This window comes from Streptomyces sp. NPDC087270 (assembly GCF_044744625.1).
In the GTDB taxonomy this organism is placed as follows: Bacteria; Actinomycetota; Actinomycetes; order Streptomycetales; family Streptomycetaceae; genus Actinacidiphila.
The window spans coordinates 1-56,443 of record NZ_JBIUYR010000002.1 but is presented as its reverse complement, the minus strand read 5'-3'; the positions used below and the strand labels follow the sequence as shown (position 1 = coordinate 56,443).

Annotated in this window: 48 protein-coding genes, 1 other RNA gene and 2 pseudogenes (1 of these 51 cut by a window edge); 30 read left to right on the top strand and 21 right to left on the bottom strand. The window is 72.9% G+C overall.

The features are described 5' to 3' along the window. The 3 genes and pseudogenes from ACIPAE_RS03770 to ACIPAE_RS03760 form a co-directional block, all read left to right on the top strand. On the top strand, positions 1-1,597 hold the 3' portion of the coding sequence (locus ACIPAE_RS03770) for an ABC transporter ATP-binding protein (RefSeq protein ID WP_402442716.1). 143 nt of this gene lie to the left of the window's left edge; the window shows 1,597 of its 1,740 coding nt (coding positions 144-1,740); its start codon lies off the left edge, out of view; its stop codon occupies positions 1,595-1,597. Further along, positions 1,594-1,860 carry a hypothetical protein gene (locus ACIPAE_RS03765; RefSeq protein WP_402442714.1) on the top strand — a complete coding sequence of 89 codons (267 nt, stop codon included), beginning with the start codon at positions 1,594-1,596 and terminating at the stop codon, positions 1,858-1,860. Before ACIPAE_RS03770 ends, ACIPAE_RS03765 begins: the two co-directional genes overlap by 4 nt. Before the next feature lie 20 nt (positions 1,861-1,880). Beyond that, positions 1,881-3,344 (top strand): annotated as a pseudogene (locus ACIPAE_RS03760) (ATP-binding cassette domain-containing protein); the annotation flags it as partial. A 354-nt stretch (positions 3,345-3,698) separates the two neighbouring features. On the opposite strand, the gene ACIPAE_RS03755 reads toward ACIPAE_RS03760, so the two are convergent. Both ACIPAE_RS03755 and ACIPAE_RS03750 read right to left on the bottom strand, forming a co-directional pair. After that, positions 3,699-4,619 carry a DNA-binding response regulator gene (locus ACIPAE_RS03755; RefSeq protein WP_402442712.1) on the bottom strand — a complete coding sequence of 307 codons (921 nt, stop codon included), beginning with the start codon at positions 4,617-4,619 and terminating at the stop codon, positions 3,699-3,701. Between the two features lie 381 nt (positions 4,620-5,000). Beyond that, positions 5,001-5,696, bottom strand: a complete 696-nt coding sequence (locus ACIPAE_RS03750; RefSeq protein WP_402442710.1) for a TetR family transcriptional regulator — start codon at positions 5,694-5,696, stop codon at positions 5,001-5,003. Positions 5,697-5,954: 258 nt separating this feature from the next. On the opposite strand from ACIPAE_RS03750, the gene ACIPAE_RS03745 reads away from it, so the two are divergent. Genes ACIPAE_RS03745 through ACIPAE_RS03730 form a run of 4 tightly spaced genes read left to right on the top strand, consistent with a single transcriptional unit; the run spans position 5,955 to position 10,045 of the window. After that, positions 5,955-7,433 (top strand): glycosyltransferase family 4 protein, encoded by a 1,479-nt coding sequence (locus ACIPAE_RS03745; protein WP_402442708.1) that lies wholly within the window; start codon positions 5,955-5,957, stop codon positions 7,431-7,433. Continuing rightward, positions 7,433-8,281, top strand: coding sequence for a methyltransferase domain-containing protein (locus ACIPAE_RS03740; RefSeq protein ID WP_402442706.1), 849 nt, complete (start codon positions 7,433-7,435; stop codon positions 8,279-8,281). The genes ACIPAE_RS03745 and ACIPAE_RS03740 overlap by 1 nt, the downstream gene beginning before the upstream one ends. Next, on the top strand, positions 8,278-9,363 hold the full coding sequence (locus ACIPAE_RS03735) for a prenyltransferase (RefSeq protein WP_402442704.1): 1,086 nt from the start codon (positions 8,278-8,280) through the stop codon (positions 9,361-9,363). Before ACIPAE_RS03740 ends, ACIPAE_RS03735 begins: the two co-directional genes overlap by 4 nt. 34 nt (positions 9,364-9,397) lie before the next feature. Continuing rightward, positions 9,398-10,045 carry a response regulator transcription factor gene (locus tag ACIPAE_RS03730; RefSeq protein ID WP_329369847.1) on the top strand — a complete coding sequence of 216 codons (648 nt, stop codon included), beginning with the start codon at positions 9,398-9,400 and terminating at the stop codon, positions 10,043-10,045. A 435-nt stretch (positions 10,046-10,480) separates the two neighbouring features. Here the strand turns inward: ACIPAE_RS03730 and ACIPAE_RS03725 are convergent, their stop codons facing one another. Beyond that, complete coding sequence (locus ACIPAE_RS03725) at positions 10,481-11,923, bottom strand: MFS transporter (protein WP_402442702.1); 1,443 nt, start codon at positions 11,921-11,923, stop codon at positions 10,481-10,483. A gap of 656 nt (positions 11,924-12,579) precedes the next feature. On the opposite strand from ACIPAE_RS03725, the gene ACIPAE_RS03720 reads away from it, so the two are divergent. The 5 genes from ACIPAE_RS03720 (at position 12,580) to ACIPAE_RS03700 (ending at position 17,230) form a co-directional block, all read left to right on the top strand. Next, the gene (locus ACIPAE_RS03720) at positions 12,580-14,517 is read left to right on the top strand and encodes an ATP-binding protein (protein ID WP_402442700.1); all 1,938 of its coding nucleotides are present in this window, start codon (positions 12,580-12,582) and stop codon (positions 14,515-14,517) included. Positions 14,518-14,609: 92 nt separating this feature from the next. Then, positions 14,610-15,023: a roadblock/LC7 domain-containing protein gene (locus ACIPAE_RS03715; RefSeq protein ID WP_328463557.1), complete on the top strand. Its 414-nt coding sequence runs from the start codon at positions 14,610-14,612 to the stop codon at positions 15,021-15,023. After that, on the top strand, positions 15,020-15,376 hold the full coding sequence (locus ACIPAE_RS03710; protein WP_328463555.1) for a DUF742 domain-containing protein: 357 nt from the start codon (positions 15,020-15,022) through the stop codon (positions 15,374-15,376). The genes ACIPAE_RS03715 and ACIPAE_RS03710 overlap by 4 nt, the downstream gene beginning before the upstream one ends. Next, a complete protein-coding gene (locus ACIPAE_RS03705) occupies positions 15,357-15,965 on the top strand; it encodes an ATP/GTP-binding protein (protein WP_328463554.1) in 609 nt (202 codons plus the stop codon). Before ACIPAE_RS03710 ends, ACIPAE_RS03705 begins: the two co-directional genes overlap by 20 nt. Next, positions 15,962-17,230 (top strand): cytochrome P450, encoded by a 1,269-nt coding sequence (locus tag ACIPAE_RS03700; RefSeq protein WP_366412027.1) that lies wholly within the window; start codon positions 15,962-15,964, stop codon positions 17,228-17,230. The genes ACIPAE_RS03705 and ACIPAE_RS03700 overlap by 4 nt, the downstream gene beginning before the upstream one ends. A gap of 129 nt (positions 17,231-17,359) precedes the next feature. On the opposite strand, the gene ACIPAE_RS03695 is transcribed toward ACIPAE_RS03700, so the two are convergent. Further along, the gene (locus ACIPAE_RS03695; protein ID WP_402442697.1) at positions 17,360-18,574 is read right to left on the bottom strand and encodes a cytochrome P450; all 1,215 of its coding nucleotides are present in this window, start codon (positions 18,572-18,574) and stop codon (positions 17,360-17,362) included. Positions 18,575-18,734: 160 nt separating this feature from the next. Here ACIPAE_RS03695 and ACIPAE_RS03690 point away from each other — a divergent pair, with 160 nt between their 5' ends. From ACIPAE_RS03690 to ACIPAE_RS03680, 3 genes are all read left to right on the top strand, one after another. Then, the gene (locus ACIPAE_RS03690; protein ID WP_402442695.1) at positions 18,735-19,403 is read left to right on the top strand and encodes a class I SAM-dependent methyltransferase; all 669 of its coding nucleotides are present in this window, start codon (positions 18,735-18,737) and stop codon (positions 19,401-19,403) included. A 46-nt stretch (positions 19,404-19,449) separates the two neighbouring features. After that, positions 19,450-20,394, top strand: a complete 945-nt coding sequence (locus tag ACIPAE_RS03685; RefSeq protein WP_366412025.1) for an N-acetylmuramoyl-L-alanine amidase — start codon at positions 19,450-19,452, stop codon at positions 20,392-20,394. 144 nt (positions 20,395-20,538) lie between these two features. Beyond that, a complete protein-coding gene (locus tag ACIPAE_RS03680) occupies positions 20,539-21,402 on the top strand; it encodes a hypothetical protein (protein ID WP_328463549.1) in 864 nt (287 codons plus the stop codon). A gap of 189 nt (positions 21,403-21,591) precedes the next feature. Here the strand turns inward: ACIPAE_RS03680 and ACIPAE_RS03675 are convergent, their stop codons facing one another. Then, positions 21,592-22,146 carry a hypothetical protein gene (locus ACIPAE_RS03675; RefSeq protein WP_329369860.1) on the bottom strand — a complete coding sequence of 185 codons (555 nt, stop codon included), beginning with the start codon at positions 22,144-22,146 and terminating at the stop codon, positions 21,592-21,594. Positions 22,147-22,434: 288 nt separating this feature from the next. Here ACIPAE_RS03675 and ACIPAE_RS03670 point away from each other — a divergent pair, with 288 nt between their 5' ends. After that, positions 22,435-23,883: a hypothetical protein gene (locus ACIPAE_RS03670; RefSeq protein ID WP_402442692.1), complete on the top strand. Its 1,449-nt coding sequence runs from the start codon at positions 22,435-22,437 to the stop codon at positions 23,881-23,883. Between the two features lie 88 nt (positions 23,884-23,971). Continuing rightward, the gene (locus ACIPAE_RS03665; protein WP_329369864.1) at positions 23,972-24,259 is read left to right on the top strand and encodes a hypothetical protein; all 288 of its coding nucleotides are present in this window, start codon (positions 23,972-23,974) and stop codon (positions 24,257-24,259) included. Between the two features lie 23 nt (positions 24,260-24,282). On the opposite strand, the gene ACIPAE_RS03660 is transcribed toward ACIPAE_RS03665, so the two are convergent. From ACIPAE_RS03660 to ACIPAE_RS03635, 6 genes are all read right to left on the bottom strand, one after another. After that, entirely contained in the window at positions 24,283-25,689 is a 1,407-nt protein-coding gene (locus tag ACIPAE_RS03660) for a sensor histidine kinase (RefSeq protein ID WP_402442690.1), read from the bottom strand. Next, positions 25,686-26,417 carry an ABC transporter permease gene (locus tag ACIPAE_RS03655; protein WP_329374338.1) on the bottom strand — a complete coding sequence of 244 codons (732 nt, stop codon included), beginning with the start codon at positions 26,415-26,417 and terminating at the stop codon, positions 25,686-25,688. Before ACIPAE_RS03655 ends, ACIPAE_RS03660 begins: the two co-directional genes overlap by 4 nt. Before the next feature lie 152 nt (positions 26,418-26,569). After that, on the bottom strand, positions 26,570-27,598 hold the full coding sequence (locus ACIPAE_RS03650) for an ATP-binding cassette domain-containing protein (RefSeq protein WP_402442688.1): 1,029 nt from the start codon (positions 27,596-27,598) through the stop codon (positions 26,570-26,572). A 93-nt stretch (positions 27,599-27,691) separates the two neighbouring features. Continuing rightward, complete coding sequence (locus ACIPAE_RS03645) at positions 27,692-28,102, bottom strand: hypothetical protein (protein ID WP_366412020.1); 411 nt, start codon at positions 28,100-28,102, stop codon at positions 27,692-27,694. 158 nt (positions 28,103-28,260) lie between these two features. Further along, positions 28,261-28,440 carry a hypothetical protein gene (locus tag ACIPAE_RS03640; RefSeq protein ID WP_329369871.1) on the bottom strand — a complete coding sequence of 60 codons (180 nt, stop codon included), beginning with the start codon at positions 28,438-28,440 and terminating at the stop codon, positions 28,261-28,263. 57 nt (positions 28,441-28,497) lie between these two features. Continuing rightward, positions 28,498-29,937, bottom strand: coding sequence for a hypothetical protein (locus tag ACIPAE_RS03635; protein ID WP_402442685.1), 1,440 nt, complete (start codon positions 29,935-29,937; stop codon positions 28,498-28,500). Between the two features lie 180 nt (positions 29,938-30,117). On the opposite strand from ACIPAE_RS03635, the gene ACIPAE_RS03630 reads away from it, so the two are divergent. From ACIPAE_RS03630 to ACIPAE_RS03620, 3 genes and pseudogenes are all read left to right on the top strand, one after another. Next, a complete protein-coding gene (locus tag ACIPAE_RS03630) occupies positions 30,118-31,071 on the top strand; it encodes a Nif3-like dinuclear metal center hexameric protein (RefSeq protein ID WP_402442683.1) in 954 nt (317 codons plus the stop codon). Then, positions 31,068-31,811 carry a C4-type zinc ribbon domain-containing protein gene (locus ACIPAE_RS03625; RefSeq protein WP_328474038.1) on the top strand — a complete coding sequence of 248 codons (744 nt, stop codon included), beginning with the start codon at positions 31,068-31,070 and terminating at the stop codon, positions 31,809-31,811. Before ACIPAE_RS03630 ends, ACIPAE_RS03625 begins: the two co-directional genes overlap by 4 nt. Further along, a pseudogene (locus tag ACIPAE_RS03620) lies at positions 31,741-32,586 on the top strand (histidine phosphatase family protein); the annotation flags it as partial. The gene ACIPAE_RS03625 and the pseudogene ACIPAE_RS03620, both read left to right, overlap by 71 nt. 57 nt (positions 32,587-32,643) lie before the next feature. Here ACIPAE_RS03620 and eda read toward each other — a convergent pair. Then, positions 32,644-33,261, bottom strand: a complete 618-nt coding sequence (gene eda / locus ACIPAE_RS03615; protein WP_366412016.1) for a bifunctional 4-hydroxy-2-oxoglutarate aldolase/2-dehydro-3-deoxy-phosphogluconate aldolase — start codon at positions 33,259-33,261, stop codon at positions 32,644-32,646. A gap of 162 nt (positions 33,262-33,423) precedes the next feature. Next, positions 33,424-34,209: a peroxide stress protein YaaA gene (gene yaaA / locus ACIPAE_RS03610; RefSeq protein ID WP_402442681.1), complete on the bottom strand. Its 786-nt coding sequence runs from the start codon at positions 34,207-34,209 to the stop codon at positions 33,424-33,426. A 117-nt stretch (positions 34,210-34,326) separates the two neighbouring features. Between yaaA and rnpB the strand changes: the two genes are divergently transcribed. Further along, an RNA gene (gene rnpB, locus ACIPAE_RS03605) (RNase P RNA component class A) lies at positions 34,327-34,729 on the top strand. 183 nt (positions 34,730-34,912) lie between these two features. Here rnpB and ACIPAE_RS03600 read toward each other — a convergent pair. Then, a complete protein-coding gene (locus ACIPAE_RS03600) occupies positions 34,913-35,863 on the bottom strand; it encodes a zinc-binding dehydrogenase (protein WP_329369882.1) in 951 nt (316 codons plus the stop codon). 190 nt (positions 35,864-36,053) lie between these two features. On the opposite strand from ACIPAE_RS03600, the gene ACIPAE_RS03595 reads away from it, so the two are divergent. The 3 genes from ACIPAE_RS03595 (at position 36,054) to ACIPAE_RS03585 (ending at position 39,432) form a co-directional block, all read left to right on the top strand. Beyond that, positions 36,054-36,608 (top strand): TetR/AcrR family transcriptional regulator, encoded by a 555-nt coding sequence (locus ACIPAE_RS03595; protein ID WP_328463525.1) that lies wholly within the window; start codon positions 36,054-36,056, stop codon positions 36,606-36,608. Between the two features lie 652 nt (positions 36,609-37,260). After that, a complete protein-coding gene (locus ACIPAE_RS03590) occupies positions 37,261-37,944 on the top strand; it encodes a LuxR C-terminal-related transcriptional regulator (protein WP_329369884.1) in 684 nt (227 codons plus the stop codon). Positions 37,945-38,247: 303 nt separating this feature from the next. Continuing rightward, the gene (locus ACIPAE_RS03585; RefSeq protein ID WP_402442678.1) at positions 38,248-39,432 is read left to right on the top strand and encodes a PAS domain S-box protein; all 1,185 of its coding nucleotides are present in this window, start codon (positions 38,248-38,250) and stop codon (positions 39,430-39,432) included. 19 nt (positions 39,433-39,451) lie between these two features. Here the strand turns inward: ACIPAE_RS03585 and ACIPAE_RS03580 are convergent, their stop codons facing one another. The 7 genes from ACIPAE_RS03580 to ACIPAE_RS03550 all read right to left on the bottom strand — a co-directional run bounded on the left by ACIPAE_RS03580 (position 39,452) and on the right by ACIPAE_RS03550 (position 45,064). Next, entirely contained in the window at positions 39,452-40,924 is a 1,473-nt protein-coding gene (locus tag ACIPAE_RS03580; protein WP_329369888.1) for an MFS transporter, read from the bottom strand. A gap of 299 nt (positions 40,925-41,223) precedes the next feature. Further along, positions 41,224-41,778, bottom strand: coding sequence for an isoprenylcysteine carboxylmethyltransferase family protein (locus ACIPAE_RS03575; RefSeq protein WP_329369890.1), 555 nt, complete (start codon positions 41,776-41,778; stop codon positions 41,224-41,226). 64 nt (positions 41,779-41,842) lie between these two features. After that, positions 41,843-42,523 (bottom strand): phosphopantetheine-binding protein, encoded by a 681-nt coding sequence (locus tag ACIPAE_RS03570; protein ID WP_329369892.1) that lies wholly within the window; start codon positions 42,521-42,523, stop codon positions 41,843-41,845. Further along, on the bottom strand, positions 42,520-43,071 hold the full coding sequence (locus ACIPAE_RS03565) for a ferritin-like domain-containing protein (RefSeq protein ID WP_328463503.1): 552 nt from the start codon (positions 43,069-43,071) through the stop codon (positions 42,520-42,522). The genes ACIPAE_RS03570 and ACIPAE_RS03565 overlap by 4 nt, the downstream gene beginning before the upstream one ends. Positions 43,072-43,120: 49 nt before the next feature. Next, a complete protein-coding gene (locus ACIPAE_RS03560; protein WP_402443287.1) occupies positions 43,121-43,963 on the bottom strand; it encodes an aminoacyl--tRNA ligase-related protein in 843 nt (280 codons plus the stop codon). Beyond that, positions 43,963-44,202 (bottom strand): hypothetical protein, encoded by a 240-nt coding sequence (locus tag ACIPAE_RS03555; protein ID WP_329369895.1) that lies wholly within the window; start codon positions 44,200-44,202, stop codon positions 43,963-43,965. Before ACIPAE_RS03555 ends, ACIPAE_RS03560 begins: the two co-directional genes overlap by 1 nt. Continuing rightward, positions 44,192-45,064 (bottom strand): diiron oxygenase, encoded by an 873-nt coding sequence (locus ACIPAE_RS03550; protein ID WP_328463511.1) that lies wholly within the window; start codon positions 45,062-45,064, stop codon positions 44,192-44,194. Before ACIPAE_RS03550 ends, ACIPAE_RS03555 begins: the two co-directional genes overlap by 11 nt. 278 nt (positions 45,065-45,342) lie before the next feature. Between ACIPAE_RS03550 and ACIPAE_RS03545 the strand changes: the two genes are divergently transcribed. From ACIPAE_RS03545 to ACIPAE_RS03520, 6 genes are all read left to right on the top strand, one after another. Further along, the gene (locus ACIPAE_RS03545; RefSeq protein WP_329369897.1) at positions 45,343-46,971 is read left to right on the top strand and encodes an AMP-binding protein; all 1,629 of its coding nucleotides are present in this window, start codon (positions 45,343-45,345) and stop codon (positions 46,969-46,971) included. A gap of 484 nt (positions 46,972-47,455) precedes the next feature. Then, positions 47,456-48,415 (top strand): 3-oxoacyl-[acyl-carrier-protein] synthase III C-terminal domain-containing protein, encoded by a 960-nt coding sequence (locus ACIPAE_RS03540; protein ID WP_328463507.1) that lies wholly within the window; start codon positions 47,456-47,458, stop codon positions 48,413-48,415. A 106-nt stretch (positions 48,416-48,521) separates the two neighbouring features. Continuing rightward, positions 48,522-49,565, top strand: a complete 1,044-nt coding sequence (locus tag ACIPAE_RS03535) for an SDR family oxidoreductase (RefSeq protein ID WP_329369902.1) — start codon at positions 48,522-48,524, stop codon at positions 49,563-49,565. Next, positions 49,562-50,113 (top strand): ferritin-like domain-containing protein, encoded by a 552-nt coding sequence (locus ACIPAE_RS03530; RefSeq protein WP_328463503.1) that lies wholly within the window; start codon positions 49,562-49,564, stop codon positions 50,111-50,113. The genes ACIPAE_RS03535 and ACIPAE_RS03530 overlap by 4 nt, the downstream gene beginning before the upstream one ends. A gap of 99 nt (positions 50,114-50,212) precedes the next feature. Continuing rightward, positions 50,213-51,430 carry a cytochrome P450 gene (locus ACIPAE_RS03525; RefSeq protein WP_329369904.1) on the top strand — a complete coding sequence of 406 codons (1,218 nt, stop codon included), beginning with the start codon at positions 50,213-50,215 and terminating at the stop codon, positions 51,428-51,430. A gap of 145 nt (positions 51,431-51,575) precedes the next feature. After that, positions 51,576-56,443 (top strand): beta-ketoacyl synthase N-terminal-like domain-containing protein (locus tag ACIPAE_RS03520; RefSeq protein ID WP_402442672.1); only part of this gene is annotated, 4,868 nt, incomplete at its 3' end.

Sequence of the window (56,443 nt, the reverse complement as noted above, 5' to 3'; positions counted from 1 at the left end):
CGTGGACCAGGTGCTGCGCGGGCGGGGCGGCGGGCGCTGGGTCTGGGGGTGCGCCGCGGTCGTCGCCGGTCAGGTGCTGGTCGGCGCCGCGAGCGACGTGCTCGCGGCCGTCTCCGGTGCCCGGGTCACCGCGGCGGTACGGCGCCGGGCGGTACGCCACGTGCTGGCCGCCCGGGTGTCCGGTGGCGGCGACCTGGTGACCCGGCTGGTCGGCAACGCGGCCGACGCGGGCGGCGTGCCGGCCGCCGTCGCGACGCTGCCCGCCGCCATCGGCACCCCGCTCGGCGGCATCGTCGCCCTCTTCCTGACCGACCCGTGGCTGGCCGCGGCCTTCCTGCTCGGCGCCCCGCCCATGGCGCTGCTCGTCCACCGCTTCGCCCGCGCCTCCTCCGACAGCGTCGCCCGCTACCAGGACGCCCAGGGCCGGATCGCCGCCCGCCTGGTCGAGGCGATCGGCGGCGCCCGCACCATCGCCGCCGCCCGCACCGAGGAGCGCGAGGCCGCCCGGGTGCTGCGGCCGCTGCCCGAACTCAGCGCCCAGGGACACCGGATGTGGCGGGTCCAGGGCCGGGCCACCGCGCAGGCGGCCGTCCTCGTACCGCTGCTGCAGATCCTCGTCCTCGCGGTCGGCGGACTGCGGCTGGCCCAGGGCGCGTTGACCGTCGGAGGGCTGCTCGCCGCATCCCGCTACGCGCTGCTCGCCACCGGAATCGGCTCGGTGGTCGGGCAGTTGGGCGCCCTCGTCCGCGGCCGGGCCGCCGCTCGCCGGATCGCCGGCGTGCTCGCGGTGCCCGCGCCCGCCCACGGCACGGCCCGGCTGCCGCAGGACGGCCCCGGCACGCTCGAAGTGCGGGGCGTCACCGTCACCCGCGGCGGCGAGACCGTCCTGGACCGGCTCGACCTCACCGTGCCCGGCGGCAGTTGCGTCGCTGTCGTCGGGCCGTCCGGCGCGGGCAAGTCCGTGCTGGCCGCAGTCGCCGGACGGCTCACCGACCCCGACGAGGGCATCGTCCTGCTCGACGGCCGCCCGCTGTCCACCCTCAGCCGGCTCGAACTGCGCGACGCCGTCGGCTACGCCTTCGAGCGGCCGGTCCTGCTCGGCGACACCCTCGCCGACGCGATCGCCTTCGGGCCAAGGGAGTTGACGACCGAGACGGTCACCGGCGCTGCCCGCGCGGCCGGCGCCGACGGCTTCCTGCGGCGGCTGCCCGACGGCTACGCCACCCCGCGCGCCGCCGCCCCCCTGTCCGGCGGCGAGGTCCAACGCCTGGGCCTGGCACGGGCGTTCGCGCACGGCGGCCGGCTCCTCGTGCTCGACGACGCCACGTCGAGCCTCGACACCGTCACCGAACTCCACGTCGCCCACTCGCTGCTGCACGACCCGCTCGGCCGCACCCGCCTGCTCACCACCCATCGCGCCGCCACCGCCGCCCGCGCCGACCTCGTCGCCTGGCTCGACTCCGGCCGGCTGCGCGCCCTCGCCCCCCACCGCACCCTCTGGCAGGACCCGGCCTACCGCGCCCTGTTCGCGGCGCCGTCCGAGGACCCGGGTGGGTCGGTGGCCGCCGTGGCGGTTGGCGGGGAGGGGGAGTTGTGACGGGGGACGGGGTGGTGCGGATGCGTGGGTATCTGCGGCGGCGGGCGTGGGGGCTGGGGGTGTTGGCCGGTTGGTCGGTGGTGGAGTCGGTGCAGACGTTCGTGGTGGGCTATGCGGTCGCGAAGGCGCTCGATGACGGGTTCCTGCGTGGGCGTGACGCGGCCGGGCTGTGGTGGCTCGCGCTGGCGGCCGTCGCGACGCCGTCCGACGACCCGGGTGGGTCGATGGCCGCCGTGGTGGTTGGCGGGGAGGGGGAGTTGTGAGCGGGGACGGGGTGGTGCGGATGCGTGGGTATCTGCGGCGGCGGGCGTGGGGACTGGGGGTGTTGGCCGGTTGGTCGGTGGTGGAGTCGGTGCAGACGTTCGTGGTGGGTTACGCCGTCGCGAAGGCGCTTGATGACGGGTTCCTGCGTGGGCGTGACGCGGCCGGGCTGTGGTGGCTCGCGCTGGCGGCCGTCGCGGTGCCGATCGGCGCGTACGGCACCGCGCGGGTCTTCCGCGGGCTGGCCGGACTGGTCGAGCCGCTGCGGGACACCCTCGTCACGCGGGTGGTGCGCGGCGGGCTGCGGGCCGCAGTGCGCGGGCGCGGCGCCGGAGACGGCGCCGTCGTCTCCCGGCTGACCCATCAGGTGGAGATCGCCAGGGACACGTTCGGCGGCCTGGTCCTGGTGCTGCGCTCGTTCGCCTTCACCGCGGCCGGCGCGCTCGCCGGGATGTGCGCGCTCGCCCCCGTGCTGCTGCTGATCGTGCTGCCGCCGCTGGTCGTCGGGGTCGCGCTGTTCGCGGCGGGCCTGCGCCCGCTGGCCCGCCGCCAGCACGCCTACCTCGCCGCCGACGAGGCGCTCGCCGAGGAGTGCGGCGCCCTCGCCGGCGGCCTGCGCGACATCACCGCGTGCGGCGCGGAACCGCTGATGTCCGCCCGCGCCGACGCCCGCACGGCGACCGCGCTGGACACCGCCCGGGCGCTCGCCCGCTGGGGAGTGCTGCGCGCCGCCGCACTCGCCGTCGGCGGTCAACTCCCCGTGCTGCTCCTGCTGGTGGCCGCGCCCTGGCTGATCCGCACCGGCCGGCTCACCCCGGGCGACCTGCTGGGCGCGCTCACCTACCTCACCCAGTCCCTGCAACCGGCCCTGCAGAACCTCGTGCACACGCTGGGCGCGGCAGGCACCCGGCTCGGCGTCGTCCTGCGGCGGATCGGCGGCGACGCGGACCCGCTTCCCGCCACGGACCCGGTGGTGGAGCGCCCCGACGCACCCGGCTGCGTGCTGCACCTGCGCGAGGTGACCTTCGGCTACGGGCCCGGCGCGGAACCGGTCCTGCACGAACTGGAGTTGACGGTCGCGGCGGGCGAACACCTCGCCGTGGTCGGCCCGAGCGGCATCGGCAAGTCCACCCTGGCCGCCCTCGCGGCGGGCCTGCTGCGCCCCGACCGCGGCGACGTGCGGACCGCGGGCCGCCCCGCGCTCGTGCCGCAGGAGGCGTACGTCCTGACCGGGACGGTGCGGGAGAACCTGGCGTACCTGCGGCCCGGGCCGGGCGAGTCGGGGGACCCCGCGGAGCCGGCTGCCCCGGGGGAGCCCGGGGACGGTGAACTGCTCGCCGCCGCGGACGTGGTGGGGGCCGGGCCGCTGGTGGCCGCGCTGGGCGGGCTGGACGCCGAGCTCGACCCGGCCCGGCTGTCCTCGGGCGAGCGGCAGTTGATCGCGCTGGCCCGAACGTATCTCTCCCCGGCGGGACTTGTGGTGCTGGACGAGGCGACCTGCCATCTCGACCCGGCCGCCGAGGCCGTCGCCGAGGAGGCGTTCGCCCGGCGGCCGGGCGGGACCCTGGTGGTCATCGCGCACCGGATCAGTTCGGCCCGGCGGGCCGGCCGGGTGCTCGTGCTGGACGGCACGCACGCGGTGTGCGGTACGCACGAGGACCTGCCGACCCGCTCGGCGCTCTACCGGGACCTGGTGGGCGGCTGGTCCGAAGCCGAAGCCGAAGCCGAGGCCGAAGCCGAAGCCGACACCGACACCGACACCGAGCCCGAACGTGGCGTTGACGTCGAGTCCGACGCCGCCGCGGCGGCCGATCCCCAGGACGCGGCCGCCGCGGCCTCCTCACACCCAGCCGGCGACCTGCGAGATGCGGATCGCGTCCACCCGGTTGCGGGCCCCCGTCTTCCGGGTGATCGCGGCGAGGTAGTTGCGCACGGTGCCGTCGGACAGGTGCAGCCGGTGCGCGATCTCGGTGACCGGGGCGCCCTCGGCGCTCAGTGACAGCACGCTCAACTCCCTCCGGGTCAACGGCATCTCGGCCGCGTGCAGGAACTCCACCGCGAGCGACTCGTCGACGAACCGTTTCCCCTGGGCGGCCTGGCGGACGGCGGTGGGCAGCCGGTCGGCCGACCGGTCCTTGTTCACGAAGCCCAGGGCGTGTGCCTCATGGGCCCGGCGCAGGTCGCCCGGCTTGCCCGCCCCGGTGAGCACGACCAGCGCGCACCGGGCGCGGGCGAGCCCGCTGCCGGGGCCGACGGTGGCCGTGCCGTGCGTGGTGGGGTGGACCGGGCCGGACAGGCCGCCGCCCCCGCTACTGGTGCCCCCGGCGCCGATGTTCCCCGAACTGCCCCCCGAACTACCGCCGTTCACCGGTCGGCCTCCTCCCCGCGCCCCCGACCCGCCGACGCCGCCCGCCCCCGAGCCGCCGCCGGACCTGGACCCGAGGCCCGCCCCCGTTCCGGCGCCCGTGCCGAAGCCCGCGCCTCGCGCACCGCCCCTGCCGTGGACGGCGCTCGCGCCCGCGGTGGCGCGGCCAGGTCTGCCGAGCGCGCCGCTGAGCGGCCCGCCCGTTCCGCCGATGTGCCGCCGCCACCCCGTACAGTCCGCGTCGACCACGCAGACGTCCGGCCGTAAGTCCCGCGCGGACTCGGCCAGGCGCGGCCAGGCCGTGTCCGTCACTTCGAAGTCCGCCTCCCGGCCCAGCAGAGCCGCCAGTGCGGAGCGCAGCAGGCAGGTGTCATGGGCCACCAGTACACGTATCACCGGGCATTCCCCTCGCGTGGTCGCTTCGGTGCGCCGCCCTCGATCCCCCTGCGGGTGATGTCCGCGACCCCCGGGACGAACGCGAACCCATTCATACCCGGCGGATCACCCCGTGCGGGTGAACTTCACCTCCTGCCGGGTGCAGAGATGGAGTGGTGGGAGGCGCCAGGAGCGCGCGGTGCGCGGACGCGCGCCCTCCCATCGGAGTAATTCACCGTAGTCGAGCCGATACCGAACGTAGCGACGTGGTAGTGGTGCGCGCGGGGGCGTGGAGCGGTGGCCCGGAGGTGTTGGTGCCCGCCCGCCGTCCGCCCCGGGGGCGCCGCCGTGCCGACCGTGCGGGAAGCCGTCGTGCGGTCGATCCGGGGCGCCGCGGTGCCGTCAGTTCGGCGTCGCCGCCATGTCGAGGAGGCCGCAGGCCGTGCGGATGTCCTCCGTCACCTCGGCGACCGAGGCACGGCCCGAGATCCAGCCGACCAGGGCCGCGTGCCAGGTGTGCTCGATCACCCGGACGGCCGAGAGCAGCTCGGCCGGGAGTTCGGCCGGAAGTCCGGCCGGGAGCCCGGACGCCGGGTGCGCCCCGCCCGCGCCGGGTTCCCCGGTGCCGTCCCCGCCCGGCTGCGGCGTCCCCGGTCGGCCCATCGCCTCCACGATGATCGAGGTGGTCAGCTGGGACACCGTGTCGACTTGGGCGCGTACCGAGCGGTCGGCGAAGATCATCGCCCGGAACATCGCGTCGGCGATCAGCGGCTCGCGCTGGAGCGCGCGGAAGGCCCGCAGCAGGGTGTCGGCGACGCGGTCGCCCGGAGCGGACGCGGACGGCGGGCGGGTGCGCAGCGCCGTCTGCAACTGGCCGAGCTGGTCCTCCATGACCGCCACCAACAGGTGGATCTTGGACGGGAAGTAGCGGTAGAGGGTGCCCAGGGCGACCTCGGACAGCTCGGCGACCTCCCGCATCTGCACCGCGTCGAAGCCGCCGCCGCAGGCCAGCTCGGTGCTGGCGGCGAGGATGCGGTTGCGCCGGGCCTCCTGCCGCGCGGTCAGAGCCGAGGCCGGTGGTCTGGGGTGTGCGCTCATCCGTACTGTCCTCTGCCGTGCCGGTGTCGTACCTGTGCCGTACCTCGGGGTGGTGCCTGCGGGGGTGCCGTCGGCCTGCCGGCGCGGGTCCGGGCGGGAGCCGGTTCGCGTGCCGCGCGCCCCGGCTCATGGTGTGTGCATGATGGCAGCCGGGTGCGAGGGGCCGAACCCGCCCCCTGTACGATCCAGTCTGAAACTTGTTCTAGATTAGCGCGACCGGTTACGCTCCGGCCCAATCGCAGCGAGAAGGGAGCCGGAGTGACCTCTCAGTCCGGGCCACTGCGGATCGCGCTGCTGAGCTACAAGGGCAATCCGTTCTGCGGCGGCCAGGGTGTGTACGTCCGGCACCTGTCCCGCGAACTGGCCGCGCTCGGCCACCGCGTCGAGGTGATCGGCGCGCAGCCCTATCCCGTACTGGACGCGCTCGGCGAGGGCGTCACCCTCACCGAGCTGCCCAGCCTGGACCTGTACCGGCAGCCCGATCCGTTCCGCACCCCGCGCCTGGCGGAGTACCGCGACTGGGTCGACGCGCTGGAGGTCGGCACGATGTGGACCGGCGGCTTCCCGGAGCCGCTGACGTTCAGCCTGCGGGCACGGCGCCATCTCGCCGCCCGCCGGGCCGACTTCGACGTGGTGCACGACAACCAGACGCTCGGGTACGGCCTGCTCGGCCTCGGCCTGCCGCTGGTCACCACCATCCACCACCCCATCACCGTCGACCGCCGCCTGGAGTTGGCGGCCGCGGCCGACCGCCGCAAGCGGCTGTCGGTACGCCGCTGGTACGGCTTCACCCGCATGCAGAAGCGGGTGGCCCGGCGGCTGCCGTCCGTGCTGACCGTCTCCGGCTCCTCGCGCCAGGAGATCGTCGCCGACCTCGGGGTGCGGCCCGACCGGGTGCACACCGTGCCGATCGGCGCGGACGCCCGGCTGTTCGCCCCCGACCCGTCGGTGCCCGAGATGCCCGGGCGGATCGTCACCACCTCCAGCGCGGACGTGCCGCTCAAGGGCCTGGTCTTCCTCGTCGAGGCGCTGGCGAAGGTCCGCACCCAGCGGCCCGAGGCGCACCTCGTGGTGGTCGGCAAACGGCCCGAACGGGGGCCGGTGGTCCGCGCGATCGCCGACTTCGGGCTCGCCGACGCGGTCGAGTTCGTCAAGGGGATCAGCGACGCCGAGCTGGTCGACCTGATCCGCGGCGCCGAGGTCGCCTGCGTGCCGTCGCTGTACGAGGGCTTCTCGCTGCCGGCCGCCGAAGCGATGGCCACGGGCACGCCGCTGGTGGCCACCACCGGCGGCGCGATACCGGAGGTGGCCGGACCGGACAACGAGACCTGCCTCGCGGTGCCGCCCGGCGACCCGGGCGCGCTCGCCGTCGCGCTCGAACGGCTGCTGGGCGACGCGGAGTTGCGGGCGCGGCTCGGCTCGGCGGGGCGGGCGCGGGTGCTCGCCCGGTTCACCTGGACGCGGGCGGCCGAGGCCACCGCCGAGCTGTACCGCGCGGCGATCGCGGCGCATCCCGGGCCGGTACGGGTACGCGCGCCGGGTACGGCCGGCGCCGGTACGGGCCTGACGGCCGCGGGTGCCGGCGGACACGGCGGTGGCGCGGGCGCCGGACACCCCGACGCCCCCGAAGAACCTGAAGCCGTCACACCTGCCGGACCCGTCGGAGCCGACCAGGCACCGGGGGACGGCCACCCCAAGACCGCACATCCGGGAAACCCCGTGGGGAGCAATCGCTGATGCTGACCGTCGACTTCACCCGTTTCCCGCTCGCCGCGGGCGACCGCGTCCTCGACCTCGGGTGCGGGGCCGGGCGGCACGCCTTCGAGTGCTACCGGCGCGGCGCGCAGGTCGTCGCGCTGGACCGCAACGGCGAGGAGATCCGCGAGGTCGCCAAGTGGTTCGCGGCGATGCGGGAGGCCGGGGAGGCCCCGGCGGGCGCGTCGGCGCTGGCGATGGAGGGCGACGCGCTCCAACTCCCGTTCCCCGACGAGAGCTTCGACGTCGTGATCATCTCCGAGGTGATGGAGCACATCCCCGACGACAAGGGCGTGCTCGCCGAGATGGTCCGGGTGCTGCGGCCCGGCGGCCGGATCGCCGTCACGGTGCCGCGCTACGGCCCGGAGAAGATCTGCTGGGCGCTGTCCGACGCCTACCACGAGGTCGAGGGCGGCCACATCCGCATCTACAAGGGCGACCAACTCCTCGACCGGATGCGGGAGGCGGGCCTGAAACCGTACGGCACCCATCACGCGCACGGGCTGCACGCGCCGTACTGGTGGATCAAGTGCGCGGTCGGCGTGGACAACGACCAGGCGCTGCCGGTGAAGCTGTACCACAAGCTGCTGGTGTGGGACATCATGAAGAAGCCGCTGGCCACCCGGCTCGCCGACCAGGTGCTCAACCCGGTGGTCGGCAAGAGTTTCGTGGCCTACGCGACGAAGCCGCGGCTGCCCGAGCAGGCGGTGCGCCCGGCGCGGTCGGGCGCGGCCGGTGCGTCAGACGCGTCCACTGGGTCCGGTGGGTCCGGTGGGTCCGCCGAACTCGCGGGCGAGGCGGTCGGGTTCGCCGCGGACCGCGCCAAGTGACCTCGCCCAGCCTCGGGGGGCAGGGCCGCCGCACCGACCGCCTGGTGCTGCCCGGAGTCCTCACCGCCGAGCAGGCCGAGCAGACCGTCGCCGCCATGGCCGCGGCGCAGCGTGCGGACGGGGCGATCCCGTGGTTCCGCGGCCACCACCTCGACCCGTGGGACCACACCGAGGTGGCGATGGCCCTGGACGCGGCCGGCGAACACGACCGCGCGGAGGCCGCTTACGACTGGCTGGCCCGGCACCAGAACCCCGACGGCTCCTGGTACGCCGCCTACCACGACGGCAGCGCCGACCACCCCACCGACCTCGGCCGCGAGTCCAACTTCTGCGCCTACGTGGCCGTCGGCGCCTGGCATCACTACCTCGCCACCGGCGACGACGCGTTCATCGACCGGATCTGGCCGACCGTGCACGCGGCCGTCGAGTACGTCCTCGCGCTCCAGCGGCCCGGCGGCCAGATCGGCTGGAAGCGCGACCCCGACGGCACCGCCGTGAACGACGCGCTGCTCACCGGGAGTTCCTCGATCCACCAGGCGCTGCGCTGCGCCCTGGCCATCGCCGAGCACCGCGAAGAGCCGCAGCCGGACTGGGAGTTGTCGGCCGGCACGCTCGGCCACGCGGTGCGCCGGCACCCCGAGCGGTTCCTCGACAAGTCCCGCTACTCCATGGACTGGTACTACCCGGTCCTCACCGGCACCCTGCGCGGGCCCGCGGCCCTCGACCGTATCGACGCCGGCTGGTCCCGGTTCGTGGTGCCCGGGCTCGGTGTCCGCTGCGTCGACCCCAACCCGTGGGTCACCGGTGGCGAGTCCGCCGAACTCGCCCTCGCGCTCTGGGCGATCGGCCAGTCCGACCGTGCGATCGGGGTCCTCGCGGACATCCAGCACCTGCGCGCCGACGACGGCCTCTACTGGACCGGCTACGTCTTCGCCGACCGCGCGGTCTGGCCCGTCGAACGCACCACCTGGACCGCCGCGGCCCTCCTCCTCGCCGTCGCCGCGCTCTGCGGCGACACCGCGACCGCTGCCGTGTTCTCCACCGACGACCTCCCGACCACCCTCCCGTCCCCCTGCTGCTGAACCCCTCCGGGCGGCCACGCCCTAGGCTGGGCGGATGAGTGAAGCGAGCGGTGGGCGGGGGGAGCGGGGGGAGCAGCCCGTACGCGTGCTTCTCGCCGAGGACCAGGGGATGATGCGGGGGGCGCTGGCGCTGCTGCTGAACCTGGAGGACGACATCGAGGTCGTCGCGCAGGTGGAGGCGGGGGACCGGATCGTGGCCGAGGCGCTGGACGCGCGGCCGGACATCGCGCTGCTGGACATCGAGTTGCCCGGGCGCAGCGGGCTGGACGCGGCCGCGGAGTTGCGGGAGAAGCTGCCGTCGTGCCGGGTGCTGATCCTCACGACGTTCGGCCGCCCCGGTTACCTGCGGCGCGCGATGGAGGCGGGTGCGGCCGGGTTCCTCGTGAAGGACGGGCCGGTCGAGCAGCTCGCCGACGCGATCCGCAAGGTGCTGCGCGGGGAGCGGGTGATCGACCCCGCGCTGGCGGCGGCCGCGCTCAGCGCGGGGCCCAGCCCGCTGACCCCTCGCGAGCAGGACGTGCTCAACGCCGCGGCTGACGGTGCGACCGTCGCGGACATCGCCCAGCGCGTCTTCCTCTCCGAGTCCACCGTGCGGAATTACCTCTCCGCGGCCATCGGCAAGACGGGGACCCGCAACCGCATCGAAGCGGTGCGCTGCGCTCGGCAGAACGGTTGGCTCTAGCTCGCCCCTCCCCGGGGCGCGGGCCCTCCGCGGGCGGCGGCGCCCCTCGCCCTCCCCGGAGCGGGGGCCCTTCGCGGGCGGCGGTTCCTTCCAGGGGCGCGGGGAACTGCGCGACCAGCCGTATCGGTGCCGCGCTGGGCCCGCCGGCCCTGCCCCCGCGGCGGGTTTGCCGGACCACCGGCTGGTGGTGGGTTGCGCGCGCAGTTCCCCGCGCCCCTGATGGTGAACGTGTTTCGTGGGGGTGCCCGCGCTGGCGGGGGGTGGGGAACGTGTTCCGTGGGGGTGCCCGCGTCGGTGGGGGTGGGGAACGTGTTCCGTGAGGGTGCCCGCGTCGGCGGGGGTGGGGAACGTGTTCCGTGAGGGTGCCCGCGTCCGCGGGGGTGGGGGAACGTGGGCCGTGGGGGCACCCCGGGGCGGCTGGGCACTCCGCAGGAGCTACGCCGGTTTGGGGGTCGGGTTGGGGAGGAGGGCGATCAGGGCCGTGCCGACCGCGAGGAACCCCGCGGCGATGAGGAACGCGAGACCGTACCCCGCGGTGAGCGCGTGCGCGGCGTCCGCTCCGTGCTCGCCGCGGGTGGACGCGCGGTCGGCGGCGGCCGTCGCGAGGATGGTGAGCCCGAGCGCGCCGCCGAGTTGCCGTGAGGTGTTGAGCAGGCCGGAGACGATGCCCTGTTCGCTCATGGCGACCCCGGAGGTGGCCGCCGCGGCGATCGGCGTCATCAGCAGCCCCGCCCCGAACATCGTGACCACGCCCGGCCCGAGGATGGTCCCGGCGAAGCCGCCGTGCACGGTGAGCGTGCTCTGCCAGGCCAGACCGACCGCCGAGAGCGCGCCGCCGGCCGCGCCGACCAGTCGCGCGTCGACCCGTCCCATCAGACGAGGCGCGAGCTTGGAGCCGATGATGATCGCGACGGTGTGCGGGAGGAAGGACACCCCGGCCCGTACCGGGCTGTAGTGCAGCACGTTCTGCATGTAGAGGGAGAGGAAGTACCAGGTCCCGAAGGTCGCCGCGCCGCACCCGAGCAGCACGGTGTTCGCCGCGGACACCGACCGCACCCGGAACAGCCGCAGCGGCATGAGCGGCGCCGCCGTACGCGCCTCGACCAGCGTGAACGCCGCGAGCAGCACGGCGCCGGCGATCACCGGCAGCAGCGAGCGCGTCGAGGTCCAGCCGTGCGACTCGCTCTGCGCGATGCCGTACGCCAGCCCGGCCACGCCCGCGGTGACCAGGACCGCGCCCGGGATGTCGAGCCGGCGGGCCCGGTCGGCGCGGCTCTCGGTCAGGCACAGCGCGGCGCCCACCAGCACCAGCGCGCCCACCGGCACGTTGACCAGCAGCACCCAGCGCCAGGACAGGTAGTCGGTGAGCAGCCCGCCGACCAGGCCGCCGGCCGCCCCGCCGCCGGCGCCGACCGCCGTCCACGTGCCGATCGCCCGGGTGCGCTCGGAACCCTCGGGGAAGGACGTGGTGAGGATGGACAGCGTGGTCGGGGCGAGCACCGCCGCGCCGAGGCCCTGCACCGCGCGGGCGCTGATCAGCATCCAGCTGTCCTGCGCGAGGCCGCCGGCCAGGCTCGCCGCGGTGAACAGGCCCAGCCCGACCAGGAAGGTGCGCTTGCGGCCGAAGAGGTCGGCGGCCCGGCCGCCCAGCAGCAGGAAACCGGCGAAGGTCAGGGCGTACGCGTTCACCACCCACTGCTGGCCGCTGTCGCTGAGGCGCAGCGCCGTACGCATCGACGGCAGGGCCACGTTGACCACCGAGACGTCGAGCACGACCAGGAACTGGCCCGCGCAGACCGCCGCGAGCACCGCCCATGCGGGAGGCGCGGTACGGCGGGTGCGGGAGGCGGGCGCGCGCCGCCCCAGGAGTTCGCTCATACGACCATCCTCTCGGTTGACCCGCCGCCGGGCATCGGGATTTCGACCTACCCGGGACCTACGCCCCCGGTCGGCCCCGAGGCGGACCTCCGCCGTCGCCGTCGCCTCCGGCATCCGCCCGCCGTCGCCCCCAACACCCCACCCCCCAAAGGCCGCCGCGGGAATTCCCGCCCCGGAAATCCACCCGGTCGCGATAATCACCACTCCGCGATAATCCGGAAGGCACAAGATCCGATCGGAACCGTCACCCCGCGCGGCCCTATCGCACCCCGCTGATATCCGGAGCCGCTTTACCGAAAACGTCGCCCGAACGAGCGACTTCCGGGCCGGAGTGGCAGTCACCGGAGGCCGGCGGACCATCATGTACGCTGGCCCACGCCGAAGTTAAGGTGCGCCCGGCGCGGGGTCGACCACGGATCAGCAATGGCATGGATCGTCCGGGAACCCTCATGCGAATACGGGCTTCGACGGGTGGGCGTCGTCACCGATTTCCCGCTCCGACCACTGATATCGCCCCCGAAAACCCGCGGGCGGTACGCAGATCGCCTCGGCCGGTCACGGTGTCGGTGGATTACCGGCCCGCTTACCGGTCCGCACCGCGCATTCCGCTTCCCTGGCTCCTCGCCGTGCCTCCAACCGATCACGAGGACCGATAGATGTCAGATCGTTCACCCGCCGGCCGGCCGGCCGGCACGCGCTCGCTCCCCGGAACCCCGGCCCTCGCCCTCGGGGCGGTGGTGGTCTGCGGGCTGGCCTGTGCCGGACTCGCCCTGGGCGGCCCGCGGGACGCGCGGACCTGGGTGCAGGCGGTCGCGATCGGCTACGGCGTGCTGCTGGTGGCGGCCGTCACGTGGGCCGGGAGCATGACGCACCGCGGCCGGGCCGCGGCCGCCCGGCTCGCCGACGCCGACAGCAGGACCGCCGAACTGCGCCGACGGATCGCCCAGTCGGACGCGTACATCGACGGGCATCAGCGGCGGGTGGCGCAGATGGCCGCCGAGGCGGACGCGGTGGGCGCCGAACTGATCGCGGCGCGGGCGGAGTCGGAGCGGCTGCGGAGCCGCCTGGAGGAACTGGGCGCCGACGCGGCCGTGTTGGTGGAGCAGGCGATCCCGGAGATGGTCGGCCGGCTCGGCGCGGGCGCCTCCGCGGGCACCGCGCTGGCCGGCGCGCCCGCACTCGCCGACCCGCGGCACCGCCGGGTCCTGGAGGTCTTCACCGGCGAACTCGCCAACGGCTCACGGCTGCGCGCGGCCACCCTCGCGGCGTGCGCCAACGCCGCGAGCCGGGTCCAGGCGCTGACCACGACGATGATGGCCGACCTGCGCGAGATGGAGAACCGTTACGACCAGGAGGTTCTCGGTGATCTGCTCAAGCTGGACCACGCCACCGCCCAGACCGGACGGCTGGCCGACAGCATCGCGGTGCTCACCGGCGGCCGGTCCGGGCGGCGCTGGACGAAGCCGATCGTGATGGAGAGCATCCTGCGCGGCGCGATCGGCCGGATCAGCGCCTACCAGCGGGTCCGGCTGCACTCGACGAGCAAGGCCGCGGTCGTCGGCCACGCGGCCGAGGGCGTCATGCACGCGCTCGCCGAACTCGTCGACAACGCCACCCGGTTCTCGCCCCCGACCGAGACCGTGCACATCTACGTCGAGGAACTGACCACCGGCGTCGTGATCACCGTCGAGGACGCGGGCCTGGTGATGAGCCCGCCGGCGCTGCGCCGCGCGCAGCACGCCGTCTCGCACGACCCGCTGCGGCTCGGCACCCTGTCCGGCACCCGGCTCGGCCTCGCGGTGGTCGGCGGTGTGGCCGGGAAGTACGGGCTGACCGTCAACTTCCGGCCCTCCTCGCGGGGCGGCACCGGCGTGCTGCTGCTCATCCCGCAGCACCTGATCACGCGGCCGCGGGAGGACCCGGAGGGGTCCGCGGCGTCCCGGCAGTCGGGCGAGCCGCGGACGGGCGCGCCCGCCGGGAGCGGTCCTGCCGCGTCCGGCGAACCCGTGATCGGGCCCGGCGGGCTGCCGATGCGGCAGGCAGGGCAGGCCGCCCGCGGCACACGGATCGTGCCCGCGCCGGCCGCGCCCGCCGAGGGGAGCGCCTGGTCCGCCCCGCCGCCCGGCGCCACGGCAACCGGTTCCACGGCCAGGCCCGCACCCACGGTCACGCCCGCATACGAGCCCATGCCCGCGCCCACGCCCACGCCCGCGTACGATCCCGCGCCCGCGTACGAGTCGAGGCCCGCGTCGGCCCCCGAGCCCGAGCCCGCGCGCGAACCCGCCCCCGACGCCCCGCCCCCCGCCGACGGCACCGGCGACGACCTGTTCGTCCTGCCCAAGCGGGTCCGCGGCCGTACCCTCGCCGACGCCGACCACCCCATGCCCGCGCAGGCGCCGTCGGCCGAACCCCGGCCCGCCACCGGCGACATGGGCGCCCGCTTCGGCGCGTTCGTCGCTGCGGGCAAACGCCAGCGCGAGCAGGCCGCCCGTGGCCGCGCCGCCGCGCCCGAGGACGTACGGCCGCAGGCGCCGCGACCCGACTCGCGTGACGCGCGGCGGGACACGCCGCAGGACGACGCCCCTTCGCCGTAAAGACGTGGCAGCCACGCCCGAACCCCCGTCAGGACGACAGATTGGAGGAAGGGGCCCGCGACCCGGAGCAGTGCCGGGCGGCCCCCACCGCGATGCAGACCACCGATCGCAACCTGGACTGGTTGCTGGACAGCCTCCTGGAGCGCACCCCCGGTAGCCGGTACGCCCTCGTGCTCTCCCGGGACGGCCTCAAGATGAGCCGCTCCGCGAGCCTGACCGTCGACCAGGCCGACCAGCTCGCCGCCATCGCGTCGGGCATCCAGAGCCTGTCGCACGGCGCGTCCGTGGAGTTCGGGGACGGCAGTGGCGGCGTGCGCCAGTCGATGACCGAGTTCCACGGCGGACTGCTGGTGATCGTGGAGGCCGGCGAAGGCGCGCACCTCGCCGTGGTGGCCGCGCAGGACGCCGACGCCGGGATGATCGGCCACAACACCAGCGAGCTGGTGGAGCAGTTGGGCGACTACCTGACCGCGCCGCCGCGAAGGCCCGGTGAGGACTCCGTATGACGCGCGGGTCCGTCGCAGGCGAGAACCCGGACCGGCTCTACACCGTCACCGGGGGCCGCAGCCGTGCCGACGACGCGCGGCTGGACCTGGTCGCCCTCATCGTCAGCGAGTCGCAGCCGTCGGCCGGCATGCAGTCCGAGCACGTCGCCATCCTGCGGATCTGCCGCACGCCGACGGCGGTCGTGGAGCTCTCGGCCGACCTGCGGCTGCCGGTGAGCGTGGTGCGCATCCTGCTGGCCGACCTCCTCGACGCCGGCAAGGTCACCGCCCGCCACCCCCGCACGTCGGCGGGTGCCAAGCTGCCCGACTCCGCACTCCTGAAGGAGGTGCTCGTTGGACTCCGCAGGCTCTGAACCGTTCGCGCGTGCGCCGCTGGCCGACACCGCGGACGACGGACTGAAGATCGTCATCGTGGGCGGGTTCGGCGTCGGGAAGACCACCATGGTCCGCTCGGTCAGCGAGATCCGCCCGCTGAACACCGAGGAGACGATGACCCAGGCCGGCGTCGGCATCGACGAGACCACCGGTGTGGACGGCAAGGTCACCACCACGGTCGCGTTCGACTTCGGCCGGATCAGCCTCAACGAGCGGATGGTGCTGTACCTGTTCGGCGCCCCCGGCCAGGAGCGGTTCTGGTTCCTGTGGGACCGGCTCTTCTCCGGCACGCTCGGCGCCGTGGTGCTGGTGGACCCGCGCCGGGTCGCCGACTCCTGGTACGCCATCGACCGGTTGGAGCACCACGGCCTGCCGTTCGTGGTGGCCCGCAACAACTTCGGGCCGCCGCTGCACACCCTGGACCAGATACGGGACGCCCTCACCCTCGACGACGCCGTCCCGCTGATCGACTGCGACGCGCGCGACCGGGAGTCCGGCAAGACCGTCCTGATCACGCTCGTCGACCACCTCTACGCCCTGTCCCGTGCCCAGGAGATGGCCCTGTGACCGACCACGCCCCTGCGGGTCCCGTGCTGTCCGCACCGCCCGCGCACTGCCCGGCCCGACCCGGCGCGGTGGCGCTGGGCGGCCTGGAGTTCCAGCAGACCCCGGCCCAGCTCTACCTGCAACTGCGCCGCGCGCACGGCCCGGTGGCGCCCGTGCTGCTCGACGGCGGCGTGCCCGCCTGGCTGGTGCTCGGCTACCGCGAACTGCACTACGTCACCACCAACGACGAGCTGTTCGCCCGCGACTCGCGCCGCTGGAACCAGTGGGAGGCCATCCCGGCGGACTGGCCGCTGCTGCCCTACGTGGGCTACCAGCCGTCCGTGCTCTTCGCCGAGGGCGCCGAGCACCGGCGGCGGTCCGGGGTGATCAGCGACGCGCTCGCCGAGGTCGACCAGTTCGAGCTGAAACGCCACTGCGAGGAGGTCGCCGACCGGCTGATCAACGTCTTCGCCGGCCGCGGCCGCGCGGACCTGATGGCCGACTACGCCCACCGGCTGCCGCTGCTGGCGGCGATCTGGATGTGCGGGCTGCCCGAGTCCCAGACCGCCGACATGGTGCGCGACCTGACCCTGTCGCTGGACGCGGCCGAGGGCGAGGACCCGGTGGCGGCCTACCTGCGGGTCCAGCAGCGGGTCCAGGCCCTGCTGGACAGCAGGCGCGTGGTGCCGGGGCCGGACGTGACCTCCCGGATGCTCGCCCACCCGGCCGGGCTCGCGGACATGGAGATCGTCCAGGACCTGATCTCGGTGATCGCCGCCGCCCAGCAGCCGACCGCGAACTGGATCGGCAACACCCTGCGGCTGATGCTCACCGACGACCGGTTCGCCGTCACCCTGTCCGGCGGCCGCGGCAGCGCCGGCCAGGCGCTCAACGAGGTGCTGTGGGAGGACACCCCGACGCAGAACTTCATCGGCCGGTGGGCCACCCGGGACACGCAGTTGGGCGGCCGGCAGATCCGGCAGGGCGACTGCGTGGTGCTCGGGCTGGCCGCGGCCAACACCGACCCCGAGGTGCGCCCCGACGGGCACGCCGGCACCGGCGGCAACAGCGCGCACGTCTCCTTCAGCCACGGCGAGCACCGCTGCCCCTACCCGGCACCGGAGTTGGCCGAGGCGATCGCCGGCACCGCGGTGGAAGTGCTGCTCGACCGGCTGCCCGACGTGGAGTTGTCGGTGCGGCCGGAGGAGCTGGCCTGGCGGCCGTCGATCTGGATGCGCGGCCTGGACGTGCTGCCCGTCCACTTCACCTCGGCGTACGTCGGTTGAGCGGCGCACGCCGGACGAGCCGCTGATGTCGGCTGAGCCGGTGATGTCGCCAGGGCGGCCGGTGCCGGCTGAGCGGCCTATGTCGGACGGGCGGCCTATGCCGGACGAGCCGCCGGTGCCGGCCGGAGGTCACGCCGGGTCGAACTCCACCCGGACCGAGGCCGGGCCGCGGGTGAACACGCCCCGCTCGAAGGGGACTTCACCCGGCGCGAGCCTGACCCCCGGCATGGCGTCGAGCAACTGGTCCACCCCCACCTCCACTTCCGTCTTCGCCAGCAGCGCGCCGACGCAGAAGTGCCGGCCCAGCGCGAACGCCAGGTGGTCGGCGGCGGCCGAGAACGCGTTGGTGCTGTTCAGGTCGGCCCGGAAGATGTCGAACGTGTCCGGGTCGGCGTACCGCTGCTCGTCGCGGTTGGCCGAGCCGATCAGGCAGGTGACGGTGCTGCCCTTGCGGATGACGCCGCCGGCCACCGGCACGTCCTCGGCGGCCTGCCGCATGATCATGTGCACCGGGGGCGTGTAGCGCAGCGTCTCGGCGAACGCGCGGGGGATCAGGCTGCGGTCCTCCCGCACCGCCGCCAACTGGTCCGGGTGGCGCAGCAGGTTGGCGAAGACGCTCGCGATCGCCTTGTCGGTGGTCTCGCCGCCGGCCGCCAGCAGCAGGCTGCAGAACGCCTTGATGTCCTCGTCGTCCATCGCGGTGCCGTCGACCTCGGCGCGGCACAGCGCGGAGAGCAGGTCGTCGCCGAGGTGCTCCCTGCGGTGCCGGATCACCGGCAGCAGGTAGGCGGCGAACTCCACCCGGGTCCGCTCGCCGGCCGCGGTGACCTCCGGGTCCTGGGCGAGGTTGCCGAGGAAGGCGATCACCGAGGTGTACCAGCCGTGGAACTTGTCGTGGTCGGCCTGGTCCAGGCCGAGCATGTCGGCGATCACGTTCACCGGGAAGCGGGTGGCGTACTGCCCGACCAGTTCGGCCGAGCCCGACCCGCGGAAGCCGTCGATGAGCCGGCGGGAGTTGCGCTCGATCACCGGCAGGAACTTCTCCTGGAGTTCCCGGCCGCGGAAGGCGGGCGCGACCAGCGCGCGGCGCACCGAGTGCTCGCGGCCGCTCATCTGGAGGATGGTCCGCCCGTGCACGGGCTCGATCTGCCACCCGTAGTTGTCGGTGGTGAAGGTGCTGTCCTTGAAGGCGCGTTCGACGTCCTCGTAGCGCGACACGATGTAGCTCTGCATGGCCTCGTGCCAGACGAGCGGCGTCTCCCGCCGCATCACCCGGTAGCTGGCGTAGGGGTCCTCGGCGAACTCCGGCGACAGGATGTCATGGGCCTGACCAGGTGCGGACATGAGACTCCTCGGGCTTGGTGAACCTGCGGAACCTGCCGGAACGTACCCGGCCAGGGTAGGCACGAACTTCCCTGCAGGCCATACGAGTTGACCCGTCACTGCTGGTCACGGCCGGATGCGCGGAGCGGCCGCGGGGCGCCGGAGCGCCTACGCTGGCGGCATGCACAAGGACGTACTCGCCGCCTTCGAGGCCGCCAAGGGCTTCATGCCGCTCGACGAGGGCATGGCCCTGCACGCCGCCGCGAAGGAGGCCGCGGCCGGTCTCGGGCTGCCCCTGCTGGAGGTCGGCACGTACTGCGGCCGCTCCACGCTCCTGCTCGCGGAGGCCGCCGCCCCGGCCGGCACCGTCGTGGTGACCGTCGACCACCACCGCGGCAGCGAGGAGCAGCAGCCGGGCTGGGAGTACCACGACCCGGAGCTGGTGGACCCCGTACTCGGGCGGATGGACACCCTCCCGCACTTCCGCCGCACCCTGTACGCGGCCGGCCTGGAGGACCACGTGATCGCGGTGGTCGGCCGCTCGCCGCAGGTCGCGAAGGTGTGGCGGCAGCCGCTCGGCCTGGTCTTCATCGACGGCGGCCACACCGACGAGCACGCGAACGGCGACTACGAGGGCTGGGCGCCGCTGCTCGCCGAGGGCGGCCTGCTGGTGATCCACGACGTCTTCCCCGATCCGGCCGACGGCGGCCAGGCGCCCTACCGCGTCTACCGGCGGGCGCTGGCCTCCGGGGCGTTCACCGAGGTGTCGGTGACCCGCACGTTGCGGGTGCTGCGGCGGGGGAGCGGGAGCCTCGACGGGCCTGCCGGAGTCGCGGACGGCCGCAAATAGTAACGCAGGGTGCAAGGTGACAGCTCGGGCCTATAGAGTCGCGGGCGTGTTCAGCAACGGGTCACACGGGGGCGGTCGTGGCGGCGGAATCGTCGCAGCGGCCGTGGTGGCGGCGGCGGTGCTTCTGAGCGGCTGCGGATCAGCGGCGGGCTCGGGCTCCGGTTCCGGCGGCACGCACAGCACCGGCAGCGCGCGAGCCGCCGACGGGAAGAACGCCGGCGCCGGCACGGCCGCGCCCGGCAGCACAGCCTCCGCTCCCTCCCCGGCGACGCCGTCTGCTGAAACGCTTCCCCTGGCCGGGAGGGTCGTCGTGCTCGACCCCGGGCACAACCCGACCAACTACCAGCACACCAAAGAGATCAACCGGCTGGTGAACATCGGGACGAACCGCAAGGAATGCGACACCACGGGCACCGAGACCAACGCCGGCTACCCGGAGGCGTCCTACACCCTGGACGTCTCCCGGCGGGTGCGGACGATCCTGGCCGCGCGCGGCGCGAAGGTCCTCCTGACCCAGAACGGCGACCGCCCGTACGGACCCTGCGTCGACGAGCGGGCCCGGATCGGCAACGCCGCGCACGCCGACGCCGCGCTGTCCATCCACGCGGACGGCGCGCCCGCCGGCGCGCACGGCTTCCATGTGATCGCGCCCAAGTCGCTGCACGCGGGCACCGCCGACACGCGTGCGATCGCCGCGCCGTCGCTGCGGCTGGCCACCACGCTGCGCGCGCACTTCAAGGCGGCGACCGGGGAGCCCTTCGCCAACTACCTCGGCGGCGGCAAGGGGTTGATGGTGCGCGACGACCTCGGCGGGCTCAACCTCTCCACCGTGCCGAAGGTGTTCATCGAGTGCGGCAACATGCGTGACAAGCAGGACGCCGCGTCGTTGACGAGCCCCGCCTGGCGGCAGCGCGCCGCCCAGGGGATCGCCGACGGCCTCACCGCCTTTCTCGAGGGTTCCCCCGCGGGGCCTGCCGACGGGAAGAGGTGACAGGGCTGTAGCAGTCCGGTATGGATCGTGCACCAAGACCCATACCTGACACCCGGCCAAAGATCACACCCGTACGATGGGGCACCGTTTCCCGCCCCGACGAACCGTTTCCCGCATCTCGCATCGCAAAGGACAGGACCCGACGTGAACATCCGCTCCCTGACCCGAGGAGACGGCCTGGTGATCGGCTCAGCGGCGCTGCTGCTGATCGCCTCCTTCCTGCCGTTCTACAGCTACCCCAGCGGCTACTCCGTGGCCGGTGGCGTCTCCCACAGCTCGCAGAACCTGTGGCACTCGGCCACCTTCCCGATCCTGCCGTCGGTGACGCTGGCCGCGGTGATCGCCGCCGCCGCTCTGCTCTTCGCCCGGTCGGGGCAGCTCGCGGGCCGGCAGCTGCTGGGTCTGACCCTGGACCAGTGGACGATCGCGCTGTCGCTGTTCGTCGGCTGGACCGCGGTGTGGTCGACGCTCTTCAACAACCAGGACAGCGTCGACAAGAAGGTCGGCGCCTGGCTGACCCTCATCTTCGGCATCGTGATCGCCGTGGCCGCGGTGCTCAACAGCCGGCTGCCCGCGCTGAAGGCCCCGCTGGCCGGCGCCCCGCGCCAGCCGCAGCCGTACGGCGTCGGCGCCCCGCAGCAGCCCTACGGCATGACCCCGCCGCAGGCCGGCTACGGCTACCCGGGCGGCGCCCAGTCGGTCGACCCGGCCTACAGCGGCGCCCCGGCCCCGCAGCCGCCGTACGGTGGCGGTGCCCCCGCCCCCAACGTGCACTCGCAGCCGACCACCGCCGCCCCGACCCCGTCCGCGGACTTCACCGCGTTCTGGTTCGCGGTGCCGGTGCCGCGGCCGCTGTTCGCCGAGGACGGCAGCGGCGGGCAGATCGCCGAGCTGGCCCCGGGCACCTGGTACCTCGCGGTGGACCAGCGCGGCCAGGCGCTCATCGCGCAGACCCAGGACGGGCGCCGCGGCGTCCTCCAGGACAGCAGCGGCATCCAGCGCGGCTGACCCGCGGGCGTCCACGCGGGCGCCTTACGGTGTCGGGCCGGTTCGCCGGGCGGGCACGGTCTTCAGTACCTGGCACCACACGACGGCCGGCCGTCCCCTTCGACGAGGGGGACGGCCGGCCGTCGGCGCGTCCAAGGGGCGCCGAGCGCCGCAGCCCCGGAGCTGCTGCTGCCGCTGCCGTTGCCGCTGTCAGCTTCCCAGTTGGGACAGCGAGGGCACCTTCTCCTTCACGTCGGCGCCCGCGCTCTTCCCGGCGTCCTTGACCTCGTTGATCACGTCGTTGAAGCTGTTCACCGTCGAGTCCGGGTTCTCGCCCTTGCGCAGCTTGGACGGCAGGTCCTTGAGCGCGGTGATGCCCGCGGTCACCGGCGCCATCAGCCTGTTGAGCGTCGGGTCGCCCTTGGCGTTCACCGAGGCCGCCTTGAGCCGGTTGTAGGCGAAGGTGCCGGCCAGGCCCGCCTTGATCAGCGCGACGGTCCGCCCGTGCGCGCCCTTCTTGAACTTGCCGGCCTTGTACGGCTTCACGATCCACTGGTAGGTCGCCCCGGCGGCGAGCCCCGCGTTCGCCACGAAACGGGTCTTCGCGAGCTTCTGCCGCTGCGCGCTCGTCGTCGGGCTCGGGCTGCTGCTCGACGCGTGCGAGGCGGTCGAGGCGGTGTCGCTGCCGCACGCGGGCAGTACCAGAAGGGCGGCGGCCAGGAGCAGGGCGGTCAGCGCCCGGCGCACGGGGAAGCCGGTCGGCACGGGTACCTCCGGAGCGTGGGGGTGTACGGGCGGTGCGCCCGCTCCCGCAGCATCACCCGGCCGCCACGGGGCCGCCAGCGGGGGACACCCGTACGGAGGGCCGCGGCGGGCGCCGGCCGGTCCGTCACCGGCCGAGGGCGCGGACCGTCACCGGCCGTGTGCCGCCGGCCGTCGAGACCTCCGCACGGGCAGACCTCTACATGCGGAATGTGCAGCTCAGAGAACGTGTGGCGGATTTTCCGCGTCCTACAGTCCGTGACAGTTCGTACAGACGTTCCCGGGCGACGCATGCCCGTATGGCCGCTACCGGTGCTGTGGACGCTGGCGCTGGGGTGGTGGGGGATCTCCCGGCAGGACAGCGTCTGGCGGGACGAGGCGGCGACCTGGCAGGCGGCCCAGCGGTCGCCCGCCGACATCATGCACATGCTGGGCAACATCGACGCCGTGCACGGCCTGTACTACCTGCTGATGCACGCGTGCTTCGTGTGCTTCGGGGCGAGCACCACCACCCTGCGGCTGCCGTCGGTGCTGGCCATGGCGGTGGCGGCCGGCTGCGTGGCCGTCGTCGGGCACCGGCTGGCCGGCGTCTGGGCGGGCCGGGGCGCGGGGATGGTGTTCGGGCTGCTCCCGGCCGTGCAGTTCTACCTCCAGGAGGGCCGCCCGTACGCGATGGTCACGGCCGGCGCCGGGATCTCGACGCTCCTGCTGGTGACCCTCCTGCAGGAGCCCCCCGGGGCGGCGCGCCGGCGGCGCTGGGCGGCCTACGGTGCCGCGGTCCTGGCCTGCGGGCTGCTGAACTGGCTGTCGCTGCTGATCCTGCCCGCGCACCTGGCGACCCTGGCGTGGACGCGGGCCGGGCGCGAGGTGTGGACACGCTGGCTGACGGCGGCCGTGGCGGCGACGGCGGGAGTGCTGCCGCTGATCCTCTTCAGCCGCCGCCAGGCCCAACAGGTGGCGTGGATACCGCCGTTGAGTTGGCAGATGCTGATCGGCCCGGTGGTGCTGGTGGCGATCGGCGCCGTCGGGGCCGCTGTCGACCGGCCGCGGGCGGGCCGGCTGTCGGCGGCGGCGGTCGGGCTCCCGCTGCTCGCGGTGCCCCAACTCGGCCTGGTCGGCGTGTCCGTGGCCCATCCGCTGTACCTCGACCGGTATGTCGTCTTCAGCCTGCTCGGCCTGGCGCTGCTGGTCGGCGCGGGACTGGCCGCGGCGGTGCGCGCGGCCACTCCGCGCTTCCCGACGGCGGCGCCGCGGCTGGTCCCGGTCGCACTCGCCCTGGCCACGCTGGCACTGCTCCCGCAGTCGCTGGCCGAACGCTCCCCGGCCAGCCGGGTGGACGACGTCGTGTCGGCCGCGGCGGACGTGGCACGGATGAAGTCGCCCGGGGACGGGGTGGTCTTCGTGCCCACCTGGCGGCGCGACTCGGCGTACGTCTGCCCCGGCGACTTCACCGGTCTGCGGGACGTCGCCCTGGAAGAAGGCCCCACGCGGTCCGGGACGTTGGAGGGCCGGGAGGCCACCCCCGCGCGGATCAGGGCCGCGATGCTGGCCCGGCCGCGCATCCTGCTGGTGACGGACGCGGCGCAGGCCGCGGGGCAGGCCCCCGGTGCGCGGGACCGGGTGAAACTCGCCGTGCTCCGGGAGTACTTCACCCCGGTCGCGGACGTACGGGTCCGCGGCCGCCGGGTGACGGTCTACGAGCGGCGCGGACCGGTACGGGTCGACGGCGGGCGGACCTGATCCGCCGACCGCCGCGGGTGGCAGGTCCACCACAACCACGGCCGTCCGTGCCAGGTTTCACCGACCCCAACCGGGCAATGCGACAGCCATGGCCAGACGGTATGGCGGCAACCCCGCCGCGGTGATCATCCTCATCGCCGCAGACATCGCTGCACTCATCCTGATCCTCTGGATCATCTTCTTCGTCCTGGACGCGAACCGCGCCAACGACCTCGTCAACTGGGTCCACCACGCGGCGAACTGGCTCGCGACCTGGTCGAAGGACCTGTTCACCGTCGACAACGCCAAGTGGCGCACTGTCCTCAACTACGGCCTGCCCGCGGCCGTCTACCTGGTCGTCGCCCATGCGATAGCCGGCCGCGTCAACCGCGCCTGACCCGGCACCCGCGCGCCGGTCGTCTACAACGGGGCCTCCTCCTCCACCGGGAGGACCGCGGCGACGCGGAAGCCGCCGCCGTGGGCCGGACCGGAGGCCAGGGAGCCGCCGGCCGCGGCGAGGCGCTCGGTCAGGCCGCGCAGGCCGGTGCCCCTACCGGTGGGCAGGTGGGGGTCGGGCGCGGTGGCCGCGGCGGGGCCGATCCCGTTGTCGGTGATGGTGAGGTGCGCGTGGCCCCCGCCGGTGCGCAGTTCGATGGTGGCCTGCGAGGCGCGGCTGTGCCGTACGACGTTGGTGACGCCCTCGCGGACCACCCAGCCGAGCAGCGCCTCGGTCTGCGGCGGCAGCGGCGGGCCCGACTCCTGGACCACCACCTCGATGTCGGAGGCGGTCAACGCCGAGCGGGCCCGGTCCAGTTCGGTGGACAGGCTGCCCTCGCGGTAGCCGGTGACCGCCTCGCGGATCTCGGTGAGCGCCTGCCGGCCGACCGCCTCGATGTCGGCGACCTGCGCGAGGGCCGCGTCCAGGTCGCGCGGGGCGAGCCGGCGGGCCGCCTCGGACTTCACCACGACCACCGACAGGGTGTGCCCCAGCAGGTCGTGCAGGTCGCGGGAGAACCGCAGCCGTTCCTGCGCGACCGCGGCCCGGGCCAACTCCTGCCGGGTGGAGCGAAGCTGGTCCACCGCCTGGAAGAGCGTGATGATCACCGACACCACCAGCCCGGACAGGAACGTCCCGTACGACAGGCTGGTGGTCGACCAGAAGCTCTCGTGGTGCAGGCCCGAGACGATCCCGGCCGCGGCGCTCGTCGGGATCAGCATCAGGCCCAGGACGCGGCGGCTGCTCGCCACGCTGCCCACGCACAGCGACACCAGCACGAACAGCAGCGGGAAGTTGCCGCCGTAGCCGATCGAGAGCGCCAGGGTGGTCGCGCCCAGGCAGGCCAGCAGGCGCAGCGGCACCGGCCCGGAGCCCAGGCGCGGGCTGAACGCGGAGCGCACGGTCAGCACGTACAGCACGCAGAACAGGGCGAGCCCCGCGCCGGCCGGCCAGGGGTTGCCGACCCGGCCGTTGAACAGGTCGCTGGCCGGGCCGACCGCCATCAGCAGCCACGGGATCAGCGCCTTGCCGTCGGGCTTCCTGAGCTGGTCGATCTCGTCCTCAAACCGCTCGGACCGGCGCCACCACATCTTCCTGCGGCACTCCGTGTCCCGGTCCGGGTCCGGGTCCGTGGTCATGGCCCGGCCGCCGGCCTGGCTCCGCTTCCGGTGCTGGTCCTGGTGCTGGTCCTGGTCCTGGTCCTGGTCCGGCACGGCGCCGTCCGCCGTGCCGGACGCCTGTCTCGCGTCCACCGCCATCCCCGTCCCCGTCCGGTGTCGCGCCGCGTCGGGTTCGCGCGGCGCCCGCACGTGCGGCGTGGTGGTGGTCATGCGGTACGCGCCCCGCGCCGGTAGGCGAACACCGCGTAACCGGCGAAGACCAGCAGCCAGCCGACGAGCACCGCCACCGTACCCAAACCGGGGCCATGGTGCTCCAGGACGCTCCAGCCCAGGTCGCCGAAGCGGGCGGTGGGCGTCCAGCGGGAGATCGCGCGCAGCCAGGGCGGGAAGGCGCCGGCCGGAATCCACAGCCCGCCGATCACCGAGAGACCCATCATGCAGGCCATGCTCACCACGCCGGTGGCCTGCCCGGTCAGCGCGTAGCCGTTGCCGAGGCCGAGCAGGGTGAAGGGGATGGTGCCCAGCCACAGCAGCACCCCGACCGCGAGCCACTGCCACACCGCCAGCCGCACGCCGTTGACCAGGCCGCCCGCGGCCAGCACCGCCGTGATCGCCGGCAGTACCGTGACGCCCGCGGTCAGCGCCCGCCCGGCGACCACCTGCACCGGGTGCAGCGGCGTCACCCGCAACTGCCTCAGCCAGCCGCGCCCGCGGTCCTCCGCGACCCCCGACCCCACCGCGAGCGCCGCGCCCAGCGCCCCGTACGCGGCCATCCCGATCATCGAGTACTGCGCGTAGTCGCCCCTGAAGTCGGCGTCGCCGCCCACCCCGAGGTTGGTGAAGAGCAGGTACATCGCCACCGGCATCACCACGCCCATCACGGCGTACCCGCCGTCCCGCAGCGTGCGGCGCACCTCCAGCCGGACGTACTCCAGCAGCGGCCGCAGGTAGGAGGCGGGGCGGGGGAAGGGCGGACCGTACACCTCGGGCGCAGCCGCGCGCCCCGCAGGCTCGCGCCCCGCCTCCTCGCGCCCCGCAGCTTCGGCCGAGGTCACCCCGGGTACGGGCGCGAGAGCCTTGCCGGGGGCGCTCATCGGGCCACTGCCAGGGAGGTCCCGGAGCCGGCGGCGGAGTCCTTGGGCGCGGCCGGGGCGGCGCCCGAGCCCGAGCCCGGGCCCGGGTCCGGGTGGGCGGTCAGGCTGAGGAACGCCTCCTCCAGGCTCGCCGCCGCCACCTCCAACCGCCGTATCCGGCCCGCCGCGGCGAGCGCGAGCACCGTCGCGTCGGAGTCGGCGCTGCGCAGCACCGCGCGGTCGCCGCGCACTTCGAGCGAGGTCACCCCGGGCAGGTCGCGCAGCCCTGCGCTGCCCCGCCCGGCCAGGTCGAAGGAGACCAGGGTGCCGCCGACCGCCCGCTTGATCTGCTCGCCGCTGCCGTCGGCCACGGTACGGCCCCGGTCGATCACCAGCACCCGGTCCGCGTTCTCGTCCGCCTCCTCCAGGTAATGCGTCGAGAAGACCACGGTGTTGCCGCGCGCCGCGTACCCGCGCATCGAGCGCCAGAAGCCGCGCCGCGCCTCCACGTCCAGCGCGGCGGTCGGCTCGTCCAGCACGATCAGCGCCGGGTTGCCCGCGACGGCCAGCGCGAACCGCAGCCGCTGCGCCTGCCCGCCGGAGAGCTTGTCCACCCGCCGCCCGGCCAACTCCCCGATCCCGGCGAGCGCGAGGGCCTCGGCGACCGGCATCGGCCGCGGGTAGGTGGCGGCGACGAAGCCGACCCACTCGCGGACGGTCACCCGGGGGATCGGGGTGCCGTCCTGGAGCATCGCGCCCACCAGGCCGCCCCTGACCGCGTCCTGCGGCGCCCCGCCGAACAGCCGCACCTCGCCGCCGTCCGGCTGGTCGAGGCCGAGCATCAGCGAGATCGCGGTGGACTTCCCCGCGCCGTTGCGGCCGAGCAGCGCCAGGGTCTGGCCGCGGGCGATGTCCAGGTCGACACCGGCGATCGCGTGCACCGGGCCGAAGTGCTTGTGGACGGCCGAGAACCGTACCGCCGGGGGAGAGGTGGGCGCCGCGGCCGTGGGGCCCGCCGACCGCGCGAGTGAAGAGGTATCCGCCATGTCCATGAAGCTACGGCGGGGCGGCGGCGGCCCGGCAGACGCGAATGTGGTGGGGTGGCCGGGACAAATGTCCTGGGTGCGGCCCGCGCCGGATCAGTAGCCGCGGCGCGCGCGGCGCTTCGCCGCCCGCTCCTCGGCCTTCAACCGGGCCTTCACCTCGGCCTGGGCCCGCGCCTCGGCTTCGGCCACCCGCCGCGTGTCCTCGCTGTCGCGCAGCAACTCCGCGACGGTGAAGCGGCAGACGAAGGAGTAGCCGTTGTCGTACTCGCTCGGTGCGTCACCGCAGACCAGCAGGAAGCCGTCCGCGGTCCGGAACAGCCGGGTCCTGGGAGGGAACCGCATCCGGCGGGGCTGATAGCTGGTGGCGTGGCTCTCCAGCCGGGCGAGGGCCTCCGCGCGGCTGCCGGTGAACACCTCCAGCACGGTGGTGAGCAGCTCGGTCAGCATGTTGTGGTAGCTCTTGATCCTCGATTCCTCGACGATCAGGCCCCAGCGCTCCGCCATCGCTTCCCCCCGGAATCCGGAATGCGGCACCCGACGGGCCCGCCGGTGCCATGCCGCGCCGCGCCGGTCCGAGCGGCCGTGCGGACCGCCCGGTCCGCCCTTCGGCACGAGCCGCCGCCCCGCGCCGCCCGTCGAGACGGCGACGGGCGCGGGCGGCGTCAGTCCGACTGTTCGCGGCGGTGCTTGCCGTGCGGCGCCGCCGCCTCGCTGTCCTCCGCCGAGGCCTCACCACGGTGGCGTCCCGACGTGTCCTCGTCCGTGCTCTGGTGCGCCTGGCTGCGCACGTGATCGGCCCTGGTCGCGTCCGACATCTTCGTGCTCTCCCCGTATACCCACATGACTACGTGCTCACTCGGGATGCTCACCCTGGGTGACCCGGCTGATTCTATCGAGCGTCACGCGACCGGGGTCAGCGGGGCCTTCTGCAGCGGCAGCACCGCGAGCGGGCGGCGGGCCGGCGGAAGGGCGCGGGCCCGCACCACCCGCGGCGCGGGCAGCGCGAGCGGCGCCGGGGCGGCCACCGGCGGCGGGTCGTACGGGTGCAGGGCGGTGGGCGTGGGCAGGTGGAGCGGGGAGCGCGGCAGCCAGCGGGCGGCCGGGCCGAGCCAGTCCGCGGGGGCCGGGCGCCAGTGCAGGCGGCGCTCGCCCGGCCGCCACAGCGCGAGCGACGAGCCGCCGCCGGGCACCGCCGAACGGAAGGCGACCACGCACGCCTCGGGGGTGAGGATCTGCCCCGGCTGCGCGGCGACCGGGGAGAGCAGGGCGCCGGCGACCCGCAGGGTGTCGGGGAAGCGCACCGGATGGCGGCTGCCGAGCACGCCCCAGCCGAGCCGGGCCTCACCGGTGGCGTCGCTGCGTACGATCATCAGCCCGCTGTCCGGCTCGGCGAGCAGCAGCCGGTCGTCGCTGTCCTCGGTGAGCTGGAGCAACGGGCTGACCTGGCCGGCGTGCAGGTCGACCACGACCGCCTTCGTCCGCCCGTCCATCTCGCGGTCGAGCGCGAGCAGCCGCCCCGCGCGGTCCAGCCAGGCGCCGCCGGTGCAGCGGCCGGGCACCGTGACGAGGTGGACCGGGCCGCCCCCGCTCCCGCCGCCCGCGTCGCACAGCTGCCACAGCGAGGTCACCCCGCCGCCCGCGTCGTAGCAGGTGGCGAAGGCGCCGAACGGGGCCGGCGGGAGCAGGCGCACGTCGCTGCCGGCGAGCGCGCCGATCCGCTGGGTGCCGGTGCCGGTGCCGGACGGGTAGAGCAGGGAAAGGTCGTGGCACACGGCGGCGGGGGTGCCGGGCCCGGCGGCGACGCCGGCGCCCGAGCCGCTGTCCGGGCCGGCGCCGGCCGCCGACGGCTCTTCGTCCGCGCCGCTGTTCCCGCCGCTGCCCCCGACGCCGTTCCCGGTGCGGTCCTCGGCGCCTCCCTCGGCGCCCGCTCCGGATTCCGCTCCGACCGCTGCCCTGCCGGCGATCCCGCCCCCGTTCCAGGCTCCGTTGCCGCCCCCGTTCGCGCCCCCGTTCGCGGCGCCGACCTCGCGCCGCACCAGCACCCGGCCGTCCGGCAGCGGCAGCACCTGCGTGCCCGGCTCCTCCGGCTGCGTGGCGGGCAGCGCCACCGCGTACGGCTCGGGCCCGTCCAGCGACCAGCGTTCGACGTACCAGCCGCCGCCGCCCTCGCCCTCCTCGCTCGGCACGGTCGCCTCCGCGAGGCAGGCCGCGTACGCCCCGTCCGCGCTGATCGTGAAGCCGGTACGGCGCGGCACGTGCGCGGTCGGTGCCGCAGTGGTCGTGGCGGGCGCAACCGGAAGGGCCGGGGCCTGCGGTGTGCCAGTGGTGTCGACGGTCATGTGGGTTCTCCACCTCCGGCTCAGGACCGTACTTTTCGTACTTCATGACGATCAACGTGGCTCAGGGTGTTTCACACGTAAGGGTGTCGCTCCGCGCGAATCGGCGGCGTCATCCGAGCCGTTGTGCTGCGCTGCCCGCTCGCATCCCGGCCGCCCGGCGCGGCGGGTAACCTTCGTAACGTGCCCGCACCCTCTCTCGCCGACGTCCTCGCCGCTCTCGACGCCCTCTGGCCGCCGGAGCTGGCCGAGTCGTGGGACGCCGTCGGCCTGGTCTGCGGAGATCCGTCCGCCGAGGTCACCCGCGTGCTGTTCGCCGTCGATCCGGTCCAGGAGGTCGTCGACGAGGCGGTACGGCTCGGCGCGGACCTGATCGTCACCCACCACCCGCTGTACCTGCGCGGCACCACCACCGTCGCACCGGTCGGCCCGGCCGGTTTCAAGGGCCGGGTGGTGCACGACCTGATCCGCGGCGGCATCGCGCTGCTGGTGGCGCACACCAACGCCGACCGGGCCGACCCCGGGGTCTCCGACGCGCTCGCCGCCGCCCTGGACCTGCGCGTCACCGGCCCGCTCGTCCCCGACCCGACCGACCCGGCCGGCCGCCGCGGCCTGGGCCGGCTGTGCGCACTCGACGCGCCGCTGACCCTCGCCGAGTTCGCCGCGCGGGCCGCGCGCGACCTGCCGGGCACCGCCGCCGGCGTGCGGGTGGCCGGCGACCCCGACAGCACCATCCGTACGGTCGCGGTCTGCGGCGGCTCGGGCGACAGCCTGTTCGCCGAGGTCCGCGCGGCCGGCGTCGACGCCTTCCTCACCGCCGACCTGCGGCACCACCCGGCCTCCGAGGCCCGGCAGGCCGGACCGCCCGCGCTGGTGGACGCCGCGCACTGGGCCACCGAGTGGCCCTGGTGCGAGCAGGCCGCCGGCCAGCTCGACGAGATCTCCGACCGGCACGGCTGGAACCTGCGCACCCACGTCTCGCGGGCGGTCACCGACCCGTGGACGATCCACGCGCCCTCCGCCCCGTTGAGCGACCAGGGCGTACCGGATGCCTCCGGCACGCCGGGTCCGGCCGGCCCGCCGAACTCGTCGCCGTCCCCGAATTTCCCTTCCAGCAGCACAGGAGCCCCCCGCTGAACGCCGCGCCCGCCGACCAGATCCGACTTCTCGAAGTCCAGGCCCTCGATGCGCGTATCGCGCAGCTCGACCACAAGCGCCGCAACCTGCCCGAGCACGCCGAGTTGGACCGGCTCGGCGCCGACCTCGCCCAACTCCGCGACCTGCTCGTCGCCGCCCGTACCGAGGAGAGCGACACCGCCCGCGAGCAGACCAAGGCGGAGCAGGACGTCGACCAGGTGCGGCAGCGCTCCGCCCGCGACCAGCAGCGGCTCGACTCCGGCGCGGTCACCTCCCCGAAGGACCTGGAGAACCTCCAGCGCGAGATCGCCTCGCTCGCCAAGCGCCAGTCCGACCTGGAGGACGTCGTGCTGGAGGTGATGGAGCGCCGCGAGAACGCGCAGGAGCGCGGCACCGAACTCGCCGGCCGGGTCGAGTCGTTGGAGGTGAAGGTCGCCGAGGCCGAGCAGCGCAAGACCGCCGCGCTGGAGGGCATCGACGCCGAGGGCTTCACCGTCGCCAAGGAGCGCGAGGTGCTGGCCGCCGCCGTCCCCGACGACCTGCTCAAGCTCTACGACAAGCTCCGCGCCCAGCAGGGCGGGATCGGTGCCGCCCGGCTCTACCAGAAGCGGTGCGAGGGCTGCCGGTTGGAGCTGAACATCACCGAGCTCAACGAAGTGCGGTCCGCTCCGTCCGACACGGTGGTGCGCTGCGAGAACTGCCGGCGGATTCTGGTGCGCACCGCCGACTCCGGTCTGTAGAGCGGTGGTTGCGGCCGAGCCCGACCCCTCGGCCGCGCCCGCGCGCCCGGTCCGGCCGGATCGGGCCGCCCCGGACCTGGGCGCCCCGACCACGTTCGTGCTGCTGCGGCACGGCGAGACGGCACTGACCGGGCAGCAGCGGTTCTCCGGCAGCGGGGGAGGGGACCCGCAGCTGTCGGAACGCGGGCGGGCGCAAGCCGAGCTGGCCGCACAGGAGTTGGCCGGGACGCCGCAGCCGCCGTCGCCGTACGGACCCGACCGCCAGGGCGCGTTCGGGGCGGATGAGCACGGCGCCGTGCGGGCCGTGGTCAGCTCGCCGCTGCTCCGCTGCCGGCAGACCGCCGCCCCGGCCGCCGCACGCCTCGGCCTGGACGTCACCGTCGAGGACGGCCTGCGCGAGACGGACTTCGGCGGCTGGGACGGCCTGACCTTCGCCGAGGCGCGGCAGCGCGACCCCGGCGCGATGACCGCGTGGCTCGGTGACCCGTCCGCCGCCCCGCCCGGCGGTGAGAGCTTCGAGCAGGTCGCCGCCCGGGTCGAGGCCGCCCGCGACGCCCTGCTCGCCGCCCACCGCGGCCGGACCGTCCTGCTGGTCAGCCATGTCACGCCGATCAAGACCCTGGTCCGGCTCGCCCTCGGCGCGCCGCCCGAGGCGCTCTTCCGTATGCACCTGTCCCCGGCGGCGCTGTGCGCGATCGACTACTACGCCGACGGCAACACCTCCGTGCGGTACGTCAACGCGACGGCGCACCTGCGCGGCCTCGACGCCGGGTGAACCGGCTGTGCCTTCACCCGGGCTGCTTCACCCCGGGCTGCTTCACCCGTGGGTGCTTCAGCCGGCGAGTGCCGCGGCCTTACGGGCCAGCTCGGTGACCTCGTCCCACGCCTTCGTCCGCAGCGCTTCCTTCGGCAGCATCCACGTGCCGCCGACACAGGCGACGTTGGGCAGCGCGAGGTAGTCCGGTGCGCGGTCGGCGTCGATGCCGCCGGTCGGGCAGAAACGGGCCTGCGGCAGCGGCGACCACAGCGACTTCAGATACGGCGCGCCGCCGGCCGCCTCCGCCGGGAAGAACTTCATGTCGGTCACCCCGCGCTCCAGCAGCCGCAGCACCTCCGAGACCGTGGAGACGCCGGGCAGGTACGGCAGGCCCGAGCCGCGCATCGCGTCCACCAGCCGCTCGGTCCAGCCCGGGCTGACCAGGAACCGCGCGCCCGCCGCTTCCGCGGCCGCGACCTGGTCCGGGTCGCGCAGGGTGCCCGCGCCGACCACCGCGTCCGGGACTTCGTGGGCGATCGCGGCGATCGAGTCCAGCGCGGCAGGGGTGCGCAGGGTCACCTCGATCGCCCGCAGGCCCCCGGCCACCAGCGCGCGTGCGAGCGGCACGGCGTCCCGTGCGTCCTCCAGCACGACCACGGGGATGACGGGAGCGAGGTCGAGAACGGTATCCATGCGGTCATCCTGGACCGGGGCGACCAGCTCGTGCAACGGCCGTTGCACGCGTTGCAACGGTGCCGCATCCGTCCGGGCGGCCCGGCGCCGTCGGCTCCCGGACCACGAGGGCGCGGCACGCGGGCGCGGACCGTGGCTCCAACGGCGAGGCGCCGTAAGGGGTCAGCGGAGGAGGACGTCCAGTTGGGAGCCGTTGCCCGGGTGTTCGACCTCGAACCCGAGGTCGCGGAGTGCGGCCGCGAGGGCGGAGGGCGTTTTCGGGTCGGCCCCTTCCGTGAGGAGGGCGCGCAGCAAGGTGCCCTTGGTCGCCTTGTTGAAGTGGCTGACCACGGACCGCTTCTCCACGCCGGCCACGACCGTCACCTGGAGCACGCGGACCGTCGCCGTACGGCTCGCGAGGGCGGCCGGGGGCTTCCAGGCGGCCGCGTAAGCGGAGGAGCGCAGGTCGAGGACGAGCCCGCGGCCCGCCACCTCGGGCAGGACGTCGTCGAGGTGCGGCCGCCAGTACCCGGCGAGCCCGCCCGTACCCGGCAGCCGTACTCCCATGGAGCAGCGGTAGGAGGGCACGCGGTCGGTGAGCCGCAGGGCGCCCCACAACCCGGAGAAGACCAGCACCGAGCGCCGGGCCCGCCGCAGCGCCGCCGGATCGAGGGTGGCCAGGCCGAGCGCGTCGTACAGCACCCCGGTGTAGAGGTCGGCGGCGGGCAGTGTGGGCGCGGTGCGCAGCCGTGCGTTCTTGGCGATCTCGCCGTGCAGCCCGGGAGTGAGCCCGAGCACCTCGGCCGCCTTGCCGCCGTCCTCGCCGGCCCCCTCGCACAGGCGCACCAGCTCGTCGAGCACGGCCGCGCGCGCGTCGGTCAGCGCGGGCAGCGACAGCCGGTCGAGCGCGAGTGGCCGCCCCCGTACGGCGGTTGCCTTCCCCTCGGACGGCGGCAGCAGGACGAGCACGGCTTCTCCCTACACGTTCACGACACGTTCCCGGTGATGTTCGCCCGGCCGCCGCGGGCGGCCGACCCGCAGCAGCCTACGGCCCCGGTGAGCGGCTAGGATGAGCCGTACGGCAGACGAGCCGGGCGGACGGTCGCGTCGGATCACCTGTGATCCGCCGAGGAAGGTCCGGGCTCCACAGGGCAAGGTGGTGGCTAACGGCCACCCGGGGTGACCCGCGGGACAGTGCCACAGAAAACAGACCGCCGGGGATCTCGGTCCCCGGTAAGGGTGAAACGGTGGTGTAAGAGACCACCAGTGCCCAGGGTGACCTGGGCAGCTAGGTAAACCCCACCTGGAGCAAGGTCAAGAGGGCGCCATAGGAATATGGCCCCGCGCGGACGTTCGAGGGCTGCCCGCCCGAGTTCGCGGGTAGACCGCACGAGGCTGTCGGCAACGGCAGCCCTAGATGGATGGCCGTCTCCCGGCCGGCCGCGAGGCTGTCCGGCGACAGAACCCGGCCTAGAGCCCGACTCGTCTGCCGCTCCCCCTCCAGCTCAGGCCCCGGCCCGGGGCGCGTCGAGCCGGGCGGCCGTCGTACGGGCCGCTGCGCACCCGAGCCCCGAACGCGCCGAACTTCCGCCGCGAACGGACGCGCGGCGGAAGCTCAGCGGTCGTGCCTACCTGCCGGCGCACTAGGGCCGAGCAGGATTCCGGGTGCGGCTCAGGGCACCACGACGATCTTCTTGCCGGGCGAGGACGCCTGTGCCTCCCACGCCTGGGTGGCCTCCGCCAGCGGATACGTGGCGGTCGGCAGCTCGAACGAGCCGGCCGCGGCCAGGGCCGCGACGCGGTTGTAGGCGGCGAACGCGTCGGCCGGTTTCGCCGTCGTGCCGCTGAAGCCGATGAGGGTCAACTGCGCGGAGCGGAGCATCTCGACGCGGAAGGCGGTCTCGTCACCGGCCGCCGCGCCCACGTTCAGGTAGCGCCCGCCCGGTTGCAGGCAGGCCAGTGCCGGCACTCCCCAAGGACCCCACAGCGGGTCGACGACCAGGTCCACCGGGCCGCCGAGTGCGGCCAACTGCTCGGACAGCGGCTGGTCGCCGAGGACCACCACACCGTCGGCGTCGCGGACCTGGGCAAGGCGCTCGGGGTTCCGGCCGGCCGCGATGACGCGCTTGGCACCGGCCAGCTTCGCGAGCTGGACGAAGGACGCCCCGAAGGGACCGGTCGCTCCCAGGACCAGGACGCTCTCGCCCGCCTGGAGGTCCGCCTTGCGCAGCGACAGATCCGCGCCGGCGCCCACCGCGCCGATCGCCGCGGCGGGGACGCTGTCCAGCCCGTCCGGGACCGGGATGCAGGCCGCGCGCTCGGTCACCAGGAGTTCGGCCAGACCGCCGTTGACGCCCGGCGCGAGGCCGGCGGGAACGGTGGCGTGCACGCGAAGGCCCTGGTCGGGTCCGGCCACGATCGTGCCGACCACCTCGAAGCCGGGAACGTAGGGGACCTTCGGCGGCCCGGCGCGGTGGTGCCCCTCCGCGACGTGCAGGTCGATCGAGTTCAGAGCCGTCGCCTCGACCTGGACGACCACCTGCGTCTCGGTGGCCGGCGACGGGTCGTCGAGGGAGGTGGCATGCGGCGCGGCGCCGACCTTGTCAATTACTGCCGCTTTCATCGCTGCAGCTCCTTCCCGGCGGTGGCGACGTAAGGGGTGTCAAAACTGCGGCTGCCGTTGTCATACGCGATCAGTTGAGTAGATCTCGGGATCGTGGGCATGAGCGGGAGCGTAGCACGTGACCGACCGGTCGGTCACTGATATGACCGGAAACGGCCCCTGGTGACCGGCGGGCTTATACTCCGAGGTTATGGCAGCAGGAGTGCAGATGCCCGGAGCGTTGCAGACACGTGAGGCGTTGCTCGACGCCGGCGCGGCGCTGGCGGAGGAGCACGGCCTGGCGGGCGTCAGCGTGAACATGGTGGTCGCGCGGGCGGGGGTGGCCAAGGGCACCTTCTACGTGCACTTCAAGGACCGCTCGTCGTTCGTCGACGCCATGCACGAACGTTTCCACGCACGGGTGCAGGCCGCTGTCGACGAGGCGATCGCGGGGCTGGCGCCCGGCGCCGAGCGGATCTTCCGCAGTACCGAGGCGTATCTCGACGTCTCGCTCGCGAACCGGGGTGTCAAGGCGCTGGCGCTCGAAGCCCGTTCGGACCCCAACGTGCAGGGTTCGATGGCGGCCCGCCGCGAGCGGCTGGCGGCGGCGGGAGTGGCCGACCTGAGGGTCATGGGCTGGGACGACGCCGAAGCCGCGGCCCAACTGCTCGCGGCGATGACCCGGGAGATCTCGGTGCTGGAGTTCGACGCCGGACGTCCGCTGTCGGCGTCGCGGCGCGTGCTTAAACGGTTCCTCGGGATCTGACACCGGGCCGGCGTTCGCACCGGCCCGCACCCGGCCGGGCGGGCAACCGACCTGCCGTGCCTTCGCGTTCACCCCCGCGCCCCGCCGGTGCACATCCGCGCCGCTATTGTCGAACAACAATTCGGCAGGAAAACGGAAGGCAAAGTTCCGGAATAGCAATGGGCGAAAAAGGGAAAAGGAATGGTCAATCACGAGGGGTTTCCCGCGCTATCACGACGGCCTCACCGAACCTGCCGAAAGTGGACGAAAGCTCAAGGTCTTGCTCTCCGGTGTCTGGATACATGGCGTAGCGAATGCTACGGACGGTGATTTCCGTCCGGCCTGTCTCCTATCGGTCGGGATGCCGTAAAGCGACCAGGTCGGTGGCGGGGTGTCCTGCGACGCAACCGAGGATAGGGATGGCGCCCAATCCGCCTGCGCGTGGCAAGCATGCCACCTTGGCCGATGCCAGTACCTGCGGGGGTCCATTAGTTTACACATCGGTTACAGAAATATTCGCCGACGGTCGCCGGCGGGGTGAACAGGAAAAACCCTAGACTTACGCCGGCGTCGGAAAGTCGGTTTGAGGCAGGGCTGGTTTTCGCGCTTTTCGTATGGGAGGCTGGGGCGATAAGCGACGGAACCTTAGCTCAGCGCGCGGGGAGGCGAAATCGTGTCGGCAAGACAAGATGCGCTCACTGAGACGAGTTCTTGCTCATTTGAGCAGGCTGACGACGCATACACGCTCTGGTCGCTGTTCGACAACTCGTCCGCACGCATTGCGCACTTGGATCTTGAGCTGCGTCTGATGGGGAGCAATGCCGGCTTCGCCGACGTGTTCGGGCTGTCGGTCGAGGAGCTCCCGGGCGTTCCCCTCGTCGACCTGGTGCACGCGCGTGTCAAGGACACCCTGACGCGGCGACTGCTCTCGCTGGCGCGTGGTGAGCGGAGCCGGTTCAGCGACCGGATCGCGACCTTGACCAGCACCGGTAGGACCTGCACCGAGCTGACCGGGATCGCGGTGACGGACGACGCGGGGCGTATCGACTCGCTGGTCGTCCTGCTGGAGTTGGAGCCGGAGGCCGCGGCCGACGCGGCCGAGCCCGCTCCGACCGATGCGAGAAAGCCGCTGACCAGAATGGAAGCCCAGGTGCTGGAGGGCGTGGCAGCCGGGATGTCCACTGTGCAGCTCGCTTCGAAGCTTTTTCTGAGCCGGGGCGGAGTCGAGTATCACGTCAGCGCGCTGATGAAGAACCTCGAAGCGGCCAATCGGTCGGAACTGGTATCCCGAGCCTATTCGATCGGGCTGTTCAGTGCGGGCAGTTGGCCGCCGCAAGTCCTGGATTTCGTCGAGTAGCGCCTCCGGGCCAGGGCGGAAATCCGTCGCCCCACGTTCCCTGAAAGGGTCGGTGGCCTGGCCACTTGCCGGTGGCAGCGGAGCGCGGCGAGAGCGGGATCGCGCCAGGCGTCCGCGGTCGGTCCGGCGAGGGCGAACGGGCACGGCTTCGGGCCGAGCGGGCGCCGTGATCACGCTGGGGCACGATGAGTTCGTCGTCACGGGCAGTGCCACTTGCGGCCGGTGCGAACCCGATCCACTCTCTTCGCAGGCGGGCTGGACAACTGCTGGAGGGTAATCATCCTGAAGGAATGCATCCGATCCATGACGGTGTATGAAACCTGCGGGCCGGCCGGCCGTGCCGATCGGGGGCGGCGTCCGCGGCGTGCCGGCGAAGGCGCGACGGACAGCCTCGAAGGCTCCGATGTCGGGCCGATAGGTGGAGCCGGGACGGGAGCGCGCCGCGAGCCGGCCCGGCACACCGTGAAGGAACGCGGACGAGGCCATCAAAAGCGCGCCCCCCGGCTCGCTTTCGGCATTCTTTCCCGCGCGGACCCCGCCGATCCGGCCCATTCGCCGGGTCGGCCTGGCCGGAATTCGACGAATCCGCGTGCGGCCCCCGACCGCCCGGGGACGCGCGGAGTCCGGCTCGACCGATTTCCCGTGACGAGGGAACCGGGACCGATGCACCAGACGTCACCCAAAGGGACATGTCGGGTGAGATCGACGTCGCGGCCGGGCCGGCGAGGAAAGCCCCCCGACGGGATCTCGCGCACCCCGGAAGAGGTCACGAGACACCGCAACGCCACGACAGTCATCGCGTCACCTTCGTTCATTGAGCCAGTACGGGGAGAAGCAATGAGAGAGGCAGTCGTCTCCGGGGTCGGCACGGGGAGCCAACGGGAGGTTCTCAGGTCGCTGTTCGAGCGGTCCGGCATGTGTCTGGCGAGGTTAGACAGTGGCTTCCGGTTAGTGGAGGTCAACGCGGACTTCTCCCGCCAGTTCGGCTGCCTGCCCGCGGAGCTCGGCGGGCGCAGCTTCTCCGACCTGCTGCACGCCGACGTCCGCACCCAGGTCAGCCAGCAGTTCGCCAGGCTGCTCGCTGCCCAGGGGTCCCGTTTCACCGAGCCGACGATCGAGTTCCACCAGAAGGACTCGACCGTCTTCAGCGCCGAGTTGACCGGCTTCGCCGTCCGCAGCGAGAGCAGCCGTACCGACGGCCTGATGGCCCTGGTATGCCCCCAGGGAGGCAGCAGGACGGCCCGGTCGCCCGCGAGCCACCGGCCGGTGCTGACCGACATCGAGGCGCGCATCCTGGAGGGTGTGGCCCTCGGTGTGTCGACGGTGAACCTGGCCTCCATGCTCTATCTGAGCCGGGGCGGCATCGGATACCACATCGACAACCTGATGCGTAAGCTCAAGGTCAAGAACCGGCCGGCGGTGGTCTCGAAGGCGTACGCCATGGGCTTGATCCGCCCGGGCTGGCCGCCCCGCGTCTACCTCGACTGACTGCCTGCTCACGGCCGGGTCAGCTCAGTTGGGCCGGGATCGCGTTCTTGCTCGGGCGCAGCATCACGTAGGTGAAGAAGATGCCCACCGCGACGAGGGCGGTCGCCACCCACAGGCCGATGTGGTAGCCGCTGAGGAACGCGTGCGACGGGGACGAGCCGGACCGCAGCTCGGAGTTCTGCTTGGACCGCAGTGTCGCACCGATGATCGTGATGCCGAGCAGCCCGGCCACCTCGCGGGCGTCGTTGAGCAGTGCCGAGGCGACGCCTGCTTGTGCCTCCGGGGTGTTCTGCATCACGGCGTTGGTCATGGGCACGTTCATGATGCCCATGCCGCCGCCGAGCACGATGAGGCAGGGCAGCAGCGAGGCGAAGGTCGCGTGCTCGTTGTGCATGTTGAGCATGATGAGGCCGACCGTCATCATCACCATGCCGAGCGAGACGGTGCGGAAGCCGCCGATCCAGCCCTCCATCAGCGTGGAGAAGCCGGCGAACGCGGCCAGCGCGAACGCCATCGGGACGAACAGCAGGCCCGCCTTCGACGGGGAGAAGCCGAGGACGTTCTGCAGGTACATCGAGGTGAAGAAGTAGATGGCCAGGCCGCCGAACGCCCAGATCATCTGGGTGCTGATGCCGCCGGTGAACTGGCGGATGCGGAACAGCCGCAGGTTCACCATGGGTTCCACGGCGCGCGCCTCGATCGCGAAGAAGACCACGGTGGCGATCGCGGCGACGACGAACGCGGTGACGATCTTCGCCGAGCTCCAGCCCGCGTCGTTGCCCTCGATCAGCGCGTAGGTGATGGTGAACAGGGCGATCGCGGACGTGACCAGGCCACCGACGTCCAGGCTCAGTTTCGACTCGGACGCCCTGGACTCGCGGACCGTCTTGACGCTCATCGCGAGCGTCACCACGCCGATCGGGACGTTGATCAGGAAGATCCAGCCCCAGCGGATGTTCTGGGTGATCAGGCCGCCGGTCACCGGGCCGAGGGCGAGGCCGACGGCGGCGCTCACGGTCCACAGGCCGATCGCGCTGGTGCGCTCCTTCAGATCGGTGAAGGTGGAGGTGATGATGGCCAGGGTGGCCGGCGTCAACAGGGCCGCGCCGACGCCCTGTACGGCCCGGCTCCCGATGAGGACGCCGCCGTTGCCGGCCAGGCCCGCCGACAGCGAGGAGAGCGTGAAGATGATCAGGCCGATCATGTACAGCCGGCGGCGGCCGAAGGCGTCGGCGAGGCGGCCGCCGGCCAGCAGCAGTCCGGCCAGGGTGAGCAGGTAGCTGCTCACGATCCACTCCAGGCCGGCTTCCGACAGGTGCAGGCTGCGCTGGATCGTGGGAATCGCGACGTTGATGACGTTCAGGTCCAGATAGGTCATGAACGTCGCCAGGCTGACCGCCAGCAAGGACCACCAGCGCAGCGGGTCAGGGGGTTCTTGGAGTGCTCCAGTGTCTTCTACCTGGTCGCTTGCCGACTCCATGCTTGATGTCACAGCGCCTGCCCCTTCTGTGTCGAGTCTTCGCTGCTCTTGCGCTGTTCTCGTCTTTTATTTTTTGAGTATTTATCGCGACCCAAAGGCCCTGACGGGCCGATATCCTTGGGCGCGTTTCTCCTTGGCGGCCCCACGGACTATACCATGTGACCGACCGGTCGGTCACAGTGTGTAGAGCACGGATACCGCGTCCGCCGGGACGACTTCGCGCCCGGCGCCGGATGAGAGCACCGAACCCCACGGGCTTCTCCAAGCCCGTGGGGTTCGACCTCGATGAATAACCTCGGCTGTTCCGTTTGTCAGATGGGCAGGAAGCGGCCGGTACGGGCGATGTACTCGCGGTACTCGCCACCGAACTCGGAGGCGGACAGCCGCTTCTCCTCCCGCATCGCGGTCGCGGTCAGCCGGCCGATCGCGTAGAGCAGCGGCAGCAGGGTGCCGAGGTGCGGGAACATCGCGAAGGCGCCGAGGAACCCGAGCAGGAACGACGAGTAGAAGGGGTGCCGGATCTTCGAGTACGCGCCGTACGTCACGATCGACACCGGCGCGTCGTCCTCCTGGTGCCACAACGCGAGCGGGACGCGGTGGGTGCCGAGCGTGAAGAACATCAGCGCGATCGAGCCGCCGGCGAGCACGGCGCCGATCGCGGTGAGTGTCGTCACCGCCTTGCCCATGCTGATCCACGAGTGCCAGTGGGCCAGCCGCGCGGCTATCAGGAACGGGGGGACGACGAAGAAGGGGGCCCCGGTCAGCCACCAACCGAGGTTGAAGCTGCCGCCCTTGAAGAAGATCCGGGGCAGCACTCCGATGACCACGAAGTCGGCGAGCACCAGGACCATGACAGGAACGTTCACTGACTATCAGCCTCCGAGATCGAACGGGTACCGGCCGGCGCGGCGGCCGGCCGGGGTGGGGTGGTCATGCGGCGGATTCCTGCAGCAGCTTGACGAGTTCGTCGAGGCTGTCGATCTCGCGGAGGCGGGCCTGGGTGAAGACGGCGTCGAACTCCTCCTGGAGGTCGACGATCATCTCGACCAGCATGAAGCTGTCGGCTGCCAGGTCCTTGATCAGGGTCTGCGGGGTGAGGTCGCTCTCGGGTACGCGCAGTACCCCGGCGACGCGGGTGGCCACGGTCTCGAAGCTGATCGTGTTGGCGGGCATGGGCTCCCTCGAAAGGCTGGCGGCGACTGTGAGCCAGCCGCCGAGGTGTCGGGCCGAAACGTGGTGGTAAGCCGGGTCGTCTGCCCGGTAGTCGCGGAGCATCCGGGTCGCGTTGGCCGGGTCGGCCTTGAACATGGCCTCCTTGACCGTCCACAGCCGCAGCAGGTCGTCGTGGGGCTCGTCGTCCCGCAGGTAGAACCGCGCCGTCGCCGGACGGACCGGCTGGTCGTGTTCGAGGTCGACGCCGACGCCGGCGGCCGAGCCGCCGACGAGGACCGCGGCCACCCCGGCGCGATCGGTGTGCGTGACCGAGGCGCGCGGGTGCGGGAAGCGGTAGCCGGCCGGGTCACCGGGCAGTCCGGCCACCGCCGCCGCGATCCGCAGCGCCTGCCGGCCGGCGCGGGGCCGGTTCACCGTCGCGACCAGTACCCGGATCACTGGTTGGCGAAGCGTTCTTCGAATTCGGCCATGGCCTTGCCGTAGATCTCGACGTCGGCGGCGGTGTAGCGGGCGAGGGTGTCCTCGATCTCCTGCTTGCCGTAGCGTTCTTCCATGCTCTGCAGGGCTTCGCGGACGTAGCGCACGTGCCAGCGTTCGTCGAGCATGATCTTCTCGATGGTGGCGCGGACGGGTGCGGGGGTGTTCTCCTCGCGCAGGTGCTGGTTGTAGTGGCCGATGGTGCGCTTTTCGAAGACCAGGGTGATCGCCATGACCTCCATGAGGCTGGCGGGTACGCCGACCGCGTCCATGTACCGGTCCTGGTAGGCGTCACGCATCGGGATGGCGCGCTGGTCGAGGCTGTCGATGCAGTCCGTCCAGTACGAGGCGTGGGCCGACTCGTCGGCGAAGTGGTGCGTCACGTCCTTCTGCAGCGGCCCGCGGATCGTCCGCGCCACCCGCCCGAAGAACATCGCCCCGCTCATCTCCGAGGAACGGTAGAAACTCGCTATCCACAACTCGTTCTCGGACAGTTGGATGTCACTCACGACGTCCTCTCCCATCGGGTGCGCCCGAGGGCGTGTCGCCCCGGGTCGGTTACGACGACGGCCACTTGGCGACCACCTCCGCGGCGAGCGCGGGCAGGTCGGGCCAGGACCGGGGGTCGTCGCCGTGCGTGTCGAGGATCGCGAACAGCCAGCGCTCCAGCCCGAAGGCGACGCATGCCGAGTGCGCGTCCTGCCCTGCCCTGGTGATGCCGAACGCCTCGCCGAAGTGCTCGTGATGCAGGTTCACCGACGAGATGGCCAGATCCCCGTAGGTCGCCTCGCGCTTGACGGGGCTGAGCTTCTGCATCAGGAAGGCCGGGTTCTGCTCCGGCTCGAAGAACGGGTCGGTCGCGTGCTCCCACGAGACGTCGAGCCCGGCCAGTTCGAAGATCCGGGTGACGGCCTCGGTGGTGCGCTGCGCGAACAGCGCCGTCTCCTCGGCGGTGCCGAGGCAGACGATCTCCCGCATGGTGAACGACCACTGCCGGCGCAGCGGCACGTAGACCGTCTCGCGCCGGTAGCAGGTGTTCACCGTCGTCAGGTACAGCGGCTCGGTGAGGGTCTGGGCCTCGTGCGCCGGGTAGAGGTGGTAGCACGCGGCCGGGGTGAGGATCTCGGTGGCCGGCCCGAGGAAGGGCCGGGGGTCCTGGTCCGGATCGCCGGCGAACCCGCTGAGGGCGTCGGGGTCGAGCCCCACCGCGAAGGTCGCCTGATGCGGGAACGAGCGCAGGTAGCCGGTCTTGCGCAGCACGGCGGCCGGCAGCGTGGACGGATGGCGCTCGGCCTCGGCCCCCCACACACCCGCCAGTTGGACGAACGCCGCGTCCGCTTCCCCGGCCAGCCGCAGCAGGTCGCCGGAGAGCGACGCCTGCCCGGAGGCGTGCCAGTGCATCACGACCGGGTCCCGAAGCGCGTCACGAGCGTGTCGATGTCGCGGAAGTCGGTCGGGCGCAGGTCCTCGACCTCGATCGGTGTGCCCCGCAGCCGTTCCATCAGCAGCAGGAGCTCCGGGATGTGCACGGACCGCAGGGTGCGGTCGGCGAAGATCGGGGAGTGGTCCGTGACCTTGACACCCGACTTCTCACTGACCCACGCGCGCAGCTCGGCGCGGAAGTCCGACTCAGAAAGCATCGACTGGCTCCTCGGGAAGGATCTTTTCGGTGGCGAGGAATCCGAGGCACTTGGCGGTGACCGCGCGACGGTGTTCCCGCTGGTGGGCCGAGTGCCAGGCGGATTCGGCCACGTCCCAGGGGTCGGCCAGGCCGGCGTCCGCGTACACGTCGGGGTTGTAGTACTCCCGCCAACTGCTGGTGATGAACGCCGCGAGGTAGCCGCGTACGTCCTCCACCGTCTGCGGGTCCCACGTCTGCGTCCGCCACAGCTCGGTGACCAGCTGGCGCCCGAAGATCAGGTGCCTGGCCTCCTCCACGTGGTGGTTGCGGTTGATGTACCTGGCCACCGTGTGCAGCCGCTCGTCGCGCGCCTGAATCCAGTTGTAGTGGTCCACGATCTCCTCGAAGATCATGGTCTTGGCGAAGAAGAGGAAGTCGCCGACATCCCTCGGCACTTCCTCCTCGTTGACGGAGAACTGTCGGCTGCGATACACCTGGGCATACCTGGTGCAGAATCCGCCGAAGAAAATGCTGTGCTTGTTCTCCTCGTCGAGGAAGTGGTGCAGGTAATCGGCTACCTGTATCATTTCCTTCCGGTAGAGCCGCTCCGCGAGGCCGGCCATCAGCCCCTTCTCGCCATGGATGTTGAGGCTGTAGAAGTTCACCGCCTCACAGAACGCGAGCCGTTTGCGGCCGGCCTCGGACAGCGCGTCCCACTCCGGGGTGCCGACCAGGCTGAGCAGCTCAGGGGTGGAGAACCAGTCCTCTTCCGGCTGGACGGTCTCCGGCCACTCCAGGGCGGTGTAGGGGTTCTGGTAGGAATGCTGGGAGACCTCACTGAGTCGCCGAGCCACTACCGCGACGGATTCCGCGAGGCTCATGTTCCGTCCCCCGCGCGCCCATGCAGTCGATCACTCATGTCGCCTCCTGGGGCGGAAATCGCGTCGTCGTCACGGCGTGGATTGCCGTTGACCGTCACGTGGCACTCGAACGAATCGATGTCGAGAGGTTTCAACATCGAGCTCCCGTCTTCGCACCAGACCTGTTGCCTGGCAGCGCGAATTGTGTGGCCGGAATCATCGACGAGGGTGAGCGTAGGCCGGGTGAGTCAGGCAAATCCCTAGTCAATATCGGCGCCGTGTCGTGCAGGATGGGGCACATGTCGATACTTGGGTGGCTGAGCGCGCCGTCCCCCGGCCGCGGCGTGTGGTTCGCCGGGGAACGGGACGGCTGGGAGCGGGTCGAGTACGCGGAGCTGGCCGAGGACGCCCGCGCGGTCGCGGCGGACCTGGCCGCGCGGGGCGTGGGCCGCGGCGACGTCGTCGCGATCGCCCTGCCGGGCAGCCGCGACGGGCTCGCCGCGCTCTTCGGCGCCTGGGCGGCCGGCTGCGTCGCGACGATGCTCCCGGTGCCGGGCTACGGCGCGGGCGCGGAGTACACCGCGCACACGGCCGCGATCCTCGAACAGGCCCGCCCGGCCGTGACGTTCGCCGACGCCGAGTCGGCGCCCCTGCTGGAGAGCGTGGCGCAGGTCAGCGAGGTACGGCGGGACGCGAGCGGCGCGGGGACGGTGCAGGAGCCGGCCCGGGTCGCGGTGCTGCAGTTCACCTCCGGCACCACCCGCAGCCCGCGGGCCATCCAGGTCACCTGGGACAACATCGTCGCGAACTTCGCCGTGCTGTGGCGCTGGATGGAGTGGAAGGACGGCGACGGGATGGCGTCCTGGCTGCCGTTCAACCACGACATGGGCCTGCTGGCCTGCGTGATGACGGCCGCGCGGCAGGGCGACCTGTGGCTGATGCGGCCCGACCAGTTCATCCGCGGGCCCGAGCGCTGGCTGGCCTCCCTGGGCCCCGGCAAGGCCGCGCACGCCGGGGCGCCGTCGTTCGGCTTCGGCTACGTCGCGCGCCGGCTGCGGCCGGAGCAGTGGGCGGAACTCGACCTGTCCGGGTGGAAGAGCGCCATCGTGGGCGGGGAGGTGCCCGACCCCGGCGCGCTGCGCGCCTTCGCGGCCGCGGCCGCCCCCTCCGGGTTCGACCCCGCCGCGATCCACCCCGCCTACGGGCTGGCGGAGAACACCTCCGCGTGCACCGCCGGCGCGGTGGGCCGCCCCGGGCGGGTGCTGCGGCCGGACTGGGAGCAGATGCACTTCGGCGAGCCGGTCCGGGTCCTGGAGACCGGCCTCCTGCTGCCGCCGCCCGGCGCGCTGACCCCCGACGCCGCCGACGGCGCCGGGTGGCTGGCCGGGCAGGGCTGGCCGCTGCCGGTCGACGCGGTCGGGGTGGAGATCGCGGACGCCGAGGGGACGGCCCTGCCGGAGGGCTCGCTCGGCGAGATCGTGATCACCGGCCGGTCGGTCGCCGACGGCTACGTCGGTGACGAGCCGTTCGACGGGCTGCTGCGCACCGGCGACGCCGGCTTCGTGCACGACGGCGACCTGTACGTCCTGGGCCGCATGGGCGACAGCCTCAAGGTCCGGGCGCGCACCGTGTACGTCGAGGACCTGGAGCTCAAGGCCCGCGAGGCTGCCGGCCTCAACCGGCTGGCCGTGGTGGCCATGAGCGACGGCGGCCGTCCCGGCATCGCCGTGTTCGCCGAGTCCACGCCGGGCCCCTGGGCCGACAAGGTCACCCAGGCCCTGCGGACCGAACTCGGCCCCGACCCCGAGATCGCCGTCATCGCCGGCGAGCGCGGCCTGATCCGCCGCACGTCGAGCGGCAAGCCGCAGCGGCGGGCGATGTGGCAGCTGTGGTCGGCCGGGAAGCTGCCCGGCACCCGGCTCATGTGACACCGCCGGCACCCGCGGGTGGCGCCACGCAGCAGTCGGTGCCCCGGACCTGGGACCCGCGGCCGTAGGTCCGTGGCGCGGAACGGCAGTCGGCAGTCGGCAACCGGCAAGTCCGCGGTCTGGAAGCGTAGTCGGCAACCGGCGGTGCCCAAGTCGGCGGCCCGCAGTCGTGGTCCGCGGCTCGCGGCCCCCAAGTCCGCAGCCGGTAGCCGGTCGTGAGGACGGCCGCGGGACTCGGCCGGACCCGGCAGGACCCTCGGCCGGACCCGGCCGGCCCGTCATCGGCGAATGCCGTCGATCACGGGTCCGGCGCAGTCGCCGGCACCGCGCGGAAACACCCGGGAAGCACCCTTCGGCGCGGGCACGGTCCCGAAACTGACTAGGGATTTGCTTGAACCGCCGGACATATGCTCGTCCCATCGATGATTCCGACCACACAAATTCGCGGAGCCAGACAACGGCCCGGCGCGAAGACGGGAGCTCGATGTTGGAATCTCTCTACATCGATTCGTTCAAGTACGCGCTCGGCGAACGGAAAAGCCACGTCAACGATTCCGCGGCGGCGGGCAGGCTTTTCTCCTCCGCCGAGGATATGAAGGCGGCAGGATTCCGCTGGCACTACATGTGTGAGCCAGGAACCTCGGCTTATGACCTGGCCTGTGCCGCGGTCCGCCCGATAGCGGACCGGGCGGCCGGCGCCGACGCCATCGTGTACGCCACCTGCCTGCCGCTCAACGGCAACCTGGGCAGCGACGAGGAATGGCGCACCAGCCGGGACGTCAAGCACCTGATGGACTTCCCGGTGAGCAGGCTCCAGGCGGACTTCAAGCTGGACGGCGCGATCGCGATCGGCCTCAACCAGCAGGCGTGCACCTCGATGCTCGGCTCGTTGCGGATCGCGGCCGCCATGCTCGCCAGCGAACCCACGTGGCAGCGCGTCCTGTGCGTGACCGCCGACCGGTTCCCCGAGAACGCGGTCTACGAGCAGGCGTACAACGTGATCTCCGACGGTGCCGCCGCCTGCGTCGTCAGCAGGGAACCGACCGAAGGCGCGTTCCGCCTCCTCGCCAGCCACCAGATCACCAACGGCGGCCTGGGCATGGCGAGCGACGACGAGACCGTGGGCAGCTACTTCAGCTACATGCACCGGCTGATCGCGCAGACCCTGGAGCGGGCGCAGCTGAAGGCCACCGACCTGGACTGGGTGGTCACCCAGAACACCAACGACGTGGCCTGGACGGTCCTCGCCCACCTGTTCAAGATCGACACCGAGAAGGTGGTGAGCGTCACGCTGCCCGACGCCGGGCACGTGATCTCCGCCGACAACGTGCTGAACCTGACGGCGCTCGTCGAGTCCGGGCGGATCAAGTCCGGCGACCGGCTGCTGCTGACGATGGCCGGGTTCGGCCTCAACTGGCAGTCCACCATCCTGGAGGCGGTGTGAGCGCCCGGCGCCGTCCCCTGGAGCAACCCGCCCGCCCGCCGCGGAAGTTCCGCCTCGTCCGGCACGAGGCGGTCTGCCGTGTCCGCCTCGCGGAGGTGACCGACTCATGACCGTCCTGGTAACAGGCGCCGCCGGCTACGTGGGCGGACTGATCGTCAAGGCACTGCGGGAGCACGGCGGCTACGGCGACGTGCTCGCGTACGGCCGCGCCGAGGCGGACCTCACCGTGCCCGGCGTGCTGGACTCCGTCCCGACCGCCGGCATCACGCACATCGTGCACGCCGCCGCGGTGACCAAGTTCGCCGTCGACCGGGACACCGCGAAGGCGGTCAACATCGGCGGCACCGAGCAGGTCGTCGGGCTGGCCGAGCGCTGCCCCGACCTGGAGCGCATCGTCCTGCTCTCGACGCTGTACACCGCCGGGCTCGCGACCGGCGACATCGCCGAGGAACCCGCCGGCGCCGTCGAGGAGCCCCGCGCGGCCGCCGGCGAGGACGACGACAGCACCGACGTCGTCCACTTCGCCAACTACTACGAGTGGTCCAAGCACGCGGCCGAGCGCCTGGTCCTCGACAGCGGGCTGCCCGCCACGATCGCGCGGGTGCCCACGATCATCGCCGACGACGACAGCGGGCACGTCAGCCAGTACAACGCGGTGCACAACACGCTCAAGCTGCTCTACTACGGCCTGCTGTCACTGATGCCCGGCCTCGCCGACGTCCCGGTGGCGCTGGGCACCGGGGAGTTCACCGTCAACGCGACGATGGCGCTGCTCGACGCCGAGCCCGGCTACTACCACGTGTGCCCGGACCTGGAGCAGACCCCGAGGCTCGGCCGGATCGTGGACCTGATGTTCACGGCGTTCGAGCAGGACACCAACTTCATCAGGCGCCAGATCCTGCGCCCCCTGCTGGTCGACGAGGCGGCCTTCGCCAACCTGATCAACGGGCTGCGCACCCTGCCGCACGGACCGGTGCTCGACGCGCTGGAGTCGGTGTCGCCGTTCTCCTCGCAGCTCTTCCGGCCGAAGGTCTTCGGCAACACCAGGCTGCACAAGGCGTGGCCCAACTACCGCGCGCCGGACGCGGACACGCTGGTGTCGCAGACCGCGGAGTACCTGGTGCGCACCCGATGGGGGAGGACGTCGTGAGTGACATCCAACTGTCCGAGAACGAGTTGTGGATAGCGAGTTTCTACCGGTCCTCGGAGATGAGCGGGGCGATGTTCTTCGGGCGGGTGGCGCGGACGATCCGCGGGCCGCTGCAGAAGGACGTGACGCACCACTTCGCCGACGAGTCGGCCCACGCCTCGTACTGGACGGACTGCATCGACAGTCTCGACCAGCGGGCCATCCCGATGCGTGACGCCTACCAGGACCGGTACATGGACGCGGTCGGCGTACCCGCCAGCCTCATGGAGGTCATGGCGATCACCCTGGTCTTCGAAAAGCGCACCATCGGCCACTACAACCAGCACCTGCGCGAGGAGAACACCCCCGCACCCGTCCGCGCCACCATCGAGAAGATCATGCTCGACGAACGCTGGCACGTGCGCTACGTCCGCGAAGCCCTGCAGAGCATGGAAGAACGCTACGGCAAGCAGGAGATCGAGGACACCCTCGCCCGCTACACCGCCGCCGACGTCGAGATCTACGGCAAGGCCATGGCCGAATTCGAAGAACGCTTCGCCAACCAGTGATCCGGGCCCGAGGCCGGTCCGGCCGGCTCCGGGAATCCGCCGCACGACCGCTCACGGCCCCACCGCCACCGTGAAACAGGCAACTTGAGGAGTCAGCGTATGGACGCCAGCGAGATTCTGGGGGAGCTTCTCACCCCTGAGGGCCGCGATGATCCCTATCCGCACTACGCCGCCGCGCACGAGCTGGGGTCCGTCGCCCCGCTGGGCGACAAGCTGTGGATGGTGCCCGGCTACGACGCGATCAACGAGACGCTGCGGGCCGGCGAGTTCGGTCCCTGGGACGACCGGTACAACCGGCTGTTCACGGCCGCCGAATGGAAGCTGCACCCGTCGGTGATCGCCCTGACCAACAGCATCCTGGACACCAACCCGCCGGACCACACGAGGATGCGTGACGTGATGGCCCGGGCGTTCAGCGCCCGCCGGGTCGCCGCGCTCGAACCCATGATCCGGCAGATCGCCCGGGACCTGCTCGACGAGATGGCCGAGGAGGCGGCGGACGGCTCCCCGGTCGACTTCATGGACCGGTTCGCCTTCAACCTGTCCGTCGGCGTGGTCGGCGAGCTCTTCGGCATGCCGAAGGAGGACTGGCCGCGGTTCAAGCAGCTGGCCAACGACTGGACGCTGGTCTTCGAGGTGACGCCGACCGAGGAAGACACCGCCATCGCCGACACGGCCTACGCGGAGTTCGAGAAGTACTTCCAGGACCTGGTGGCCAAGCGCAGGATCGAGCCGGGCGACGACCTGGTGAGCGCCGTCGTGGAGATCACCGACCAGGAGAACGCGCCGCTGACCGCGGAGGAACTGGTCTGCAACCTCGGCGTGGTGCTGGCCGCGGGGATCGAGACGACCACGCACATCTTCGGCAACGGGCTCAACCTGCTCTTCAAGCACCCGGAGGTCGCCGCCGGGCTGCGGGCGAAGGAGATCTCGGCGGACAACTTCGTCGAGGAGGTCCTGCGGTTCGACTCGCCGGTCCAGCTCATCGCCCGGGTCGCCCGGGAGGACGCGGAGATCGCCGGCACCACGATCCCGATGGGCGAATGGGCGCTCCTCGCGCTCGGCGCCGGCAACCGGGACCCGAAGCGCTACACCGACCCCGACCGCTTCGACCCGACCCGCACCGCCATCCAGCCGGTGTCCATGGGCGCGGGCATCCACCACTGCCTCGGTGCGCCGCTGGCCCGGCTGGAGGGCGCGGTGGCCTTCTCCGAGCTGCTCGAACGGTTCCCCCACATCGCGCCGGCCGGTGAGCCGACCCGACGGGACCGCCTGACGATTCGCGGGTACGAGAACCTGCCCGTGACCCTCGGCTGACGTCGAAAGCGGCAGCGTCCGGCCATGGCCGCCGTGTTCGGTGAAACGTGCACGGCGGCCGCCGACGGGACGGGCCGGCCGAGAACACACCGGAATCATTCCCGGCTCCTGTCCTGGTGCCAGTCGGACCTCTGTGGAGAAATCGATGACTGAATCCCCCACTGGTAGCGGAGCGAGCATCGCGATAGTCGGCATTTCCTGCCGGCTGCCAGGAGCCGCCACCCCGGACGGTCTCTGGGAAATGCTTCGCGACGGCCGGCACGCCATGGGAATGGCGTCCGACAAGAACCGGGCGTCGATTCCGGCCGGCGTCGACTGGCCGGGCGGATTCGTCGACGACATCGACGCGTTCGACGCCGGGTTCTTCGGCGTCTCCCCGAACGAGGCGGCGGCGATGGACCCGCAGCAGCGCGTCGTCCTGGAGCTGTGCTGGGAGGCGCTGGAGGACGCGGGCATCGTTCCGGCCGGCCTGTCCGGGAGCCGCGCGGGCGTGTTCCTCGCCAGCATCTCCAGCGACTACGCCACCTTGCTGGCCCGCCGGCAGGGGGACGTCAACCGCTACACGCTGACCGGCCTGAACCGGGGGATCATCGCGAACCGGGTCTCCTACAGCCTGGGCCTGCGCGGGCCGAGCCTGACCGTGGACTCCGCGCAGTCCTCCTCGCTGGTCTCGGTGCACCTGGCCGCCGAGAGCATCCGGCGCGGCGAGACGGACCTGGCCCTGGCGGGCGGGGTCAACCTCATGCTGGACCCGGGCAGCACCGCCATGACGGAGCAGTTCAACGCGCTCTCCCCGGACGGGCGTTGCTACACCTTCGACGCCCGCGCCAACGGCTTCGTCCGGGGCGAGGGCGGCGCCGTCGTCGTCCTCAAGAGCGCGGAGCGGGCTCGGGCCGACGGCGACCGCATCTACGGCCTGATCCTGGGCAGCGCCGTCAACAACGACGGCCGCACCGACGGCCTCACCGTGCCCAGCGAGCAGGCGCAGCGCGACGTCATCCGGCTGGCGGTCCAGGCGGCCGGCGTCCGGCCGGACGACGTCCAGTACGTCGAACTGCACGGCACCGGCACCAAGGTCGGCGACCCGATCGAGGCGGCGGCGCTGGGCGCCACGCTCGGCGCGGGCCGGCCGGCGGCCACGCCGCTGCTCGTCGGCTCGGTGAAGACCAACATCGGGCACCTGGAAGGTGCGGCCGGCGTCGCCGGGCTGCTGAAGGTGCTGCTCAGCATCGAGCGCCGCCGCGTTCCGGCCAGCCTCAACTTCGAGCACCCCCACCCCGCCATCCCGCTGGCCGAACTCGGTCTGAGCGTGCAGCGTGCGGAAGGGCCGTGGCCGGACGAGCGGCACCGGCTGATAGCGGGGGTCAGCTCCTTCGGCATGGGCGGCACCAACTGCCATCTCATCGTGGCCGAGCCGCTGTCGGCCGAAGTGCCGTCCGCTGAACTCCCGTCCGCTGAACTGCCGTCCGCTGAACTCCCGTCGGGCGAGCCGCTGTCGGGCGAGCCGCAGACCCGGACCCGGCCGGCCGTTCCCACCGACCACGTCGCCGCGCACGGCTGGCCGCTGTCCGGCCGTACCGCGCCCGCGCTGCGGGCACAGGCGGGCCGGCTGCGCGCGCACGTCGAGTCGCGGCCCGGCGTGCCCACCGCCGACACGGGTCTGTCCCTCGCCACCACGCGCCAGGCGTTCGAGCAGCGCGCCGTCGTCCTCGGCGCCGGCCCCGCGGAGTTCCGCGCCGGGCTCCAGGCCCTGGAGACCGGCGACCAGGCGGCGAACGTGGTGGAGGGCACCGCCCGCGCCGTCGGCGGGACCGTCTTCGTCTTCCCCGGGCAGGGCTCGCAGTGGGCGGGTATGGCCCGGGAGTTGCTGGACACCTCCCCCGTCTTCGCCGAGCACCTGACCGCGGCCGCGCAAGCGCTCGCCGAGTACCAGGACTGGTCGGTGCTCGACGTGGTGCGCGAGCTGCCCGGGGCCCCGTCGCTGGACCGGGGCGACGTCGTGCAGCCGGTGCTGTTCGCCGTGATGGTCGCCCTGGCCCGCCTCTGGCAGGCGCAGGGCGTCACCCCGGACGCCGTGATCGGGCACTCCCAGGGCGAGATCGCCGCCGCGCATGTCGCCGGCGCGCTGTCCCTGTCCGACGCCGCCGCCGTCGTCGCGCTGCGCGGCCAGGCCCTCAACGCCGTGGCCGGCCTCGGCGGGATGGTGTCGGTGGCCGAGCCGGTCGACGCGGTCCGCGGCCGGATCGCCGGCTACCCCGGCCTGCTCGGCGTGGGCGCCGTGAACGGCCCCGGCAGCACCGTGGTCTCCGGTGACCCCGCCGCGCTCGTGGAGTTGATGGCCGCGTGCCGGGCCGACGGCGTCCGCGTCCGCGAGGTCCCGATCGACTACGCGTCGCACTCACCGCAGGTCGACGCCATCGAGCAGGACCTGCTGCGGCTGCTCGGCTCGATCCGGCCCCGGCGGGCGGAACTGGCCTTCTACTCGACCGTCACCGGTGGCCTGCTGGACACCACCGAACTGACCGCCGCCTACTGGTTCCGCAACCTCCGCCAGACCGTCGAGTTCGAGTCGGCCGTCCGGGCCGCGCTCGCCGACCACCACCGTGCCTTCGTCGAGACCAGCCCGCACCCGGGACTGGTCGGCAGCATCGGGGAGACGCTGCGGGACGCGGGGGTCACCGACTCGCTCGCGACCGGGACGCTCCGCCGCGGCCACGGCAGCCTCCGGCAGTTCTTCACCGCGGTCGGCCAGTACTACGTGCAGGGCGGCGCCCTCGACTGGGAACCGGCGCCGGGCGCCGCCAGCCGCGTCCCCCTGCCGACGTACGCCTTCCAGCGCGAGCGCTACTGGTTCGCCGTCCCGGACGCGTCCGACGGCCGCCCGGGCGGGGCGGAGGAGATCCTGCCGCGGCCGGCCGAACCGGCCCGGCCCGACCGGGAGCCCGCCGCGGACACCGCGGGCCGCACCGAGGACCTGGTGGGCCTCGTCCAGAAGGCGACCGCCATCACCCTCGGGCACGCGGCACCGGGCGCCGTCGACGTCACCCAGACGTTCAAGGACCTCGGGCTCGACTCGGGGGCCGCGGTCGAGCTGCGCGGCCGGCTCGCCGCAGCCACCGGCCTCGAACTGCCGGACACGCTGGTGTTCGCGCATCCGACGCCGGCCGCGCTCGCCCGTCACCTGCGCGCGGAACTGGCCGGGGACACGGCCGCCGGCACGGACCTCGACCAGCCGGCCGGGCAGCCGGCGGCGAGCTCGGAGCCGCTGGCGATCGTCGGGATGGCCTGCCGGTACCCCGGCGACGCCAACTCGCCCGAGTCGCTGTGGGAACTCGTCGCCGGCGGCCGTGACGCGATCGGGGAGTTCCCCGACAACCGCGGCTGGGACCTGGCGGCGCTCTACGACCCGACCCGGGGCCGCTCGGGCACCTCGTACACCAGGAACGGCGGCTTCCTGCACGACGCGGACGAGTTCGACCCGGACTTCTTCGGGATCAGCCCCCGCGAGGCGACGGCCATGGACCCCCAGCAGCGGCTGCTGCTCGAAACGGCCTGGCAGGCGCTGGAGGACGCCGGCATCGACCCCGCCACGCTGCGCGGCGGCCAGGTCGGCGTGTTCACCGGGGTGATGGCCCAGGACTACGGCCCGCGGCTGCACGAGCAGGCCGACGGGTACGACGGCTACCTGCTGACCGGCAACAGCCCCAGCGTCGCCTCCGGACGCGTCGCCTACGCGCTCGGCCTGCACGGCCCCACGTTCACCGTGGACACCGCGTGCTCCTCCTCGCTGGTGGCGCTGCACCTCGCCGCGCAGGCGCTGCGCTCGGGCGAGTGCACGCTGGCGCTGGCCGGCGGGGCCACCGTCATGGCCAGCCCCGGGATATTCGCCGAGTTCAGCCGGCAGAGCGGCCTCGCGACCGACGGCCGCTGCAAGGCGTTCTCGGCGGCGGCCGACGGCACCGGCTGGGCGGAGGGCGCCGGGGTCCTCGCGGTCGAGCGGCTGAGCGACGCCAAGCGGAACGGCCACCGGGTCCTGGCGCTGCTGCGCGGCTCGGCCGTCAACCACGACGGCGCGTCCAACGGGCTCACGGCGCCGAGCGGTCCGGCCCAGCAGCGGGTGATCCGGGCGGCGCTGGCGTCGGCCGGGCTCGGCCCCGCCGACGTCGACGCGGTGGAGGCACACGGCACGGGCACCCGGCTGGGTGACCCGATCGAGGCCGAGGCGCTGCTGGCGACGTACGGGCAAGGCCGCGACGCCGAGCGGCCGTTGTGGCTCGGCTCGATGAAGTCGAACATCGGCCACACGCAGGCGGCCGCCGGGGTGGCCGGGGTGATCAAGATGGTGCAGGCGCTGCGGCACGAGGTGCTGCCCGCGACGCTGCACGTGGACGCGCCGTCTCCGCACGTGGACTGGGAGTCGGGTGCGGTCAGGCTGCTGACCGGCGCGCGGCCCTGGCCGGTCGGGGAGCGGGTCCGCCGCGCGGGCGTGTCCTCCTTCGGGATATCCGGCACCAACGCCCACGTCATCCTCGAAGAAGCGGCCGAGGAGGCTCCGGAGCCCGAGGCGGGCACCGGGACCCGGGGGCCGATCGGGGCCGGCGACCGGACCGAACTGCCGTTGGTGCCGGTGGTGGTGTCGGCGAGGGATGAGGTGGGGTTGCGGGCGCAGGCGGGTCGGTTGCGGGAGCATCTGCTGGCGCGTGCGGAGTTGGGTGTGTTGGATACGGCGTTTTCGGCGGCGACGACGCGGGCGCATTTGGAGCATCGTGCTGCGGTGTCTGCTGCTGATCGTGAGGGTTTGTTGGCGGGGTTGGTGGCGTTGTCGGTGGGTGAGCCGGGTGTGGGGGTGGTGCAGGATCGTTCGGTGTCGGGGAAGACGGTGTTTGTTTTTCCTGGTCAGGGTGCGCAGTGGGTGGGTATGGCGGTGGGGTTGTTGGATTCTTCTGTGGTGTTTGCGGGGGAGGTGGCGGCGTGTGATGAGGCGTTGGGTGGGTTGGTGGATTGGAGTGTGGT

Excerpts from the sequence above, each read along its gene's own strand:
- ACIPAE_RS03750 (WP_402442710.1), bottom strand. The coding sequence starts at position 5,696 with ATGAGCGCACACCCCAGACCACCGGCCTCGGCTCTGACCGCGCGGCAG.
- ACIPAE_RS03740 (WP_402442706.1), top strand. The coding sequence starts at position 7,433 with ATGCTGACCGTCGACTTCACCCGTTTCCCGCTCGCCGCGGGCGACCGC.
- ACIPAE_RS03730 (WP_329369847.1), top strand. The coding sequence starts at position 9,398 with ATGAGTGAAGCGAGCGGTGGGCGGGGGGAGCGGGGGGAGCAGCCCGTA.
- ACIPAE_RS03725 (WP_402442702.1), bottom strand. The coding sequence starts at position 11,923 with ATGAGCGAACTCCTGGGGCGGCGCGCGCCCGCCTCCCGCACCCGCCGT.
- ACIPAE_RS03720 (WP_402442700.1), top strand. The coding sequence starts at position 12,580 with ATGTCAGATCGTTCACCCGCCGGCCGGCCGGCCGGCACGCGCTCGCTC.
- ACIPAE_RS03715 (WP_328463557.1), top strand. The coding sequence starts at position 14,610 with ATGCAGACCACCGATCGCAACCTGGACTGGTTGCTGGACAGCCTCCTG.
- ACIPAE_RS03710 (WP_328463555.1), top strand. The coding sequence starts at position 15,020 with ATGACGCGCGGGTCCGTCGCAGGCGAGAACCCGGACCGGCTCTACACC.
- ACIPAE_RS03695 (WP_402442697.1), bottom strand. The coding sequence starts at position 18,574 with ATGTCCGCACCTGGTCAGGCCCATGACATCCTGTCGCCGGAGTTCGCC.
- ACIPAE_RS03690 (WP_402442695.1), top strand. The coding sequence starts at position 18,735 with ATGCACAAGGACGTACTCGCCGCCTTCGAGGCCGCCAAGGGCTTCATG.
- ACIPAE_RS03670 (WP_402442692.1), top strand. The coding sequence starts at position 22,435 with ATGCCCGTATGGCCGCTACCGGTGCTGTGGACGCTGGCGCTGGGGTGG.
- ACIPAE_RS03665 (WP_329369864.1), top strand. The coding sequence starts at position 23,972 with ATGGCCAGACGGTATGGCGGCAACCCCGCCGCGGTGATCATCCTCATC.
- ACIPAE_RS03660 (WP_402442690.1), bottom strand. The coding sequence starts at position 25,689 with ATGACCACCACCACGCCGCACGTGCGGGCGCCGCGCGAACCCGACGCG.
- ACIPAE_RS03650 (WP_402442688.1), bottom strand. The coding sequence starts at position 27,598 with ATGGCGGATACCTCTTCACTCGCGCGGTCGGCGGGCCCCACGGCCGCG.
- ACIPAE_RS03645 (WP_366412020.1), bottom strand. The coding sequence starts at position 28,102 with ATGGCGGAGCGCTGGGGCCTGATCGTCGAGGAATCGAGGATCAAGAGC.
- ACIPAE_RS03640 (WP_329369871.1), bottom strand. The coding sequence starts at position 28,440 with ATGTGGGTATACGGGGAGAGCACGAAGATGTCGGACGCGACCAGGGCC.
- ACIPAE_RS03635 (WP_402442685.1), bottom strand. The coding sequence starts at position 29,937 with ATGACCGTCGACACCACTGGCACACCGCAGGCCCCGGCCCTTCCGGTT.
- eda (WP_366412016.1), bottom strand. The coding sequence starts at position 33,261 with ATGGATACCGTTCTCGACCTCGCTCCCGTCATCCCCGTGGTCGTGCTG.
- ACIPAE_RS03600 (WP_329369882.1), bottom strand. The coding sequence starts at position 35,863 with ATGAAAGCGGCAGTAATTGACAAGGTCGGCGCCGCGCCGCATGCCACC.
- ACIPAE_RS03595 (WP_328463525.1), top strand. The coding sequence starts at position 36,054 with ATGGCAGCAGGAGTGCAGATGCCCGGAGCGTTGCAGACACGTGAGGCG.
- ACIPAE_RS03585 (WP_402442678.1), top strand. The coding sequence starts at position 38,248 with ATGACGGTGTATGAAACCTGCGGGCCGGCCGGCCGTGCCGATCGGGGG.
- ACIPAE_RS03560 (WP_402443287.1), bottom strand. The coding sequence starts at position 43,963 with ATGCACTGGCACGCCTCCGGGCAGGCGTCGCTCTCCGGCGACCTGCTG.
- ACIPAE_RS03555 (WP_329369895.1), bottom strand. The coding sequence starts at position 44,202 with ATGCTTTCTGAGTCGGACTTCCGCGCCGAGCTGCGCGCGTGGGTCAGT.
- ACIPAE_RS03550 (WP_328463511.1), bottom strand. The coding sequence starts at position 45,064 with ATGAGCCTCGCGGAATCCGTCGCGGTAGTGGCTCGGCGACTCAGTGAG.
- ACIPAE_RS03545 (WP_329369897.1), top strand. The coding sequence starts at position 45,343 with ATGTCGATACTTGGGTGGCTGAGCGCGCCGTCCCCCGGCCGCGGCGTG.
- ACIPAE_RS03540 (WP_328463507.1), top strand. The coding sequence starts at position 47,456 with ATGTTGGAATCTCTCTACATCGATTCGTTCAAGTACGCGCTCGGCGAA.
- ACIPAE_RS03535 (WP_329369902.1), top strand. The coding sequence starts at position 48,522 with ATGACCGTCCTGGTAACAGGCGCCGCCGGCTACGTGGGCGGACTGATC.
- ACIPAE_RS03525 (WP_329369904.1), top strand. The coding sequence starts at position 50,213 with ATGGACGCCAGCGAGATTCTGGGGGAGCTTCTCACCCCTGAGGGCCGC.